This window comes from Methanomassiliicoccales archaeon, assembly GCA_035527755.1.
GTDB lineage: Archaea > Thermoplasmatota > Thermoplasmata > Methanomassiliicoccales > UBA472 > UBA472.
Window position 1 is genome coordinate 113,412 of sequence record DATKZX010000008.1, and the last position, 53,171, is coordinate 166,582.

Genomic DNA, 53,171 nt, shown 5'->3' on the forward strand with positions numbered 1-53,171 from the left:
CGTTTCAAGCATTGCCCCTGGACTCCCCACGCACCAATGCCGTGGCCACCAGATGCGCCAACCGGACCGGCTCGGGGAGGCATCCTCGAACCAAACATCTCCTGACCGCATCGTCGGCGTCATCCTCCTCGATACCCGCTGATGCAATGAACAACCTCCCTGAGGGAATTTTCACGGGACGGACCTTTTCCTTGGAGACCATCGCCAATCTTCGTTCCCAATCTGGGAAATGTGCTTTCAGGGCGGAGGTGATGGAATTCATGTCCGGTTCGTCACGCGCAACTGTGACCACAGGTAGGTCGAGAGCGGTGCTAAGGGCGGAGATGTCCACAACGTTAAAACCCCCAAAGGCCACCCCGTCGATCATTATCATACGTACCTGCTCACGGAAACGGGAAGTGCTCACCATGCCGATTATTACCTCGTTCGCATCATCCCCATCTACGGCGCAGGAGGACACCAATACCCCTTCCACGTAACCGGGAGGGCAGATCAATACACCGACCAAGGGAACGGTTCCCTGCCCTTTGATAAAAGGACCATCGTCGATGCCAAGTATGCGGGCCTGTTCTTTCACTCACATCAACCCCAGGTGTCCGGTCACCCGGTCCACCTCGGCGTTCGGTGCAGGACCTATGCCCAGGCAGGTAGTGGTGTTTGGCGGAAGTTCCGTCATACCGGCGTCAGTGATGAGCGATGTCACCAGTCCGGCGTCCTCGGCCGCCTGTTTGATCCGGTACAGCTCGGCCAGGTCCTGAACCTTGACCACCACTTTCTTCTGCCCCTCGTTGTACCATCGTTCGAACTGTATCGTTTTTCTCTTCTTACTGCTAAGAGCACAGTTCACAGCGGCGTGAGCCACTTGTGCGGCCATCTTTCCCGGTGAGAGCTTCAGGTCCCTGCGGACCACTATGACCATCTTGTTATCGAATTCCATCTTGCCAGCCTCACACGTCACCGAAAGTTAGGGGGAATGACCGTTTCAAAGCGCGTTCCTGGTTCTGTTTGGCCATGGCGATCATTTTTTCCAGTTCCTCTGGTGTGTAATTAATGCAGATGGTCTTGCCGCAGATGGAGCATAGGAACTCCCGGCCTTCGGCGCAGTCCTGCACCTTGATCGAGATCAGTATCTCGCAATGGGGGCAACTCATGACAAAAGAGTCCACAGCATCACCGTGCCGCCATTCGCGGACGACAATATATCCCTTTCCCGTTATAACCACGTATCACATTTAATATAGGAAGATGAAATGAGACGCATATGTTAGAGATTATTCGCAGGGACGGCCTGGCCCGCATCTGCCGTCTGCACACCAGGAGGGGGGAGCTGGAGACCCCTTGTCTTCTGCCAGTGGTCAATCCCCGCCTGACCACCATCAAGCCCCGGGAACTTTACGATGTTTTCGGTTTCAGGGCGCTCATCACAAATTCATATATCATACGTAACGACCATCGTATCCGAGAGATCGCCCTGACCAAAGGGTTGCACGAGCTCCTCGATTTCCCGGGGGTCATCATGACCGATTCCGGTTCCTTCCAATCTCACATGTACGGGGAGGTGGACGTGAAGAATCAGGACATCGTAGAGTTCCAACGGGACATTGGGGCGGATATCGGAACGGTCCTGGACATTTTCACCGAGCCGGAATGGAGCAAAGAAAGGACCGCCGAATCAATAGAGGTCACCTTGGGTCGAACGGAAGAGGCCGCGGCTCTCAAGGGCGAAATGCTATTGGCCGGTGTGGTGCAGGGCTCCATCTACCCCGATCTCAGACAGATGTGCGCCCACCGTATGTCCGAGATGGCTGTGGACGTTAACCCGATCGGTGGCGTCGTGCCTCTTATGGAGACCTATCGCTTCGCCGAGCTGGTTGACGTTATCGTCGCTTCAAAGAAAGGATTGAGGGCCGATAGGCCAGTTCACCTTTTCGGAGCAGGGCACCCCATGCTCTTCTCGTTGGCCGTCCTATTGGGCTGTGACATGTTCGATTCCGCCTCTTACGCCAAGTTCGCCCGGGACGATCGGTTCATGTTCCTGGAAGGAACCTTCCGGCTAAGGGACATGAAGGCCTTGGAATGCAATTGCCCCGCCTGCGTGGGACATGATGTGGAGGAGATCCGCAAGATGCCCGACGACGAGAGGACACAGCTCATCGCCCGCCACAACCTGTGGGTATCCAAGATGGAACTGGAAAGAGTGAAACGGGCCATATTGGAAGGGGACCTATGGGAGCTGGTGGAAAGACGATGCCGCTCGCACCCGGCCTTGCTGGACGCATTGAGGTCGTTGGGCAAACATCAGGAGTTCCTGGAGAGGTACGAGCCATTAAGCCGCGAGCATGCCCTCTTCTACACCGGTTCGGAAACATTGAACCGCCCGGCCTTTCTCAGGTATCAGAAGCGGCTGAAAGAACGCTACGTTCATCCAAATACAGAAGTGGGGATCATCTTCGAAGAGCCGGAGAAGCCCTATTCTAGGACGATGCGATCGGTGATGGACTCCATTCTGGAGACCAATGACGCCCATTTCCAGGTCACCAGTCCTTTCGGACCGGTCCCAATAGAACTTGACGAGATATACCCGATCTCCCAATCGCTGTTCCCCAAAGAGAAGGACCAACAGACCAGGGAGCGAACCGACCGCCTGATGGAGGACCTGGCTCACCAACACACTCACAAACTGGGGGCCATCTGGGACGGGGAGGAGACCTTGGAGGTCCTAAAGATGTTCTCTCAAGGCAAGGGCGGTTTCAATATCGACATGGCCCGAGTGAAAGCTGTGGCCGAATATCAGTTCGGGAAGGGATCGGCGGAGGCATTGCTCAACGGACAGGTGTCGTTGGTCAAATCCAAGAACGTGGACCGCATCCGCAACGTGCTGGTTGACGGAGAGCATGTGGTATCGATGAGGGCCGAGGACGGTTTCTTAACCCTTCGGCCGGCCGGAGCTAAAAGATTGCTCGCAGGGATTCCAGCCCCGCGCATGCGCGTGACAGTGATGGACGATTCGGTGGAGTTCAACCGTCAAGGCAAGAACGTGTTCTGCGGTTTCGTGATCGATGCCGACCCGGAGATACGCCTGCACGACGAGGTCATGGTGGTGGACCAAAAAGATACCCTGATAGCAATCGGCCGAGCCCAGCTCACCCGCGAGGAGATGTTGGACTTCAGCAAAGGTATCGCGGTCAAGGTCCGGGAAGGGGCCTAATCCCCTTCCATGTCGGTGATCTCATCGGCCACCTTCAGGCAGGCCATGAGGTCTTCGACGGTGTGCAGTAGGGACATCAGGCCTTTTGCCTTGCATTCCACTTTGAGCACCGGGCCCTCCACCCAGGACTTGGCATGGTCCCCATTGTCCAGTTCCAATGAGCGGTTGATGTTCATGGCACGTTCTTCGCTACCCATGTCCAGCTCCAGTAGGCAGGTCGCTTCCACGAAAGGTCAATGCCTCCTCGCGGATAAATCATCTTTGTTATGCTAACCGCCTGTCGCCAATGGATAGGTTAGAAACCCGATCTGAGGATCGAGTGAAAAATGTGGTAGCCCCGTCCAGATTCGAACTGGAGTCGCCGGCTCCAAAGGCCAGCATGATTGACCACTACACTACGGGGCTCTAGGAGACCTCGATGCGATATCCCCTATTTAATTTTCAATATCGCTGAGGACAGACCCGTAAAAATGAGTGGGGGTGGCCGAGGTTATCTTTACACGGACCCTTTTCCACAACGGAAGTTCGTCCTGGATGACCACTAGGAGGTAGTCGTCCGTACGTGCCATGACGCTCTTTCCCCTTCCCTTCTCATCTACGAGCACGGAATATTCCCGACCGACCTTCGATGAGTTTATCTGCGAAGATATGTGGAATCTTAGCGCGCTCAGCTCCCTCGATCGCTCCTTTGATACAAGGCCGGGAACCTGATCCTCCAAGCCCTCGGCCGCCGTTCCCGGCCGGGCGGAGAACCTGGTGACGTTGATGATGTTCGGGCGTAGGTCCTCCATAAGCCTAACGGTCGCCCGGTGGTCCTCTATGGTCTCCCCGGGAAAACCGGTGATGACATCAGTGGCGATCGTTAGCTCCGGGACGGCCGTACGTATCTTGTTCACCAGGTCCAAGAACACTTTTGCGGAATACCTCCTTCCCATGGCATGGATGATGTGGTCACTGCCGCTTTGTACTGGAATGTGCAAAAAACGGTAGAGGTTAGGGTGCTGGTAGACCTCCGCCAAATCATCGACGATATCGTTCAGGTTGTCCGGGTTCATCATGCCCACCCTGATGCGGAAATCCCCGGAGAGGTCGCAGATCGCCCTGAGGAGGTCGGGTAGGCGCTCTTGGCCGTCCATGCCATATCCCGCCGTATCCTGGGAGGTCACCAGTATTTCACTTACCCCTTGGGACAGGGAACGTTTGGCCCTGTCCCGCAGCTCTTCAATAGGATAGCTTTTCAGGTCCCCCCTCGCTATTTTGGTGATACAATATGTGCACGAACCCCTGCAGCCTTGGGCAATTGGCAGTATCGAGGATCCCGCCAGTTCGTCATTTTCCAACGTCGTTCCCATAACGCCGAACTCTTGCCTGAGGATCGCTGGGAGGCTCGGATAATCGGAAGTCCCGCAGACCAAGGCTCCAGGGAATTCCTGCAGCAATCGTTCCCTGGCGACCGAGGCTAAGCAACCGATGATGACCAATCTCTTGCCGTATTCCTGTAGTTTATGCAGACGCCGGAGTATCTTTCTCTCCGTGGGGGCGATGACCACGCAGGTATTGACCACTGCGACATCAGCCGACTCGACCTCCGACACGACAGTATGTCCCATTCCACTTAGGCAGTGCATCAGGTCCTGGGACTCCCCCTGGTTCATGGTGCAGCCATAGGTTTCGAAATAGAACCTCACGGCCGCAAATCGCACCATGTAATTATTATAGATAGTGCCCAAACGAATGTTTTAGAACGGATATGTTGTTGGAATCGTTTTTGCTGGTAGCTGGTATTGTCCTACTTTACTTCGGAGGGGACTGGTTGGTCGATGGAGCCTCGCGATTGGCGGTATCCTTAGGGGTCAGCACATTCGTCATAGGTCTTACCGTCGTGGCCATTGGCACCTCCGCACCAGAGGCGGCGTTGGCAATAATCTCCACCTGGGAAGGCGAACCGTCCATCGCCTTCGGAAACATCGTTGGTTCCAATATAGCCAATATCGGACTGGTCCTGGGAATCTCCTGCTTCATATGTCCCTTGATGGTGAGAATGCAACTGCTCAAACGAGAGGCGCTTTTCCTAATGGTATCCATCATGGCCATAGCCATCTTGGGCCTGGACGGTCACATCGCGAAGGCTGACGCACTGATATTTTTGACGGTGGCGGTGGCCTTCAACCTATACATACTACATTCGGCCAGAACGACCAGGCCATTGCAGAAGAAACCCAGTAAGGATATCATTGCTGGTTACGGAAGAAGGTGGCGACACATAGCTCTCCTCTCCCTGGGAATATTGCTGCTCGTAGCGGGATCCCAACTCGTGTTGATGGGGGCGGTGGGCATAGCCACCGCTCTAGGCGTGGACCAGTTCGTCATAGGATTGACAGTGGTGGCCATTGGAACTTCCATACCGGAACTGGCCGTCTCCATCTCCTCAGCATGCAAATTGGAGAGCAGCCTCTTGCTAGGCACATTGCTGGGTAGTAATATATCCAATACTTTTTTGGTCCTCGGTATGGCCTCTGCAATTGCCCCGATAGGGGTGCCGGTTGAATTCTACTCCATCACACTTCCGTTCACCTTGATACTTTACGGCACCCTCATCGCCTTCATGTACCGGAAGAGCAGATTGGATCGGAAAACGTCCCTGGTATTGCTGATCACTTACGCACTATACATCATTCTTCTGATGACGTTAGGTTAATACATGGGCCAGATAACAATGGCGAAATTCAATGCGGGACTTACTGCGACCATTATCATCTTTAGTTCTCTACTAATTCAAGCAAATGCCGATATTGCCAATCGCGCTCCTTGACCGTGGCAGCATCGGCATCATGGGGGATCGTAGCGTCACGAACAGCGGTGGCCGCGTAAATGGCAGCGGCGATTGCATGACTGGGAACATGTGCGGTCGCCAACGCTTGACCTGCGGCACGGGCAGCGGAACGAGCCGCGTCATCCTTCTCAACATCACGCGCCGCCGCATGTGCCGCAAGAGCGTCCCTACGTATATCGGCCATCCTGAACACACCCGTTCGTGTCCATGTGCGTAACTTATCTATGGCATTTCGAGGACGATCATCTTCTGGACGCAGTTCTTCAAAATAATGTAGTGCCCGCTCGGCGCAGTCAGCCGCCCATATGGCTAATAATTTGTGATCGGTCCTTCTCGCCAGCTCCTCGATCGGCTCGTCCATGATCGTTCTTGCCATCTTTCGCTTTTTCATTTTTTTTCATTCCTGATATGATCATCCATCCTTTTGTTGGACCCGGTTCGTGTTATACTGGCACTAGCGGACCCTACTTCCAACCATAACGTAAACAAGTTAATTTTATTACATTATATTCGAAGGTACTTACCCGAAGGTGTCATGATGAGGTCGTTGATAATGTGTAGTCAAATGTCTGGTGTACAAAAATCCCAATTTAACTCTTAAACCGCATGCTAGACAAGAATATGGCTTAAAGTCGATGACTAAATAATGTGTCCATATGACCAAAGGCCCCCCACTTGACATACCTAAATTAAAAAATAAATAGCTGGAGGCTTGAGGAAATTAAGTACTGTCCTCATCTTTCTGAGACAAACTCTCTATCATTGCTCCAAGGAAGCAGCAGGGCTCGTTCGCTTTTTTTACCGGGCCAGCGCACAAACCTTCCTCCTCGATCAGAGCGACGTTCGGATGACGCTCCATCAGGACCATGAGCAGCCAATCCTTTTCTCCGGAGTCCTCGAAGTGTATCTCTCCCATCTCTTTGGAACCATCCATATCCACTTTATTCAATTGGATAGCTCCTCCGTTCCCTTCCTTCACATTTTTAATAGTCAGAGTGATCAACATCGTATCACTTCCTATAACCCGGCCTCTGTGGCCATTGGTAATACGTATCGACGAAGCATCCAGTTGGGAGGTTGTTTTCCATAATGCTAACCTCAGGGTGACCGTTCATCAACATTTCAAGAAGGACATCCAGTTCCTCCTTGTTGTTAAAAAATAGAGTTCCAGCAGCGTGAGTGCAGGTGATGGATCCCCGCTTCCACACTTCGATCCTGCCGCCTTCATCATTCTCATTGCCATAGATCTTCAATGACAGGTACATGGCTTTTTCATCATCCTCTGTTTATGAATGGCGGACCATTTCGGGTCGCACAATCAGATAATCTGATTCTGTATCAAGACACTGCGTATAAGCAAATTTCCTCACGTTCTGAAAATTCCCAGATCGAGTATGTAATACGAGGTTGGAGTATTGAATATATGTTATAAATGTCAGATTATCGTAGCCTCAAAGGACCTTATAATTCGGTTATTGGCGATGTATAATGACCCGATTGATCCGACTAGACAAAAAAACAAATGGTAGAAGGTCAAAGTCCCAGGTATCAATAACAATCTACGTGCACATAACAAAGATCCGAAAACATATTCACATCCGCGTCACGCCGTCTCCTATTCTGTATCTAAATTTAAATTAAATGGGGATTTTATCCCCATCGTTGTACACCTTTTTTTTGGAATTCGCTACCTGAATTTCAGAATCCCCATTGCAAACAATACTATCACTGCTAATACAATTGCGCCAAGTAGACCAAATATGAACCATCCAACGATGAATGCGATGACCGATCCAAGTCCTAGCGCCCCCCAATTCATGGTCAATGCCATTTATATCACCATTTGATTTAGTGCGTCTGGGGTTTATTATAGTTCCTTTTTTGATCGAACGGTTTTCGAGGGTACTATTTACCATCTGGCTTTATAATACGTCATTGTCTATCAGACCAATCGTTTGCCATACCATTCGTTCTGTTCAATTACAGCCTCGTGAGCTCTGGTCCATCATTTAATGTTATGATCGCCCTATTTATGATCACAACCAAGTAAAACTGATTACGTGGCCGGAGTGCAAATTGGTAACTATATCGAAGGCACGGTTTTCCAATTAGACTGGATAACCACTATTGGTCTGATCATCACCGTCTATAAGGGTCCTCCAAGCGTAGGAAGGAAGAGACCGATTATAAACGCCAATATCCAGATGATTATGGCGATGATCAATGCCTTGCCCCAACCAATCTTGTAAAGGCCCTTGAGGGCCAATAGCCATACTATCCCGGCCACCACAGCTGCCAGCAGACCGTTTCCTAGTAAGAAGTACGTCAATGCGTAAATGACCGTACCGATAACTGCTGCCAAGAGCGCTATACCGATCCCTTCCTCCTGCCCAAACATTTTGGTGACAACGTAGATCACTATCGTTGAGACCACCAATGCGACCAGGAATCCAACAATGGTAGTTAATTCAATATCGGCCATGTAACTAATTTGGTTCAAGACATTATTAATCTTTCTTTCTGCTGAAGTTCAAGAAGTAACCATTCCAACCTAATTATTTGGGAGGTGAATAACCAATTCTACTAATTATAAATACGAATAAAAAGAGGATGCGGTTATGAATGCGCTAACTTGATCGATCGTCTAGTGCACGAACAACATCTGATTGGGCTGAAAAACCGAGGGCCTAGATAAGAAAATGGCGCGAAGGGGGGGATTCGAACCCCCGGGTCCTTGCGAACAATGGATTAGCAATCCATCGCCTTGCCGGGCTGGGCCACCTCCGCTTTTTTGCTGCAAAAGCGAGAAACGTTATTAAAGCTTTTGTCTGGACGGTATTCCATTCCAGGAAATGTGGTCGATGGTATATCCAATTTTATGAGCCACAAACTTAATATTCTCACAAAGTAAACCAATGAAGTTAATAACTATAGTTAATATAAAATTTAATCCAAGCGTTAAATAATCCTTTTTGAATCGAATAATTATAGTTAAATTTTATTAATTGTAATTTTTTATATAGGCATTAACCATATTTTATTAAATCACTCGATAATCGATATAATAGATCTCTAAAAAATGGAGGTTAGCTAAGGGGTTTAGGAGATGTATTTTGAGTAAAAAATGAAGACTTCGGCCTTATTGGTCGTAATGCTGGCATCTTGTATTTTTATTCTGCCTGCTTGCGATGCGGCCGAGGAAACGGAAGTTCCCGTGCCTATAATTCTCCCCGGGGAAGGAGAGAATTTCCCGGTAACAGTGTATTTCGCTGACAATATGGTTTTTACGCCTCAATGGAGGATCGGGAACTTTGTGCGCATAGAGATGATGATCATCGATCTGAGAGGTTCTGGGGGAGGTATGCAGCCGAAGGACGTCTCATCTCTGGAAATGAACATATATGAAAAGAGCGAGCTGTTGCAGGACCCAACCCTGATCGCCAATACCAGGATGGTATCGGTGAGCTATATCCACGTATGGATAGTTGATCAGGATGAACCGCGGTTTGGGATGAAACATTAGGTTGGGATGTGACCATCTATTCCCAGACAGATTTTTCGGATCAGTTCAGACGGGAGATCAATAAAGAGGGTTTCCTAATATATTGGGGTTAATGGGATACCTCCGGGCTGCCAGCGGGAACTCACACTGTCCATGTAGATCTAGGTGATCTCTATACTATAATGCACTCGACCGGCAACAACAAGACCGATATAGATCATCCGATCGAGATCCTTGCGGACGATCCGCTCGATCCGCAGTATGTCGCCTATGACCTTGGGATAGGAGGGGTGACGGACGACATGGCCTGGTTGGAGCTGGGGGTACTCGTGGAGAAAGGCTCAAAGGGTAACCAGGGCGGTGGAAAGGGCCGTTAGATAATTCATTATAAGCAAACCACCGAAAGGGGCCACCCGGTCCCCGTTTTTTCTTTCCTTCATCCAGACAAACAGGTAATGAAAATCGTTGATCCGAATCAATTATACATACGGCATCGATCTTTACTAACGAACTCTGGAAAAGCATTCAATCGTACTGGCTATGCGTTCAAGATATGCTCAGACGATGTTGTTGGCCTTACATCCAGAAAAATCGTCGTACGGAAAAGGTGATATAGACCTGCCATAATGGAGAGAATAGAAGTGTCAAAATCACTTCGATAAGGGATGTCCCGAAACGGTTATATATAAGACCGAAGTTAAGGGATTTCTGCGCTGACATTCAGCGACAAAAACGCCGAACTGGATGCTTGCATCTGGTGGCGAAAGGAATGGGAATGGAGAATCAAGATCTCCGTCGAAATCGCGACGTGCTCTCTTGGTTCTGACGCTCGATGGCAGTTACTGTTTCAAAAGAAATGGTACTGCTGGTGAAACTTGGTAACTCTGCCAAATTCTTTAAGATATATACATCCTAGGCGATCAATTAATAATGAGTCGTCGAGGGATCAATTCCGGTTGATCCTGCCGGCGGCCACCGCTATTGGAATTCGATTAAGACATGCGAGTCGAGAGACATTATGGTCTCGGCGGACCGCTCAGTAACACGCGGATAACATGCCCTTGGGTGGGGGATAACCTCGGGAAACTGAGAATAATACCCCATAGACCTCGAAAGCTGGAATGCTTCAAGGTCGAAAACTCCGGTGCCCAAGGATTGGTCTGCGGCGTATCAGGTTGTAGTGGGTGTAACGGACCCACTAGCCTATGACGCGTAAGGGCCTTGAGAGAGGGAGCCCTGAGATGGACTCTGAGACATGAGTCCAGGCCCTACGGGGCGCAGCAGTCGCGAAAACTTCACACTGGGGGAAACCCCGATGAGGGAATTCCAAGTGCCAGCACATTGTGTTGGCTGTTCTTTGGTCTAAAAAACCAGAGAAGTAAGGGCCGGGTAAGACGGGTGCCAGCCGCCGCGGTAATACCCGCGGCCCGAGTGGTGGTCGATATTATTGAGCCTAAAACGTCCGTAGCCGGTTTTGTAAATCCTTGGGTAAATCGACCAGCTTAACTGTTCGAATTCCGGGGAGACTGCAAGACTTGGGATCGGGAGAGGTCAGAGGTACTTCTGGGGTAGGGGTAAAATCCTGTAATCCTAGAAGGACCACCGGTGGCGAAGGCGTCTGACTAGAACGAATCCGACGGTGAGGGACGAAGCCCTGGGGCGCAAACGGGATTAGATACCCCGGTAGTCCAGGGTGTAAACGCTGCGGGCTTGGTGTTGGGGGTCCTTTGAGGGCGCCCAGTGCCGGAGAGAAGTTGTTAAGCCTGCTGCTTGGGGAGTACGTCCGCAAGGATGAAACTTAAAGGAATTGGCGGGGGAGCACCGCAACGGGAGGAGCGTGCGGTTCAATTGGATTCAACACCGGACAACTCACCAGGAGCGACGGTTACATGAAGGCCAGGCTGATGACCTTGCCTGATTTTCCGAGAGGTGGTGCATGGCCGTCGTCAGTTCGTACCGTAAGGCGTTCTCTTAAGTGAGATAACGAACGAGACCCTCGCCGCTAATTGCTAGTGTTCTCTCCGGAGGGCACGCACATTAACGGGACCGCTGTCGCTAAGACAGAGGAAGGAGAGGTCAACGGTAGGTCCGTATGCCCCGAATCTCCTGGGCTACACGCGCGCTACAAAGGTTGGGACAATGGGCTCCGACATCGAAAGATGAAGGCAATCTCGAAACCCAATCGTAGTTCGGATTGAGGGTTGTAACTCACCCTCATGAAGCTGGATTCCGTAGTAATCGCGGATCAACAATCCGCGGTGAATATGCCCCTGCTCCTTGCACACACCGCCCGTCAAACCACCCGAGTTGGGTTTCAGTAAGGATATCTCATTTTGGGGTCTTCGAACTGAGATTCAGCAAGGAGGGTTAAGTCGTAACAAGGTATCTGTAGGGGAACCTGCAGATGGATCACCTCCTACGCAAGGGGAAACACTGTGAAGCTATGAAGGCATTACGTGTGTTTCCCCCACCAATTCAGGCAGGGTTACCAAGCACTAAAAACAACATCGAGCGTCCCATTCTTCAATTTTTAATTTTTAAAATAGAATTTATTCCTGATGATCTCAAAACGTCATACTCATTTTGCTTTCTGTGAAAGAAAGTAATGATCTGATGATGTTTTTATTTGAAAGCAAGGACCGGCTACGGTCTGCATTTCGTCCTCCGTTTACTCCAAGCAACTGGGATGGGCATCCGGGATGCGCCAGAACCGGGAAAGGGAGCGCGTTTCGTCATTCAGGTGCTAAAGTGCTGTGTTCGGAAAAAACGGACGAATGTGGTACTCAGGGAGAAATAATAAAATATCATGCTTGGCTATGGACCATTCCCGTGAAGGCATGAAATTCATTTTTGTCACGGGCGGAGTTCTATCTGGGTTGGGCAAGGGAATAACCGCTTCCTCGATCGGTCGTTTATTAAAATCACGGGGGGTCGTGGTCACTGCCATCAAGATCGACCCCTATCTGAACGTGGACGCCGGGACGATGAACCCCTTCGAACACGGGGAAGTATATGTTCTCGATGACGGAGGAGAGGTGGACCTGGACCTCGGTAACTACGAACGCTTCCTGGACATCAGCCTTACCAGCGCCCATAATATCACCACCGGCAAGGTCTATAAGTCGGTCATCGAGAAGGAGCGTACCGGGGAATATCTGGGAAAGACCGTTCAGATAATCCCTCACATCACTAACGAGATCAAGGCCCAGATCGTGAACGTGGCCGATGCCACTGGGGCGGATGTTTGCATTGTGGAACTCGGCGGCACTGTGGGTGACATCGAGTCCATGCCCTTTTTAGAGGCCGTCCGCCAGATGAACACCGAACTGGGCAAAGGGCGTAATTGCCTGTTCGTCCACACCACACTGGTGCCGGTCATGGGAACGGTCGGCGAGCAGAAGACCAAACCCACACAGCATTCGGTGAAGGAACTGAGGGCCATAGGCATTCAGCCAGACATCATAGTGGCACGCTGCAAGGAGCCATTGGAGGAATCGATCAAACGCAAGATCTCTTTGTTTTGCGATGTCCCGCAGGAAGCTGTCGTCAGCGCCCCCGATGCCCGCTCGATCTATGAGGTGCCCATGGTGCTGGAGTCGCAGGGGCTGACCGAGTACATCATGAGGCGATTGGGATTTCCCGAGAAGGAATGTGATCTGGAAGGGTGGAAGGCCTTCGCCTATCGTATCAACGATCAAGAGAGATCGATCCGCATAGCCTGTGTGGGGAAGTACACGAATCTGGCCGATTCTTACATATCACATCTGGAAGCGTTCCATCACGCTGGTGCGGAGGCCGGTGCCAAGGTTCAGATAATGTTCGTAGACTCGGAGGTCGTACAGCAGTATGGCATCACCGAGGATCTGTTGAACGCAGATGCCATTCTCATTCCTGGAGGGTTCGGTGTCCGTGGTATCGAGGGAAAGGTGACCACCGCTAAGTTCGCCCGAGAGAACCGCATTCCGTTCTTGGGGGTGTGCCTGGGATTCCAGATCGCCACCATGGAGTTTGCCAGGAACGTTCTGGGCATGGAACGGGCCAATAGTACAGAGTTCGACTCGGAGACGCCGTTCCCTGTAGTGGACCTCCTGCCGGAGCAGAAGAACGTGGTCAGGATGGGAGCGACGATGCGATTGGGGGCGCAACCTGTAGTGGTCGAAGAGGGCAGCAAGGCGTTCCAACTTTACGGCAAGGCTCTGATAATGGAGAGACACCGGCATCGCTACGAGGTCAACCCCAAGTACATCAAGGATCTGGAGGCCGGAGGTTGGAAGTTCACCGGCCGTTCGGCTGACGGAGTGAAGATGGAGATCGCCGAGCTGCAAGGGCACGATTACTACGTGGCCTCGCAGTTCCACCCAGAGTTCAGATCCCGCCCGAACAAGCCATCGCCATTGCATCTGGGTCTAGTGCGGGCCGCTATCGAGCACAAATACGGGGGGACCCAATAAGTTTTATATGGCGGGTGGGACTTGGAGGGCTGATAGACATGTCTAATGATGATTACCTTTCACTTCTGGACCGGGCCAAGACGCAATTGCCGGAGACCATTGAGAAGCATGAGCGTTTCGTCGTCCCAGAGGCGGATGTTTTCCAAGAGGGGAAGACCACGGTCTTCCGCAACTTCGGCGACGTCGTGGATGTCCTACGGCGTGAGCCAGAGCAGATCCTTCAGTACATGCTGAGAGAACTGGGCACTCCCGGTACCATGGAGGGCCGTCGTGTCATATTCAAGACCAGGCTCACCCCGGCCCAGATAAACGACAAGATCCAAAATTTCATCGACACCTTTGTTCTTTGCTCGGAATGCGGTCGCCCTGATACGCATATCAATAAGGATGGCCGAATCCTCATTCTGGAGTGCGAGGCCTGCGGTGCTCATCGCCCGGTCAACGTCCGCAAGACCCAGAAACCCTCGGAGGAGGGACTGCGCGAAGGCGGAATCTATGAGATGATGATCGAGGACGTAGGCAAGAAGGGGGACGGTGTCGCCCGCATGTTCGACTACATCATCTACATCCCAGGAACAGCAAAAGGTTCCCGGGTGAAGGTGAAGGTGGCCAAGATCACTGGAAAGGTCGCCTACGGAAACGTCTCCTTCGAGTGATCAGCCGAAGTAACCGCAGCTGGACCGGTCGAAACCGGGGACCAGTTCGATGTCCAGCTCCCCTTCCGCCTCTTTTAGCTCACCATAGGTCACTTGGGGCAGGAATCGGGAAAGGTCGATGGCCATCTGTGTGGCCGTGTGCCCTTCGCCCAGGACCTTTCTGGATATCTGATACACCTTGTTCCGGACCTCGTCCTCGTCCATAATACCTAGGGAGTGAAGATATTCGTGCAGCAGTATGTGGAAACAGTAGGAACGATATATGGACCGGTCGGAAATGAGTAAATGGGCAAGAGGCGCTCGGTTCATAACTATGATGTTGGTCGCCACGGGATATAGACCTCCCACCATGTGAAAGCGGTTGCCTCCCATGTCCGCCAGGCCCAACATCAATCCGCCCCGGGACATTCCAGTGACCGTCTGGACCCCTTCTTTCACTGCCTCGAATATCTCTGGCAGACCATTTGCCTTTTCCAGCATCCTTAGCGCTCGACCTTCGTTCATCCTTTATATTTCTCCATGTGAGCTTTACAGCATCGTCTAATTACCTCTATCCCGCCGATTGAGCGGCAACAACGATTTATGCATTCAGGAGCATGGCCGCCCATGCGCACCGCTAGACAGTACTTGGTGATGACGGTCATGTTCCTGGCCGTCCCCATTGCCGCTCTGGCTCTTGTGCCGACGGTCCCTTCTGGTTATAGGGCGTTCCAGGACCAGAACGACCCCACCAACCCATTGTTGTATGTGGTGTTGATCCTGGTCACGACCGCGGTCATGCTCCTATTGATCAAGTGGTCCAAACTGGGGTCTCTCAAGACCATTCTCTTTGCCGCCATGGGGCTGGGGCTGTTCTCTATAAGTTCCCTCTTTATGATGCTGGCCGGTGTAGAAGAGAACATCGCCATGATCTGCGGGGTACTTCTCTCGGCATTCTTGTTATACCTATTGATAAAGCACCCTCGATGGTACGTGGTCAACGGCGCCGGATTACTGATGGGGGTCGGAGCCGCTCTGATATTGGGGCTGTCCCTGGGAATACTGCCCGCGCTACTGCTCCTGACCATGCTGGCGGTATACGATGCATTATCGGTGTACGTCACCAAGCACATGCTGACCCTGGCCGAAGGCGTGGGCGACCTGGGATTACCCATCGTGCTGGTCGTACCCGGCAGAAAGGGGGCAGAAAAGGTCAAGCTGGACCTGAAGGACCGGAGCAAGGACGCGGACAGGGAGATAATGCTCATGGGGTTGGGCGACGCAATCATACCATCGATACTGGTGATCTCAGCCGCTGCAAACCTACCTCCGCTGAGCATAAGCGAGTGGCCACAGCCGGCCATGCTGGTTGCCGTCATGACACTGATCGCGCTCACCCTCGGGTTTCTTGGGCTGATGTTGCTTATCTCCAAAGGCAGACCACAGGCGGGTCTGCCGTTCCTCAACGGCTCGGCCATCTTGGGTTTCGCCCTCTCCTATCTGTTGGTGTACCGGGACCTGGGGTTCGGCTTTGCCTGAGAAAAAAATAAATGTAGGTCCAGCTGCATAAATGTCGACCATGGGCAGGAAATATCTCGTTCTATCCGACATACACTGCCGGGATTGGGTGGCCGACCGGGCCAAGGACCTGATCAGAGAGCACTCCATGGATGCGGTGATCCTGCTCGGGGACATCACTCATTTCGGTCCGCCGCAATGGGCCGGGGAGTTCATCAAGTCGCTGGGAGCGAAATGTTATGCAATTCCTGGCAACTGCGATCCACCAGGCACAATGGGCTTCATAGAAAGGAATTCCATCTCCCTACACGCCCGAAAGGTTATGGTGGACGGCGTGATCTGGGGAGGTTTGGGAGGTTCCAATCCGACCATATTCAAGACCCCGTTCGAGATGCCAGAGGAGGAGATCGCTCGTCTCCTGTCACCAATAATGGAGACGGGGATGGTACTATTACTGCACTGTCCTCCCCATGGCATTCTTGACATGCCTTTCTCGGAGAAGCATGTAGGCAGCACGGCCATCCGTGATCTCATAGACAAGTTCAGACCCCTGGTCGTCCTATCCGGTCACATACACGAGGACCGTGGGATCGTGAAGAATGATGGCATCTGGTACATGAACCCGGGGGCGGCCAAGGACCATTACGCAGGCATGATGGAGATGGGGGAGGAGCCTTCGTTCACTCTGCTGGACCTTTAGGCTCGAAGTAATGTATTTATACACATGCCCATTTAGGAGGCAGAGGATTGCTATGGCATTGTGGCAAGGAAAGTCTAAGAGGAAGCCCACTGGCGGAAGGTTGACGCTGTCTAGAAAGAAGCGTAGGTTCGAGATAGGCAAGGAGCCGGTCTCAACCTTTGTCGGCATCGAGAAGCGCCAGGTATCAAGGGTACGCGGCGGTAACGTCAAGGTGCGTATGCTGAAGGCTCAGTTCGCAAACGTCATGGACACTGCGACCAACAAAGCTCAGAAGGCTAAGATCATCACTGTTAAGGAGAATTCTGCTAACCCTAACTACGTTCAGCGTAACATCATCACCAAAGGCGCGGTCATTCAGACCGAGCTCGGACCGGCGCTGGTAACCTCAAGACCGGGACAAGATGGTGCGATAAGCGCCATCCTGGTGAAAGAGTAGGCCCGAAGGGTTTACCATGGCCTTGGACGAAGATACCGCCTGGGTGCTTTGGCCGGAGTATTTCGACCGATCCAGGCCTAGGTCCCAAGGCCGCAAGGTGAAAAAAGGTTTGGCCATCAACAATCCTAACGTAGATGTGATCTCCTCGGCCTTGAAGCAATTAGGCCAGGAGCACAAAGTCGAGCGGGAAAAAAGTTATCCTGCCAACTGGATCTCAAAGGGTGGTAGGGTACTGGTTCAGAAAGGCCTCCCCAAATCCCAATTATTACAAAAAGTAGGGGAAGCCTTGATCAAGGCTCAGCGGTCCTGAGGCGTCTCCACTTCTTCCACCAGTTTCTTACCGGCGGAAACGCTGTCCACGGAGTGGATCACTGCCCCGGAGTCTATAATGACCTCCTCCACATCCTCGAAGTTTATGGCAATTCCCTCGATGGTGATCTTGATGCTCTCGGTCTCCTGGTCCACCTCATCCAGGGTACAGTTGACCCCAGAGACCCCCTCCACTACGCTCAATCTATTGGCTAGATCGATTATCGAAGGGTGGTGCGGTTTCAGAACATCGAGTACAAGCCTTTTAATTTCAGACATATAGGATTCTTCCAGCGATAAAATGGAATTCTGATATAAATCGATTGTTGGTATGTTTGGAAACCATTAATCCTATTTACGGCTATGAGGTCATCATGATGAAATGGGAGGAGGTCAAGGTCCTCGATGCCAACTCCGAACACCTAGGGATATCCACCGAAATGCTTATGGAGAACGCAGGTTGGGCGGTAGCCCATGAGATATCCTCCCGTTTCGGTGAGGGTTTGAGGATCGCCATCGTATGCGGGCATGGCAACAATGGTGGGGATGGGGCGGTGGCAGCACGGGCATTGACCAAGATGAACGTGGTCAAGGTCCTCTTGGCGTCGTCCTCCGAGGATGCGCGAACACCGGAGGCCCGAACCAATTTTGAAAAGGTAGAGGAGCTGCATAAGGTCTTTGCCGATGATCGATTGGCGGATTATGACCTGATAGTGGATGCTTTAATGGGGGTAGGTTTAAAGGGGGTGTTAAGAGAACCTTATGCGGGAATGGTCAGAGCGATGAACGCTTGCGGTCGCCCTATCGTCTCGGTGGACATCCCTTCTGGCCTGGGCACCCAGATAGCAGTGCGACCTACACTTACAGTGACGTTCCACGCCCTCAAGGAGGGGATGACCTCAGAAAATTGCGGGGAGATCGTGATAAAGGACATCGGCATACCTGCAGATGCCGAACGATATCTGGGACCGGGGGAGATGGTATATTACCCCATACCCTCGCCAGAGGTTCATAAGGGACAGAACGGGAGGGTCCTGGTGATAGGCGGAGGGCCTTACACCGGAGCCCCGGCATTGGCCGCTCTGGGAGCTTATCGGGTGGGTGCGGACCTGGTGTTCGTCGCCTGCCCAGCGGCCATAAGGGACGTGGTGGCGTCCTACTCTCCCAATATCATCACCATCCCAATACCCGGAGATGTGCTGACCGAAGAGCACGTGGCGCAGCTCATCGACTTTGTCAAGGGGATAGATGCGGTGCTCATCGGTCCAGGATTAGGGGATGACCCCAGGACCTTGAAGGCGGTGAGGGAACTGATCCGCGACTGTTCTAAACCCATGGTGTTGGATGCCGACGCCCTAAAGGCACTCGCTGGAAACCTGGACACGTTGAAAGGAGGAACGGGGGTCCTTACGCCACATCATCGGGAACTGGAGATCCTTAGGGGTGCTGACATCCCTTCAAAGATGATGGCACGTGAGGAAGCGGCAGTGGAAATTGCCCGAGATAGCGGCTGGACCGTCCTGGTCAAGGGAAAGATCGACCTGGTCACCGACGGCGACAGGGTCAAGTACAACCGCACTGGGAACGTCGGAATGAGCGTAGGCGGTACGGGAGACGTGCTGGCTGGCATAACCGTCGGACTAATGGCCAAGAAAGTATCGCCATACAACGCCGCCCGAATGTCGGCCTTCCTCAACGGTTCCGCTGGAGATCTGGCATTCGAGAAGTATAGCTACGGACTGATGGCCACCGATCTATTGGACAGGGTGCCTCAAGTATTGAGAAGAGGATTATCCCGCACCCATTGATGAGGAATAGGATGCTGATCGCTTTCATATCCGACATACATGCCAACCTGCCCGCGTTACAGGCGGTCATGGACGATATGTCATCAAAGAACATTAGGACCGTTTTCTGTGCCGGTGACATCCTGGGCTATTACACATTTCCCGAGGAGACCATCGGGCTCCTGAAGGAGAGAAAGGTCACCTGCATTGCCGGGAACCATGACCGAGCCATCCTGGTGGGTGTGAAAGGTATGAACAGCATCGCCGCCTCGGCCATCGAGTGGACCAGACGTACCATTTCCCAAGCCTCTTTCGAATTCCTCAGGGAATTACCCAACTCCATACACCGGCCGGTGGAGGGGGTCATGACCGCAGTGCATCACGGTTCACCCCGGTTCGTGTCCGAGTACGTTTTCGAGGAGCACGTTAGCTGTGAACTGCTGGACATGGCGGGAGCCCGGTTGCTGGTACTGGGGCATACTCACGTTCCATACATAGTCGAGTTTCCTACTGGCACCGTGATCAATCCGGGATCGGTGGGACAGCCGCGGGACGGCGATCCCCGGGCCTCATACATCCTTCTGAACACCTCGGAATGGTCTTTCGAGATCGTTCGTGTGGACTACGACAGGGAACCGGTCATGAAGGCCGTGATGGATAATGGATTGCCGGAGATGTTGGCACAGAGGCTTCCTCGGGGGAGATGAATGTCCTTCGAGGTCTTTCCCATACCGGACCGACCGGTCCTGCGTATAGAGGGGGAGGAGACGGCTTTGTGCGTGGGCGATCTGCACATAGGTATCGAAGCGGACCTGCGATATCGGGGAATAATCGTACCCTCTCAGACCCACCGCATGGAGAACGAACTGAAGGAGCTGTCCGAAGGGGTGGACCGGCTCATCATCATCGGCGACGTGAAACATCAGGTCCCGGGGTCTACCCGGCAAGAGCATGTAGAGGTACCCCGCTTTTTCAACGATCTGCTGAACTTGTATCCTAGAATAGACCTGGTGAAGGGGAACCACGATACCAACATCGAGAGCATGTTGCCCTCCCGTGTGCAAGTGCACGAACAGGGAGGGATGGTGATGGGCGACATCGGTTTCGTCCACGGCCATGCCTGGCCTTCCCCCGAGGTCATGTCATGCCGCCTATTGATCATGGGGCATAATCATCCGGCAGTGATCTTCGAGGACGGCCTTCATCACAACCAGGTGGAAAGATGTTGGGTCCGGTGCCATTTCAAGGACGTTCCCAATGAACGTTATCCAAAGGTCCCTGAAGAGGCCATACTCATTCCGGCCTTCAACCGGACGCTGGGCGGAGGGCCAGTGAACCTGGAAAAGCCCCGTATGTTAGGACCTTTGCTGGGGAACGAACTTCTCGATCTGGAGAACGGAAAGGTGTACCTAATGGACGGGCTGTTCCTGGGCACGGTCTCATCATTGAGGGTGAAGAGAAGAGGTTACTTCCGGTTAGAGGATTGATCGGTTAGCGAACGACCAGTGATATTGTTTCAAAGTTCAACACCACTTTTTTCCATATACGCTAAATTTCTGAAAAATAAAAAGAAAAGGGAAAAAGATTTGTTCGAAGGGGTTTAGAAGTTCTTGGCCAACTTCTTGTAGACCGAGCCGTCCGCCTTCCTGATGGTCGCCTGCATTGGCATCTGGCCAGGCAGGGTGTGCGTGGCACAGGAGTTGCAGGGGTCATAGGCGCGGTAGGCCATTTCCACGGCGTTCAGCAGTCCGTCGGAGACCATCCAGTCCTTGATAAGAGCGGTGGCCGCCTTCCTTACGCTGAGGTTGATGGGGGCGTTGTTGTTGGTGGTCCCTACGACCAGGTTGACATCTGTGGTGATGCCCTCGGGGTCCGACTTGTAGTGGTGGAACAAGGTTCCACGGGGTGCCTCCAATATGCCTACTCCCTCGTCGGGGGTCTTGACCGGGGTGCGTATGTCCTTACCGGTGATCCTTGGGTCCTGGGTAAGCTCTACTAACCTCTCGGAAGCGTACAGCATCTCTATGACCCTGGCCCAATGCATGGCCATGGTGTGCTGTATGGGACCCTTGACGCCCAGGTCGCGGAAGGTTCCGAAATACTTATCGTACTCGGCCTGCGCCAACGGGGTGGTGAATCCCTTCGAGACGTTCAATCTGGACGAGGGCGTGGCACGGTATATACCGCTGTCCTTTCCATCGACCAGTCCCTTCCAGCCAACCGGCTTGAAGTAGCAGAACTTCTCGTAGGACCACGGCAGGGTGTGCTCGGCGATGTACTTGGTGTAGTCCTTACCAGTGAACTTGGCCACCTCTTCACCGCTGGGGGAGATCATCTTCTGCATTCCGTCGTAGAAATTGATCCTGTCGTTCTTGTCGACGGTACCCAGGTGGTAGGTCTCGTGATAGTAGATGTTCGGGTCCGCTATCAGCGCCAGATAGTCCTTGTTCTTCAGCACAACATCCGCGAAAAGCTGGTTGGTGAACTTGGAGAACTCGATGCAGGACTTACCCATGGCCTCGATCTTAACCCTCTCGTCCTCGCTCATGCTCTTGGAGAAACCGCCGGGAATGCCGCACACTGGGTGAGTGGCCTTACCGCCGAGCATCTCCTGGATCTTCTGAGCGTATGATCGGTGCTTGATGACCTCTCCGCCGATCTCCACGCCGACCGCCGCCACGACACCGAGAATGTTCCTCTCGGCCGCCGGGGCGCCCGGACCCAATACGAAGTCCGCCGCCGCCAAGGCGTAGAAGTGGGCGATGTGACTGTGGATGAAGTGGGCCATGTAGAAGACCTCCCTGAGCAGCTTCGCCGTCTCCGGGGGATCCGCATGGAACACGTTATCCAAGGCCTTCGTCGAGCATAGGTGGTGGGCACCGGGGCACACACCGCAAAGTCTAGATGTTAGCTTGTTCAGCTCGTCCACGGACCTCCCGATGCAGAACTTCTCGAAACCCCTCAGTTCTGGAACCTGCCAGTAGGCGTTGGCAACGTTGCCGTTGTCGTCCAGGAAGATCTCGATCTTCCCGTGACCTTCCAGCCTGGTGATGGGGTCGATGGTGATCCGCTTCTCGGTGGTCTTGGTGGGGGTATCCATTAATATGGGGCTCATTTGTTTCAGGCCTCCTTTGAAGCTACGAAAGGCTTCCGTTCCTTGACCTTCCGTTTGATGATCGATGCTGGCATGGTGAATGCATAGAAGGTTCCCAGCGGGTCCTTGACTTGAGCCATCAGCTCCAGGATGTTATCCTCGGAGAGCTGGGATTCATCATTGCCTATGGAGAAGATCGAAGCCAATGCGCTGAGCATGCTTCCACCCTGGTCCATGACCTCGGCGGTCGGTCCCATGCAGCCACGGCAAGGCTGGTTGGCCGCGAGGCACTTCGCCCCGCAACCGGCCCTGGTGGACGGTCCCAGGCATATGACTCCCTGGTCCAGCATGCACTTTTCGGGATCGATGTCGATATCGAAAGGCATGTTGATCTTATCCACCTTCTTCATGGTCCTGGTCCTGGGGCATTCGTCACAAAGCGCTTTCTGGGAGGCGATCACGGAGCCCTTAGGGGGCAACGGGGCGCCTTCCTTGACGTGCTTCTCCACTATGTCCAGGAACTCTTTGATCAAGTTGGTGGTCGGCGGGCAGCCTGGCATAAAATAATCGACGTCGATGACCTGGTCTAAGGTCAGGACGGTGTCATAGAGCAGGGGTAGGGTCACTTCCCCCTCGGGGGCCTGGTAGCTTACCTGAGGGTAGACCTTCTCCACGTTGTCCGATGTGGGTGTCTTCGTGTACACATACTCTAAGAGATCCTTCCTGTTGGTCACGTTCGCCAGTCCGGGAATTCCTCCGAAGCAGGCGCAGGAACCGAATGAGACCACTATCTGGGATTTTCGTCTCAGTAGCTTGGCCACATGCTCGTTCTCACTGCTTCTCACTGCCCCGTTGTATAACGTGGCGGTGATGTAACCATCAGGCATCGCCTCGACGTCCTTGAGCTTGGCATCCACGGCGATCGGCCAGAAAACGATATCAGCCATCTCGGCCACGCCTAGGATCTTCTCATCAATGTCTAGCAGGGCCACATCGCAGCCTCCGCAACCGGCACCCCAATATTGTGCGATCCTTATCTTTGCCATTTGTTTACCTCCTTAGGGTGAGAATCACTCCTCGTTTATGGGGTTCGGCCCCATTTCAGTTACAGTCTGGTTGAACTCCTTGATCGTCTGCTGGAACTTGATCCCCTCAGATGCGGAGACCCATTCCAGTTTCAGGCGATCAGGGTTAAAGCCATATTGCTCCAACAGCACGCGGAGCAGGGCGATCCTCCTCCTGGTACGGTAGTTGCCGCCGATGTAGTGACAGTCGGCGGGGTGGCAGCCTAGGACCAGAACACCGTCGGCCCCCTTGGCGAAGGCACGCAGGACGAACTCGGGGTCCACCCTGGCGGAGCACATGGTCCTGATGACCCGGAAGTTGGTAGGCATTTGCAGCCTGGAAACCCCGGCCAGGTCGGCCCCGGCATAGGAGCACCAGTTACAGCAGAACACCAACAGTTTGGGTTCCCATGCCCCGGCCTCTGCGGCAGGGGCGCTCTCGGCTTGAGCTTGGTCAGACATTACTTACCACCTCCAACCAGGGCAGAGTCGATCTGCGCATACATCTGGTTGTTCTTGAAGCCCTTCTGCTCCAACGCTCCGGAGGGGCAGGCGGCCACGCAAGTTCCACATCCCATGCACAGACCTTCGTTGATGACCGCCTTGCGCTTCTCGTCTTTGGCTGGGTCACCGACTATGGTGATGGCCTTGTACTCGCAGACCGGCTCGCATATGCCGCAGCCGTTGCAGACCGTCTCGTTCACCGCGGCGATTATGCCTTGGGTCTCCAGATGTTCCTTGGAGATGATGGTCATAGCCCTGGAAGCTGCACCGGAGGCCTGAGCCATGGACTCATCGATGAACTTCGGCCAGTGGGCCAGTCCAGCTAGGTAGATACCAGCGGTGGCGAAGTCGACCGGCCTCAGTTTCATGTGTGCCTCAAGGAAATATTTGTCCTTGCTCAACGGGACCTTGCATATCTTGGCCAGATCCTCGTTATCATCGTTGGGTCGGATACCGACGCTGAGCACCAACATATCAGGTGTCAGCTGGACAGGGGCGCCTAGCACCACATCGTCCACCAGGACCTTCATGGCGTTTCCGTCCATGGTCATTTCAGGCATCTTGTTCTCCGGGAAACGGATGAACTTGACACCCAGCTCGCCAGCCTCCTTGTACAGGATCTCCCTGAAGCCATAGGTCCTTATGTCCTTGTGCAGGACGTATACCTGGGCCTTGGGGTCCCTCTTCTTGATCTCGATGGCGTTCTTGACCGCCTTGGAGCAGCAGACACGGCTGCAATAGGGGGCCTCGTCGTTCCTAGAACCGACGCACTGGATCATGACCACGGTCTTGGCGTCGAACTTGCCGTCGACCATTACCTTCTCCAGTTCGTTCTGGGTGACCACTCCCTTGGCCTTGCCGTACATGTACTCCGTGGGCTCGTATGCCTTGGCCCCGGTAGCGACCACGATGGCGCCGGTCTCCAGCTCTTTGCCGCCGGTTACCTTCACCTTGAAGTTACCGACGAAGCCGGTCACATCCTCCACCCTGGTGTTCGTGTGAACGGTGATCTTGTCGTTGGCGCGCACCTTGGACTCCAGGTCCTTGATGTACTGCCTGGGAGAGATACCTTCCTCAGCGGTGTACAGATTGTTCATCTGTCCGCCCATGACACCAGTGGCCTCCACTATGTCGACCTTGAATCCTTGGGCAGCGATGTCCATAGCGGCGGTCATACCGGCCAGTCCACCGCCGACCACGACGGCGGAATGGGTGACTGCCAGCTTGGACTTGCTCAAAGGCTCGAGGAACCGAGATTTCGCGATGGCCATCCTGGTAAGATCACTGGCCTTCTGGGTGGCCTTCTCCGGCTCATGCATGTGGATCCAGGAGCACTGGTCACGGATGTTGGCCATCTCAAAGAGGAACGGGTTCAATCCCGCTTCCTTGATGGTGCTCTGGAATAGCGCTTCATGCGTCCTTGGGGTGCATGATGAGACCACTACGCGATTCAGCTTATGCTCCTTGATCATCTGTTTTATGATCTCTTGGGTATCGGCGGAGCAGGTGTACTTGTTCTCCGCGGCGTAGACCACATTGGGCAGGGTCTTGACATAGTCGACCACCGAGGGGACGTCCACAGTTCCACGGATGTTGATCCCGCAGTCGCAGACGAACACACCGATGCGGGGTTCCTGACCGGTCACGTCGATCTCAGGGGTCTCCTTGACCACAGTATCGATGCTCACCCTGTTGACGAACACATGTGCCCCGGCCTTGGCCGCGGCACCGCTGGCCTCAGCAACGGTGGTGGGAATGTCCTTGGGGGCGCTGAAGGCGCCAGTGACATAGATACCTTTCCTGGAGGTCTCCAGGGGGCTGTAGACGCCGGTCTGGCAGAAGCCGAAATCGTTCAGCTTGAAGCCCAACCTGTCGGCCAATGCCTTGGCCTGTGCCGGAGGCTGGAAACCAGCGGATAGAACGACCAGGTCGAACTCCTCGGCCAAGATGTTGGCGCCGTCACTGTACCGCAGAAGCAGATTGTTGCCCTCGGTCTCATCAACGGAGGCCACGCGGGTTCCGCGGTGCATCTTGATGCCGTATTCGCCCTCGGCCCTCTTGGCATAGTCTTCGAACTCCTTGCCGAAGGCCCTAACGTCCATGAAGAATATGGTGGACTTCAGACCAGTGGAATGCTCCCCGGCGATTATGGCCTGCTTGAGCGCGTACATGCAGCAGACGGACGAGCAGAAGGGATTACCGACCTTCTCGTCCCTGGAACCGACGCACTGGATGAATGCCACCTTCTTGGGGGTCTGATGATCTGAAGGTCTGACAACGTGTCCCTGGTAGGGACCGGTGGCGCTTAGAACCCTCTCGAACTCCAGGCTGTTGAGCACGTTCTTGAACTCCTTGTACCCGTACTCCTTCTTCAGGCGGGCATCGAACAGCTCGTAACCAGGTGCGAGAACTACGGCACCCACGTTGATCTTCACGATCTCTTCCTTCATCTCGTAATCGATAGCGTCAGCGGGGCAGACCTTCTTGCAGTTGCCGCACTTCCCCTTGGTGAGGAAAAGGCAATGCTCGGCGTCGATGGCGTATTTCATCGGGACGGCCTGAGCATAGGCCACATAGATGGCCTTCCTGTTCATCAATCCCAACTCATACTCGCTGGAGACCTTGGACGGACACTTTTCCGCACAAATTCCACAACCGACGCATCTGTCCTCCCGGACGTACCGGGGCTTTTTCTTCAATGTCACGGTGAAATTGCCGGCCTCTCCTTCAACGCCCATGACCTCTGTCAAGGTCATCATGCTGATCATGGGATGCCTGGATGCTTCCACAAGTTTAGGAGATAGGATACACATCGAACAGTCGTTGGTCGGGAAGGTCTTATCCAACTGAGACATGACCCCGCCGATGCTGGCCTTGTTCTCAACCATATAGACCTTGAATCCCGACTCAGCTAGGTCCAGTGAGGTCTGGACACCGCCAATGCCTCCCCCTACCACCAAAACAGAACCGCTTTTAGAATTCATTGTTGCTCCTCCTTTAATATCTTCTTTTGATCCCTTGGACGATTGTTCGCCTTTCGAGTCCTTTTTGAACAATCCACCAAATATTGACTTCAAACCGCTCAGTTTCCTCACCCTCCAAATTGTTAAACCCCATTCCTAATCAGAATACAAGATTCCATTTCCCTACAACCTATGTTCCAACCCCCTAGAGGTGAATGGGACCCTCCGGAAATCGTTATTGCCGGCGGCTGGTCCAGATGGGAATCGAGCCCTGCATTCGGAGCAGTTCCGCCATAATTACTATGTCCATATTTCAATATTTTGAATACAGTCGTGGGAAAGGACATGGTAACTCGTCAACGCATTTTATTTAAGAGCTTTTCGCTTTTATAGTTTCTTTTTTCGGAACAATTAGGTTGATTGTAAGGGAAATGGCGAATGATTCAGGATATCGATGCGTCTTCGTCCATGTTCGATTTTAATAATCGGATGATAAATCATATAAATGCAAAAGCGGTGGGTTTCAAGATGTTCTGGACCTTGTTCTTGGGATCGGTCGGTGTCTCCGCCGTCGTACCCCTTTATTACATAATAACTAAAAGGAACAAGGCCGGGATAAAAGGATGGACCTTTCACGAGGATCGCATAAAACCCTTGAGCAGGACGGAGGTCAGAGTACGTATCCGACCCGTACGTGGGGAGGGTGTAATATGTCAGATATGTATGGGGAGATTAAAGCCAGGCCTCCCCCATTTCAAATGTGAATGTGGAAAGGTGTTCCATATAACCTGCCTGAAACGGACCACGTTCTGTCCATATTGTCAACATAACTACCTACCTAGGGAGGTGGAGGAGGGCGCCACATACCCTGACATGGAGAGCATGGAATGTCCCGTGTGTAAACGATCGGTCTACAAGGATTCAGGCAGATGTGAGTGCGGGGCGATCATCGCCGATGAGGAGGGGCGATTCTACTGTCCGGGATGCGGAACGCAGATCGATGAAGGAGAGAACGAGTGTCCGCACTGCGCCGAACGTTTCGAGGATATTAATTTGATACAATGCCCCTTCTGCGGCCGTATCTTCGATGAGGGGAGGGGAATATGCGAATGCGGAACGTTCTTGAGCGAGGTCTGCCCCGATTGCGGAGTGCGCCTTTCGTCGGAGGACCGGTCCTGCCCTTCCTGCGGCATCAGGTTCGAGCTCGTGGAAGTGTGTTGAACACGGGCGCTGGTATTCCTTGACTTTTTATACTTTATAGAATATTCATAAAACGGGTGGGTGCCATTTGCCCTTTATTTGATAATCTGTTCCAGAAGGAAGGGGAGCAAGCTCCGTCGGCATCATGTGCCGATGACGAAGAACTGATGCGTCTAGTTGAGTCGCTGAAGATCAAGATCTCCATCATCGGTTGCGGAGGGGGCGGTTCCAATACTGTCCGCAGAATGCACCAGGGAAATGTTGAGGGAGTGAACCTGGTAGCCTTAAACACAGATGCTAGGCATCTGCTGTCCATACAAGCGCCGCACAAGATCCTCATTGGCAGAAGCATGACCAAGGGGTTGGGCTCTGGCTCGATCCCCGAAATAGGTCAGAGGGCCGCAGAGGAGTCCGAGAACGAGATCTGGAAGCACGTTGACGGACAGAACATAGTCTTCGTAGTGGCTGGAATGGGCGGAGGGACCGGCACAGGCTCCGCTCCAGTGGTGGCGGAGATGGCCAAAAAGGCCGGCGCGCTTACAATTGGGGTGGTCACCCTGCCGTTCAGGGCCGAAGGCACCGTCCGTATGACCAATGCCATCAAGGGATTGGAGCGGTTGAAGGAAAAGTGCGACACGACCATCGTTCTGCAGAACGACCGTCTACTGGAACTGGTGCCAAAACTGCCCTTGGAAGCGGCCTTCCGCGTCACCGACGAGGTGCTCATGCAGAGCATCAGGGGGATCACCGATGCCCTTACCAAGCCCGGCCTGGTCAACATCGATTTCAATGATCTATTGACGATCATGCGCAACGGTGGCATGGCCCTTATAGGGCTGGGCGAATCGAGCGAGTATGGCCAACGCGCTGAGGCATGCATCGAGGACGCCTTGTCGTCACCAATGCTAGGTTCGATCGACATCAAGCAGGCCAAAGGAGCTTTGGTCCGAGTGGTGGGAGGGGATGACCTGACCGTCACCGAGGCCGAAAAGTCCGCCCTGCTGGTGAGCGAAGCGGTCGACCCGCGGGCCCGTATCATCTGGGGCTGCGCGGTCAATCCCGACCTCAGTGGGAGCATGAGGGTGCTGGTGGTCTTGACCGGGGTCAAGTTCAACAGTATCGTTGATTCGATTAAGGGGAAATGAGGCTCGGCCGATGGTGGTGAAGGAAAAGCGCGGCAGGCGTCGCTACGTGGCTTTCAAGACCGATCGGAAGGCGTCGGACGAGGAATTGCTAGCGACCCTGACCTCGACCTTCTCCCCTATGGGGATCAAGGTCCCTAAAATAATTCAGTTCGACGGGTCAAAGGGAATATTTCGTTGCTCGCCTAAGGACAAGGACCGGATCTTGAACGCATTGGTCGCGCGGTCAGGTTTCGGACTATCGATAGTCACTCTGAGCACCTCCGGGACTCTCATAACCCTTCGGGAAAAATATTTCATCGTGGATGAACGCCGGTGATGACTGGACCGGGATACATTCCCTCCGAATAATCCCCAATAAATATATAGGTCTTGATAACTTAGGTGGCGTGAGTCGAAGATAATTGGAGTGATTTAATGCAACCAGGACAGATGGCATATGACCGAGCCATAACGGTTTTTTCTCCTGACGGGCGACTTTTTCAAGTGGAATATGCTCGAGAGGCTGTAAAGCGCGGCACCACCACCGTCGGCCTGAAGTTTAAGGATGGTGTGGTCCTCATCGTTGATAAGAGGATCGCCAGCCGCCTGATGGAGCCCAAATCAATTGAAAAGATTTTCCAGATCGATCACCACATTGGCTGCGCCACCTCGGGATTGGTGGCCGACGCCAGGATCCTTGTGGATCAGGCCAGGGTAATGGCCCAGATCAATAAGATCACCTACGACGAAAGAGCGGGAGTGGAAGATCTGGTCAAGAGGATCTGTGATTACAAGCAGAACTATACCCAATATGGGGGAGTTCGCCCCTTCGGCACCGCACTGCTGGTGGCGGGGGTTGACGATGCAGGTGAACATCTTTTCGAGACCGATCCCAGCGGGGCTTTGATATCATACAAGGCAGGCAGCATCGGCGCCGGTCGCAACGTGGTCATGGAGGTCTTCGAGGAGGATTACCAGGAAGGGATGTCCATGGAGGACGCTGTCGGACTCGGACTCAAGGCTTTGAAGAAGGCCACGGAGGAGGAGAAGCTCAACCCCAAGGCCGTGGAGATCGGTGTTGTCCGCCACGGAGAGAACTTCCGCCGCCTGGACGAGGCTGAGGTGGAAACCTTCATCGCCAAGGTCAACTCGGAGTGAGCTGGAGAGCAGATGGTAGACCTGGAAGAGGCGATTGTCGCTCGCCTGGAGTCTCACGGCGAATCATTTGAGGTTCTCATAGACCCTAAGGTGGTCAACCACATCAGGGATGGGAAGGAGGTCGAGTTGATAGACTATATGGTCATCGACGAGATCTTCAAGAACGCCCATAAGGGCACCCGTGCCTCTGAAGATAAACTCAAAGAGGTCTTCAAGACCCTCGACCCAGCCGAGATCGCCAAGATCATCATTCTGAAGGGAGAGGTGCAGCTCACCGCCCAACAGCGCAAGGAGATGCTGGAGAGCAAGCGGCTCCGCATCATCGCTACCATTGCTCGTAATGCTATCAACCCCCAGACCGGGGGACCGCACACCGCGCAACGCATAGAGATGGCCATGGAAGAGGCCAAGGTCCATATTGACGCCTTTAAACCGGTGGACCTGCAGGTCCAGCATGTTTTGGACAAACTACGACCTCTGATCCCCATACGTTTCGACAAGATACGAATCGCCATCAGGCTAAAGGCCGACGAGTACGCGCGATGCTTCGAGGACATGACCGAGATGGGGAAGGTCTCTAAGGAAGAATGGCAGAAGAACGGGGATTGGATCGGTGTCGTAGAGATCCCCGCAGGTCTGAGGGACGACCTGTTCCACCGGCTTAACGCCAAGACGCATGGCACGGTGGAGACCAAGCAATTGAGATGACACCATATATTAGATTCCAAGAGTTGATTAAATGAATAACGAGAGCTTTACCAGAGAACTGGTGCTACCCGGTGATGAATTGGACACCGGGACCATGAAGCCCGGTGAGGGAACCTACGTCCACGACGGAAAGATCTTCGCCGCCATGTTGGGCATCAAGAACGTAAAATCCAATTTTGTGAACGTCATCCCCCTGGGAGGCCGGTACATTCCCGCCCCTGGAGATATGATCATCGGCAAGGTGATGGACATCGGTCCCTCCAACTGGTTGATCGACATATTCTCACCATACCCCGCCCCACTGCATGTCAACGAGGTGCCTTGGAGGGTGGAGTTCGGGGACACCGCCCGGTACCTGGGGATAGGCGATACTTTGCTTGCCAAGGTTCTAATGGTTGACGAGACAAAACGTGTGCAGGTGACCATGAAGGAGCAGGGGCTGCGCAAGCTCCAGGGCGGACAGATCGTGGAGATCGCCCACAGCAAGGTTCCCCGGGTCATCGGCAAGAACGGGTCCATGATCCAGATGATCAAGACCTACACCAACTGCCGTATATTCATCGGACAGAACGGTAGGATATGGATGGACGGGAACATGGAAGATATGGTTCACGCCGTACAGGCAATTAAGATGATAGACGAGGGAGCGCAGACCCTGAAACTGACCGAGCGGGTGAAGGAATTCCTGGAATCGGTATATCGCAAGGAAGAATGAGGTGTTTTAATGGGTGGAAATTCTGATATGAAGCTCATCGATGAAAACGGTATTAGGACAGACGGTCGGAAGGTGGATGAGCTCCGGCCAATCAAGATCGAGGCCGGAGTGCTCAAGAACGCCGATGGCTCAGCGTACGTGGAGGTAGGAAAGAACAAGGTATTGGCAGCGGTGTACGGACCAAGGGAATGTCACCCCCGCCACATGCAGAACCCTGCCAAGGCTATCATACAGTGTAGATACAATATGATCTCCTTTTCGGTGTCTGACCGCAAGAGGCCGGGCCCGGACCGAAGGTCGGTGGAGATATCCAAATTGATTTCCGAGGCGTTGGATTACGTGGTGTTCACTGAGAACTACCCCCGTACCTCCATTGATGTATACATAGAGGTTTTGCAGGCCAACGCCGGTACAAGATGCGCTGGATTGACCGCAGCCGCCGTGGCTTTGGCTGATGCAGGCATTCCTATGAGGGACATCGTGCCCTCCGTTGCCGTCGGGAAGGTCAACGACACCGTGGTCCTGGACCTCAACAAGGAGGAGGACAATTTCGGTCAGGCGGACCTGCCTATCGCCATGATCCCTAGGACCGGAGAGGTCCTATTGATGCAGATGGACGGGCACCTGACCAAGGCCGAGTTCGACCAAGCCATGGAGATGGGGATCAAAGCCTGTAAGGAGATATATGAAGTACAGAAGGACGCCCTTCGCCGCCGCTACGCCATAGTGAATGGTGAGGGCGATGAAGAGTCCAAGGAAGAGCCTGTGGAAGAGCCTATGGAAGAGTCCAAGGAAGAGCCTGTGGAAGAGTCCACGGACCAACCCGAAATGACCGAGGAGGATTGAAAATGGCAAGATCAGTCGTTTCTGAGATCAAGAGGGATCACATCAACAAACTTGTCGCAGACGGCCACCGCGTAGATGGACGTGCATGGGACGAGTTCCGAAATATATCTATCCAGACCAATGTGGTAGAGACCGCTGAGGGATCTTCCCGGGTCAAGATCGGCAACACCGAGGTCATCGTCGGAGTGAAGATGACCGTGGGCGAGCCTTTCTCCGACACCCCCAACAGGGGAGTCCTCACGACCAACGCCGAGCTCATTCCAATGGCCTCGCCAAACTTCGAGTCCGGTCCCCCGGACGAGAACTCGATCGAGCTGTCCAGGGTCGTTGACCGCGGTATCAGGGAAAGCCAGATGATAGACCTGGAGAAACTCTGCATAGAGCCCGGCAAGAAGGTGTGGATCAATTTCGTGGACATCTACGTGCTGGATTTCGACGGAAACCTGTTCGACGCCTGCTCCCTGGGAGCGGTTGCGGCCATAAAGAGCGCCATAGTACCAGCGTCGGCACATGGATTGGGCGAGGATTACCCCATGCCCACCACCTGCACCCCGATCTCCGTGACCGCGGTGCAAATCGAAAACTCTATATTGGTTGACCCGAGTCTCGACGAAGAAAAGGTCGCGGCAGCTAGGCTGACCGTTACCACTGATGACAACGGAGACCTGCGGGCCATGCAGAAGGGCCTACGCGGGGCGCTCACGGTGGAACAGATCAATACCATCATCGAGACCTCTCGAAGATTAGGTAGTGAGATTAGAAAACTAGTCGGGTGAAAGCAATGGCAAAAAGAACTGATAAGGCCGGGACCTCCGGCAGGTACGGAGCCAGATACGGCGTGGTAGTCAGGAAGCTTACCAGGGACATCGAGAAGGTCCAAAGATCCAGGTCCGAGTGCCCCAGCTGCCACCACATTAGCGTGAAGAGAGTATCCTCGGGGATATGGGCATGCAGGCACTGCGACACCAAGTTCGCGGGCGGCTGTTACACCCCCAGGGTGAGAGAGGCGGTCTCGAAAGAGATCTTGGCCGCCGCAGCTAAGGAGATCTAAGCTTGACATACAAGTGCGGCCAATGTGAGAAACCTATCCGTTCCAACGTCAACGCCGTGGGGATGCAGTGTGAGAACTGCGGATCCAAGATGTTCTACAAGGAGCGGCCTAACGTCAAGAAGGTTATCAAAGGCCGTTGATATGTTCCGAGCCACCCTAGGGGTGAGCTCCCCCTACGCCTCCACCGTGGCCAAGGCCATAGGACCGGAGGCCGGAAGGGAAATACCCCGTACAAGAGCGGAAGTGCGCCATTCTGAAGGGTCGATGACCCTGATATTGGATGCGGATGACCTCTCGGCCTTACGGGCAGCTTTAAATTCCTACATCCGATGGATGAGCATCGCAGAAAAGATGAGTGAAACGGTCGGTGATATTGATGGATGAGATCAGCCCCAAACTTCAGAACCAGATCGCCCAATTCCAGCAGCTTCAGCAGCAATTGCAGACGGTCATGAGCCAGAAGATCAGAATGGACGCCATGTTGAAAGAGATGGAAATGACCATCGAAGAATTGAAGAAGGTGTCCGAGGACGCCGTGGTGTTCAAGAGCGTCGGTTCCCTGATGATAAAGATCAGCGACAACCCCGCCCTCCTGAAGGATATCGAGGAGGACAAGGAGACCACCGAGGTCAGGGTTAAGAGCCTGGACCGTCAGGAGAAGATGCTCAAGGAGAAGTTCCAGAGCGTTCAGGAACAGCTGAACCGCGCCTTGGGCGCCCCTCCGAAGCAGGATGATGAGGACAACTGAGCCTCCATCCCTTTCTCTTTATTTCACTAAAAAATGAAAATAGAACCGAGGTCTTCACCGTTGCAGATGCTTGACGACATCATCGGAAGGTTGGCCTCCTCTGACAAACTTATATTGGTCCACGGCAACGCGGACCCGGACGCATTAGGCAGCGCCTATGCTCTGAGCAAAGCCTTCCCTCCAGCCTCAATACTTGCGGTGGAGGGGTTGGACCGTACCTCAAAGAACGTCTCCGCCCGTTTGGGCATCGAACTTCTGACCTGTCCGGACCATGAATATCCCCTCATCGTTGTGGTGGACACTTCTTCTCCTGAACAATTGGGAAGTTATGGCCAGATCGCGGGGGAGATGATCATTATCGACCATCATTGCCCCTCAGAAAAGTGGGTAGGGAGAGGAACTTACCTCTGCGATGACAGTAAAAAGAGTTGCGCCGAATTAGTGCTGGACATCATAGAGAAGGCCGAAATTGAGATCACTCGGACCATGGCATTGGCCCTATGCGCCGGAATACTTACTGACACGGGGCATTTCCGTTTCTCCAACCCCGCTTCGCTTCGAGCGTTCGCCCGCTTGATAGAGGGGTCCAACCTCAACATCGAAGAGGTGCTCTCGCTCACCGAATCGCCCACCGATATCTCAGAGAGAGTAGCCCAGATGAAAGGCGGGCAGCGGCTTCGCTTCGAAAGGGTAGGTCAACATATCGTGGCCATATCCCAAGGCAGTTCCTTCGAATCATCGGTATGCAAGTCGCTCCTGTCACTGGGGGCGGACATTGCGTTCGTCGCTTCACAGCGTAGCGGGGAGTTCCGTTTGAGTGCTCGAGCCCGGCAGGAAATGGTGCGAAAGGGATTGCACCTGGGACAGTTGCTGGGCGACGTGGGTCAAGAGACCGATAACGACGGCGGCGGACACGGCGGGGCGGCCGGGCTCGTCGGCGAAGGGGATGCCGAGGCCATACTCAACATTTGCATGCACAAGTCCATGGCCTTTTTGAGAACGCTGAAATAAGGTCAGCGAAGCTTCCTGACATCAGCTAGGACCTTCAGTATGCGCTCCAGGTTCTCCGGTTTTCGTTGGAAGTATTCGCGTGTTGGCGCTAGCACTTCCGCCAAAGCGGCGGCCGTCCCGTTCTTCAGGTCCATGGGATGCAGTTTCCCGGATAGGTAGGTGCGCTCCAGCTCATCGTAGTTCTGGAACTCCAGATCGCCGCCGAACTTCTCCGGTCTCTCGAAGCGCAGGACGTCCATCCGTTCGAACAGCACATAGCGACATATGGCCATTACCGGGTTGCCCTCCGCCTCCGGAGGGCAGAAGGCCTTGCCAAGCTTGCGCTTGATGTCTTCCGGTGAATCGTGTATGAGCAGGCTTCCGTCGGGGTCGCTCTTGGACATCTTACTGTTCACCGGGTCCATGCGGTTCCCGCCTTTCAATCCTGGTAAAAGGGGAGTGTGCACCGCGACGGCCTTCTTGACGCCCATCTTCTCCGCCGCTTCGCGAGCTAGCATGTGAGCTCTTCTCTGGTCCAACCCGGCGTATGCCACGTCGACGTCCATGAAGATGAGGTCGGCAGCCTGCATGAGCGGGTACATCATCTTACTGGAGTCGACATCAGCCTCGTCCTCGCTTCGGCCCATGATGGTCATGGCCCTCTTCACCCGTTGCAACGAGGAGGCCTTTCCGACCTTGATCACCGTCTCCCAGTAATCGATGTCGTCCATGATCTGAGATGCCAGTTTATATTGCACTTTCTCCCTGGGCACGCCCAAGGCCTCGAAGCAGTCCTTCATGTACTCGGCGCAGACCCTTATGTTCTCGATGTCTCCGCCCAACTTGTCGTTTATGTAGGCGTGCCAATCGGCCAAGAATATGATAAAATCAAAATTGGCGTCCACGAAGTTGCGGATCTTCTGGGCAGTGACCATCCAACCGATGTGCACCAGTCCGGAGGGTTCGAAGCCGATATATCCGGTGGGGGAGCTCTTGTTCTGAAGTACCTGCTTTAGATCTTCAGAGGTGATGATCTCCTCGGTGTTCCGGGCCACGAGTGCGTACCGCTCTTCGATGTCCATTATCCTCAGGCTCGAATGTGGAACGGACTATTAAATTGATTTGATATTCAATCACGGAACAATCTAGCCAGCTTCTCCGCCGCCGCATTGACCGTGTCCACCACCATGGAGGTCGGGGGGCAGTATGCGTTCTCCATGCGTTCCACGAACTCTTGGACGTTGACACCCTCCAACAGCGCGGCGGTGATCCAGTTCACCCGGCCAGTGACATCCTCGCCGCCTATGATCTGTCCACCGATCAATCGTCCGCTATCGGCATCGGCCAGTAGTTTGACCGTGGTCATCTTTCCCCCAGGATAGTATCTGGCCCGTGAAGATCCTTCGGCCAACGCCTCCTTGACCTTGAGGCCGTAGTAATCCGCTAGGGAACGGGAGATCCCGGTCCCGCCCACCTGAAGTCCGCCGATGACGCTGATGAAAGGGCTGGCCGTCCCCGGGAAAGTGGCCTTTCCACCAGTGGCGCGGATCCCGGCCACACGGCCCTGACGTACCGCGGTGGAACCCAGCTGGCTCATCGTTGGTCCGGCGGTGACCGCGCTTTGACACATGACCACGTCGCCTGCCAGATAGATATCCGGAACCAAACGGCCTTTGCGGTAGGGCTGAAGACTGGGGCTGACCCTGACCGCACCCAAGGGACCTATGTCCAGCCCCATCTGCTCTGGCAACTTGAGGTTGGCCCTCACTCCCGTGGCCATGACGACCATCTGACAAGGGATGTGGACGTTCCCTACGGTGACCCCGGTGACGTCCTCCTTCCCCTCGATCCGGGAGAGCGGCGCTCCCATGACGAACTTGATGCCCAATGATTCGCAGTGGGACCGTACCAGATCGGCCATGTCCCTATCCAATATTCGGGGGAAGACCTGGTCGAACATCTCCACCACGGTGACCTGTTTCCCCTGTTCTTGTAAGGCTACGGCCATCTCCAGACCGATGACCCCGGCTCCGGCCACGACCACCTGCTGCACCTTGGGCATATGGTCCATGATGGCCTGCCCGTCGGATATCCATCTGACCGGGAACACTCCCTTAAGGTCCCGACCGTCAACTGGAGGAACGAAGACCATTCCGCCAGTAGCCAATATCAATACGTCGAACTCGATGTCCCGACCGTCCTTGGTGGTCAGATGCCTCTTGTCTAGGTCTACCTTGTCGACGGTGGTTCTGACCAGGACCTTGATGTTCCTTTCGCTCTGGTAGAACTCAGGGGTATGCATCACGATGCTCTGGAAATCCTTGATCTTCCCTTCCAGCACGAACGGTATGGCGCAGGGTGAATAGGCCACATGCTCGTCCTCGGTGATGAGAGTGATGTCGTCCTGCCCGTGCTCCCTGGCGGTAGAGGCGGCGGTCATGCCGGCCGCACCTCCTCCGATAACCACGATCTTCCTGGCCATGATGCTCTCCCAGGCAGCAAATCCGGAAGAAAGGATATAAAATGTTGGTAATGAGGTAAAGCGCATTCCTAAAATAGTAAGGGACGTTTGCTATGGAACGGATATGGAGCACCCATGAAAAACCTGGACCTTAACAGACCGGTGACGATCTGGAAGGAGGACGACGTGGTCGATGGTAAGAAGGAGAAGGCCCTAGTGGCCATCTTCCGCACCCGTGGCTGCCATTGGTCTCGAAAGTGCGGATGTTCCATGTGTGGTTATAACGTGGAGAGCCTGGAAGGCATCGGCGTTCCTGAGCTCACAGCTCAGCTCGAGGCCGTTCTATCCCGATACGAAGGGGAAGGCATGGTCAAGCTCTACACCTCAGGAAGTTTCCTCGATCCAATGGAGATCCCGGAAGAGGTGCGGGACCGCATCCTTAGTTCATTTGATAATGCGAAGCAGGTGCTCTTCGAAAGCCGTCCAGAGTTCGTTACGCCTGAGACGCTGCAGCATCTGCCGGACCACTCTGCGGTGGCGTTAGGGTTGGAGAGCGCCTCGGACAAGGTGCTCCGTTGCAGCGTGAGAAAGGGTTTCGGTACCAAGGACTACCTGAGAGCTGCTGAGGCCGTCAATTCCCGCGGATTTCCTGTCCGCACATACCTATTGCTTAAACCACCATACCTCACTGAAAGCGCGGCGATCGATGACACCCTTAGGTCCGTAAAGTTCGCCGCCCCCTATTCGGACAGCATCTCCATCAACCCGCTCAATGTGCAGAAGGAGACCTTGGTGGAAGGGCTATGGCGCCGCGGTGATTACCGGCCTCCGTGGATCTGGTCATTGTTCGAGGTGCTAAAGAGCAAGGCGGAACTGCCGGGCGTGAGGCTGTTCTCCTCACCCAGTGGTGCTGGTACCCAAAGGGGGGTGCATAATTGTCCCGACTGCGACCGCAGATTGCTGGACATATTAGAAAAGTTCAACTTCGAGCAGGACGTTGAACTCCTTGGTGGTCACCATTGCCACTGCCGAAAGGAATGGAATTCACTGGTCGGCCTGGAGGAGCTCATGCGCACCTCTGTTGACGTGAGCCGGCATCTAGGAGACGAACTGGTGCTTTAGAGGGATGTACATGGAGTACGAGATAAAACGAGGAAGCTACGGCAATCTTGAGGGCGACGGCCTGATCAACATGATGGACACGGCGTTCGGACCGACCAAGAAGGAAGGCGACAAGTGTGTCTCATCCTTCGGTGCCATGACCCGAATAGAGGTGCGTTTGAAAAGCAAGACGCTCCTAGACATCACCACGGACACCGATAAGGGAGCCAGCGTGGAATTGGCCCAGGAGACGATCAGGCGGTGGAACGCCTTCTTGGAGCAGGTGACCGGGTTCACATCCAAGGAGCGGCGCACACGTCTTCAGAAGAAGGCCAAGGAAGGCAAGCTCTAGAAACGTCCAGAGGGACCTTTTCCTATCCTTATTATATATAGTGAGCAACGATTGTTTTATATACAGATATTAGTATGCGAGTTCTGCTCAACGCACTGAGGACGTTCGACCAGACCCCTTGGGCAATGCTTCAAGCATCCCTAAGTCGCCCCCATCCGCGCATTCTGGAGGGTGATGACGGTGTCACGGTCGAAGGTGCTGACCTCAACACTCTTGAGAACAGGCGTTAGCGTAAGAGAGTGTGCTCTCTCATGAGATAGGGAGAGGGAGATCCATGTCGAACATTAGACGTCCGAGAAGAGGCTCAAAGGGTTTTGGCCCTAGGAAAAGGGCCGTTAGCCAGACACCGAGGCTGGATGCTTGGCCCGAGATTAGCGAAGGCCCTAAAGTCCAAGGTTTTGCCGGTTATAAAGCAGGAATGACTCACGCATTCATCGTGGATCACCGCAACAAGAGCACCACTTCTGGTCAGGAGATCAGGGTGCCTGTCACTGTTCTAGAAGTACCCCCAATGGTGGTTGCCGCGGTACGTATCTACGAGAATACCCGCTATGGGCTAAAGACCTCTGGAGAGGTCTGGGCCAATCAGCTGGACGAGAACTTGTCCAGGCTATTGCCCGTTCCCAAGAAGGTCGACGCCGAGCAGGCCTGGGAGAAGATGAAAGGTGTGGACACCGAGGACGTTAGGGTCCTGGCGTTCACCCAACCCAAGCTGGTCCAAGGAGTGCCGAAGAAGCGCCCCGAGCTCATGGAGCTGCGCATAGGCGGCGGCACCATGGATGCGAGGGTAGAGTTCGCCAAGGCGTTGCTGGGTAAGTTCATCAGCATCAACGACTTCGCCAAGGTTGGCGGGATGATCGATGTCGTCGCCATCACCAAGGGGAAGGGGTTCCAAGGCGCTACCAAGCGCTGGGGCCTGAAGTTGCTGTCCCACAAGAACTCCAAGCACCGCCGCATGGTCGGTAACCTGGGACCTAAGAGGCCTGGTTACGTCCGAGGCACCGTTCCTCAGTCCGGTCAGATGGGATACCATCAGAGGACCGAGGTCAACAAGCTCATATTGAAGATCGGGGAAAGTGGGCAGGAGGTCAGCCCCAAGGGCGGCTTCCTACACTACGGTGTGGTAAGAAACCCCTTCGTACTGATCCACGGATCCGTGCCTGGCCCGACAAAGAGGCTGGTGCGGATGAGGGACCCGGTAAGAAGGCAGCAGGCGGACCTGAAGGAAGCGCCTGATATGGTGTACATATCCACCGAATCCAAGCAGGGGGCGTAAGCAATGGTCGATAACGCACAGGTCAACATATATTCGTTAACGGGCGAGGTCCTAAGGACCCAATCCCTACCCGGGGTGTTCGCCACCCAGTTCCGACCCGATGTCATCCACAGGGCTGTAGTGGCCGAGCAGGCCAACAAGAGGCAGCCCTATGGGTCCAAGCCGGGTGCCGGAATCAGGCATTCGGTGTCAACCTGGGGCAAAGGCCGAGGCGTGTCCAGGGTCCAGAGATTGGCCCAGGGCGCCAAGGGTGCCGAGTCCCCTAACAACGTGGGAGGCCGCCGTGCCTTCCCGCCCAGAGTGGACAAGGACTGGAGCAAGAAGGTCAACCAGAAGGAGCGCATATTGGCTCGCTTTTCGGCATTGGCCGCCACCGCTGATGCGGAGAAGGTCAAGGCCCGCGGTCACCGCTTCAATGAAGAGCTGACTTTGCCAGTGGTCATAGAGGACCGCCTGGAGGACGTTCGCAGCACTGCTGAGGTGCTAGATGTCCTGATGAGCCTCGGTCTGCAGGACGATGTCATCCGCAGCAAGGATGGGATCCGTGTTCGAGCCGGCCGCGGCAAGATGAGGGGACGGCGCTACCGCATGCCCCGAAGCCTGCTCATAGTGGTCTCGAACCACGACGTCGCTCTGATCAAGGGCGCCAGGAACCTTCCAGGTGTCGAGGTTATGAACGCCGAGGGATTGAATTCAGGACTGCTGGCCCCCGGTGGATTGCCCGGAAGACTGACGGTGTTCACTGAGTCCGCGCTCAAGATAGTAGGAGAGTGGTGATCATGGCCAGAAAGGTACTGCTTTATCCATATGTGACGGAAAAGACCATGAACTACATGACCGGCACGCCTACCCAGGATTTCACGGACGGGAACAAGATAGTTTTCATCGTGGACCGCTTCGCCAACAAGGCGCAGATCAAGGTAGCTTTCGAAGAATACTTCGAGGTCAAGGTAGACAAGGTCTGGACCAAGATAGCCAAGGATGGCAAGCACGCCACAATAAAGCTAGCTGAAGGATACTCTGCCGAGGACATCGGTATGAGGATAGGAGTCTTCTGAGGAGGGGGAACATGGGTAGACGACTAAGACAACAGAGAAGGGGCCACGGAAGCTCCACCTATCGGTCCCCGAGCCACAGGCACGTGGGAGAGATAAAACACCCCCATTCTGAACTGAAGAATGGTGTAGTGACAGATATTATCCACGCCCCGGGCCGTAACAGCCCGGTGGCGGAGATCAAGTTCGAGAGCGGGAAGAAGGACAAGATCATCGCGGTCGAAGGCCTGATGGTCGGACAGGATATCAGCGTGGACGGTACAAAGAACCTGAAGCCTGGCAGCATCCTGCCCTTGTCCAACATCCCTGAAGGTACTCTGATCCATAATCTGGAAGCCAGACCTGGCGATGGCGGAAAGTTCGTACGCACTGCGGGAACCTACGCCACCTTGGTGACGAAGGGTGACACCGTAGTGGTGCAGTTGCCCTCCGGCGCCTTCAAGAACCTGGACCCCAGGTGCCGCGCCGGCATTGGTATAATCGCGGGCGGAGGTGCTTCGGAGAAGCCGTTCGCCAAGGCAGGAAAGAAGTTCCATGCCCTACGTAGCAAGGCAAAAGCAAACTTCAAGGTGAAGGGAGTGGCCATGAACGCGGTCGATCACCCCCACGGTGGTGGCGGTCACCCGCACGTTGGTAAACCTAGCACCGTATCGAGGAACGCCCCGCCGGGAAGGAAGGTCGGTAGGCTTTCCCCCCAGAAGAAACAGAGGAAGTGATTCTAGATGGCCGATGAAAAGCTAACTGGTACCAAATCCTCGAGGAGGAAGCAGAGGAAGAAGAAGGGCATGATGACCGCCCGTAGGAAGAAGGAATTCACCTACCGCGGTTTCAACCTGGAGCAGCTCCAGGAGATGCCTTTCGAGGAGATGGTGGACCTTCTGCCGTCCAGGACCCGAAGGTCCTTCCGTCGCGGACTCAACGAGGAACAGAAGACCACCTTCGACAAGATATGGTCCGGAAAACACGAAGTGGTGCGTACGCACCGCAGGGACATACCGGTCGTGCCGGCCTTCGTTGGTCGCCGCGTGGCCGTGTACAATGGAAAGGAATTCAAGGAAGTCGAGATAAAACCGGAGATGATCGGGCACTTCCTGGGCGAGTTCGCCGCGACAAGGGGCTCCGTGAAGCACTCTGGTCCTGGCGTCGGTGCGACCAGGGGATCCAAGTTCATGCCGCTGAAGTGAGGTGACAAACATGGTTGGATACACTGCTCAAGCCGATCCGGACACTACGTCCAAGGCCATCGCCAAAGAGTTGCCCATCTCCCCCAAGTTCTCACGTGAGGTTTGCCGGATGATACGGGGAAAGAAGGTAGATTACGCCATCCGCATGTTGGAAGAGGTCGTGGAGCTGCGCCGCCCGGTGCCGATCCGCCGCCACAACTATGGTGTAGCCCACAAGACCGGGGTCGGACCCGGTCGTTTCCCCACTAAGGCCGCCAAAGCCATCATCAAGGTGCTGCAAAGCGCCAAGAGCAACGCGGAGTACAAGGGACTGGACGCCGACAATATGAAGGTGAGAATAGTATCCGCGCACATGGGAAGGACCATACGCGGTTACATGCCCAGGGCACACGGTCGCAGCACCCAATGGGACCAGCAGACCGTGAACATCGAAGTCATACTGGAGGAGGTTCAGTAAATGGCCAGCGAAAGAAAGTTCGTGGCGGAGAACATCAGAAGGGTTCTCCTTAAGGAATATTTGATGAAGACAGTCGATCGCGCCGGATTCGGCGGGGTGGACGTACAGAGGACCCCGATGGGGACCAGGGTCACCCTGGTCGTCGAGAGGCCCGGCATCGTCATTGGTCGTCGCGGTGCGGCGATCAAGTCGCTGACCAAGGCCATCGAGGACAACTATCATTACGACAACCCTCAGATCGAGGTCCAGGAGGTCGAGAACCCCAACCTCAACGCCCAGATCATGGCCGAGAAGCTGGCCTTCGCTCTGGAGCGAGGCTGGCACTTCCGCCGGGCCGGGCATTCCACGGTGCGCCGCATCATGGAATCCGGGGCTCGTGGCTGCCTGATAATCATCTCCGGCAAACTTACCGGGGAGAGACACCGCACTGAGAAGTTCAAGGACGGGTACATAAAGTACTGCGGAGAGACCCGGTTGCTGTTCGTGGACACCGGATTCGCCGTGGCCAAACTTAAACCGGGCGTCATAGGCGTCCAGGTTGAGATCATGGACCCCGACGCACGCCTCCCTGCGGAGATCGACGTCATGCCGATGGATGAAGCCATCAAGGCCAATCCTGAACTGATGGAGATCCTGCGCAAGGAGGACGAGGTATCGGTCATCGCCGAGCACCCCGCGGAGGAACCCTCACTGGAAGAAGACAAGGAGGAGGTGGCTGAATAAATGGCTTTGATACATACCTCTGAAATCAGGAAGATGAACGTGGATGAGAGGGCCGGCAAGCTCCGCGAGCTGCAGGATGAGCTCATGCACGAGAAGGGAGCGGCCGCCATGGGCGGCGCTCCTAACAACCCGGGGAAGATCAGGGCCCTAAGGACCAACATCGCCAGGATCCTAACCGTCCAGAAGGAGGAAGAGAAATAATGGCCGACATTTGCTCGGTATGTGGGCTCCCTAAAGAGCTGTGTATGTGCGAAGAGATCGCCAGAGAACAGCAGTCCGTAAGGATCTTCACCGACAGCCGACGGTACGGCAAAAAGGTCACCGTTGTCGATGGCATCGATGCCACTGATATAGACATGGATGACCTGGCGCGCACCTTGAAGAACAAGTGCGCCGCCGGCGGCACCGCTAAAGAAGGCAAGATCGAGCTCCAGGGGGACCACAAGAAGAAGGTCCAACAAGTCCTGGAAGAAATGGGCTTCAAGACCGAGGTTCGGTAGGAGCCATGGACAAAAGGGATTTCATGAGACAAGAACTCATCGGACTGGACATCGAGGTGGTGGAATCCAACTGTCCCGAGCACCTGTTGCGCGGGAAGGTGGTGGACGAGACCAAGAACATGCTGGCCATCTCCTGCCAGGGCAGTGAGCGGTGGATACCCAAGTCCGGCCATGAGTTCGAGTTCACATATCAGGGCGAGAGGATCAGGGTCCCAGGATCCGAGATCCAGTATCGACCAGAGGATAGGATCAAGAAAATTAGGTGATCTAATGAGCGAAGTTAGAGACATTGGCATTGATGTCAAGGCCCCCTCGGCCACCTGCGAGGACCAGTACTGTCCATTCCACGGGAAGCTCCCGGTAAGGGGACAGATCATTGACGGCGAAGTAGTGTCCGTTAAGATGAACGGCAGCGCCGTGGTCGAGAGGAATTACTTGAAGTATGACAAGAAGTACGAACGTTTCGAAAAGAGGACGAAGAGATACACCGTCCACAACCCCCCCTGCCTTGAGATAGGCTCGGGGGACAAGGTGCGCATCATGGAGTGCCGCCCCTTGAGCAAGACGGTGTCATTCGTCATCGTGGAGAAAAGGTGAGGACATGAAGGGATTGGCAGGAAACCAGACCCGGGGCATCATTACCGGCACCGTCCTGGATGTGGTGGACAACACCGGCGCCAAGACCATCAGTGTCATCGCCGTGCCAAACTATCACGGGACGCACGGACGCTGCCCCGCCGCGGCCGTGGGTGACATCGTAGTCGCCTCGGTGAAGAAGGGCACTCCCGAGATGAGACGACAGGTGGTATACGCCATCGTCGTCCGTCAGAGGAGACCGTTCCGCCGGGCGGACGGGACCATGGTGCATTTCGAGGATAACGCAGCGGTCATCACCACCGATGAGGGTGAGACCAAGGGAAGCGACATAAAGGGACCCGTGGCCAGAGAGGCCGCTGAGCGCTGGCCGCGTGTAGCCGCCACCGCTTCGACCATCGTTTGAGGTGTTGGAAATGACGAGCAAGTTGGCAAGAAAACAGAGGAAGGCGCTGTACAACGCGCCGAACCACGTGCGCAACAAAAGCGTCGGCTCCCACCTCAGCGAAGAGCTGGTCGAGAAGCTGGGACGCCGCACCGTCAGGGTCGTCAAGGGCGACACTGTCAGGGTGGTCCGAGGGGATGAGCAAATACTCAACCTCGAGGGTAAGGTCACCAGCGTGGACACAGAGAAGGGACGTCTTATCATCGAGGGAGTGACCATCGCCAAGGCGGACGGCACCATGACCGAAAGGCCAGTGCATGCCTCCAACGTGGTCATCATCAAGCTTGAACTAAAGGACAATTACCGCAAGCAGAAATTGCAATTCGAGGAGGGCTCCTCATGACCCAAGATTTAAAAAGATTGAACGCACCGAAGAGCTGGCCGGTGCCAAGGAAGAGCAGCGTATGGGTGACCAGCCCCAACCCCGGCGCACATCCGCTGGACCAATGCATGCCCCTGACCCTGGTGTTGCGGGACCTGCTTAAGGTCTGCGATACCGCCGCCGAGGCCAGGAAGATCCTCTCCGCCAAGCATGTATTGGTGGACGGAAGGGTGGTCACTGAGGCCAAGCTCCCCGTGGGCCTGATGGACGTATTGAGCCTGCCCGCTTCGGGCAAGTACTACCGCATGCTGCTGGACAGCCGCGGAAAGTTCATACTGGTCGAGACGACCGAGGAACGCGCCAAGTGGAAGTTGTGCCGCATAGAGAACAAGACCGTCATCAGCGGCGGCCGCATGCAGCTTAACATGCACGACGGACGCAACATCCTGGTCACCGAGGACAGCTACAAGACCGGCGATGTACTGAAGATAGAACTGCCGACGCAGAAGATCATCGAACCATTCAAAATGGTACAGGGCAATGTGGCCATGATCACCAGCGGCAGCAGCGCCGGTCAGATAATGGTGATAGAGGAACAGGTCGAAGCGCGTTCCTCCTCACCAGACCTGGTTCGGTTCAAGAACGGAAAGTTGACCGTGAAGAACAACGTGTTCGTGATCGGAAACAAGACCCCCGAGGTCGTACTGCCTGAGGTGAGCGTGGTATGAGCGAGAACATAATGCGCAAACCGCGCATCGAGAAGGTTTCCGTCAACATCGGGGTCGGCGAATCCGGAGAAAGACTAGTAAAAGCACAGAAGGTGTTGGAGATGGTCACCACACAGAAATCCAAGCAGACCTTCTCCAAGGTCACCAACCGTGATTTCGGCATCCGCGAAGGTCAACCGATCGGATGCATCGTCACTCTCAGGGGAGAGAAGGCCATGGACTTCCTGAAAAGGGCGTTCACCATTCGCGAGAACCGCATCGCCTCATACTCCTTTGATCAAGAGGGTAACCTGTCCTTCGGGATACCCGACTACACCGACTTCTCAGGGTTGAAGTACGACCCGGAGATCGGTATCTTTGGCATGGACGTAAGCGTGTCCATCCAGAGGCCTGGAAAGAGAATAACCAGGCGCCGCATCATGCGCTGTAAAGTGCCCAAGAACCACCGTATGACCAGGGCAGAGGCCATGAACTTCATGAAGGAGATATTCAACATAGAGGTGATCGATTGAAGCCTAAAAAGAAATTCGGACGGAGCGTGGGCTGCACCAGATGCGGTCGTAAGAGAGGGCTCGTCCGCCGTTACGGAATGCACCTTTGCAGACAATGCTTCAGGGAGATCGCGCCGCAGATAGGGTTCAAGAAGTACTCGTGAGGTGAAAAAAATGCAGAGCGATCCATTGAATGATGCGATGTCCACCATCAAGAACGCAGCGGCCGTGGGCAAGAGCGAGTGCCTCATCAGGCCCTCTTCCAAGCTCATCGGGCGGGTGCTCAAGGTGATGCAGGACAACGGTTACATCAACCAGTTCGAGTTCATAGAGGACGGCAAGGCCGGCGTGTTCAAGGTCAAGTTGCAGGGAAAGATCAACAACTGCGGTGTGATCAAGCCACGCTACTCGGTGAAGAAAGTTGACATGGAGCAGTTCGAGGCCCGCTATCTGCCGGCCCAGGACTTCGGCGTGCTCATACTTACCACCACCGACGGCGTGATCACTCACATGCAGGCCAAGGAGAATGGCGTGGGCGGCAAGTTGCTAGCCTTCGTATACTGAGGGATGACATGACAGTAACAGGACATTTGGACGACACGGTGCACGTGCCCACGGAGGTCAAGGTTACCATGAAGGGCAGCGAGCTGACCGCCAAAGGACCGAAAGGTCAGGTCATTCGCGACTTCGGTCACCCCAAGGTCAAGGTCTCCCTGAAGGAGGACACCGTACACGTAGAGTGCGAGTACCCTCGCGTCAAGGAGAAGGCCTTGGTCGGTACATACGCTGCACATATCAGGAATATGATCGAAGGGGCCAATCACGGGTTCGAATACGCCATGAAAGTGGTCTATTCCCACTTCCCCATGAAGATCGTGGTGAAGGGCGAAAAGTTCGTCATCGAGAACTTCTTGGGAGAGAAGGCCCCACGCTCAGCGGTCATATTGGAAGGCGCCAAGGTCGTGATAAAAGGTAACGAGGTATTCGTCACCGGGTCCGATCTGGAGAAGGTCTCCCAGACCGCTGCCAACATCGAACGTGCCACCAAGATCCGCGGATTCGACCCTAGGGTGTTCCAGGATGGTATCTACATCGTAGAGAAGGCAAGGAGGCCGAAGTAATGTCGGCGAAGAAGGAGATCAAGAGCATACAGGACCTTCCCTACTACAGGGATGAGTACACCGCACAACTGGCCGACATGGGCATTGGGGAGCTTGACGAGCTTTTGGAGGCGTTGCAGGACGAGCAGCGCAAGAAGGAGATCGTCGACGCCCTGGACGGTGTAGGCAACAAGATCGCCGACCACTGGATAGAAATGTTGGAAGAGGTGGAGACGGAGATAGTCGAGACCGAGGTCGAGACCAAGCCGGTCGTGAAGATCAAGGCAGTGCTCACCGATGAGATAAAAGCTGCCCTGGAAATGAGGGACGTCAAGAACCGAAAGCGCCCAGCGTTCCTCAGACAGGAATGGTTCCGGTACCCGAGGCTCGGCGAAAAATGGAGAAAGCCCAAGGGCATTCACTCCAAGATGCGCCGGCATCTATCGTACCGCCCGCCGGTGGTCTCGATAGGCTTCCGCGGACCGAAGATGGTACGCGACTACCATCCCTCTGGTTTCCAGGAGGTCATGGTGTACAACCCCGACCAAGTGGAGAACGTGGACCCCAAGGTGCAGGCGATCCGTATCGGCGGCACCGTGGGCGGAAGGAAGAGAATAGCAATAACCAGTAAGGCGGATGAATTGGGAATCCGCGTACTTAACAGGACGTGAGAACGATGGATCTAAAGAACCAAAAGCGCATGGCGGCCGAAGTCATGAAGTGCGGTTGGAACCGGGTCTGGATAGACCCTAACCGCATTGAGGACGTCGCAGACGCTATAACCCGGGCGGACATTAGGACCGCCATCCAATCCGGGACCATCCGCGCCTTGCCCAAAAAGGGCATATCCCGAGGCAGGACCCGCCACCGGCTGGCCCAGAAAGCGAAGGGACGCAGGCGTGGACAGGGCAGCAGGAAAGGTACCTCCAATGCCAGAAGGCCAAAGAAGGAGGCATGGATCCAGACGATCAGACCACTGCGTTCCACGCTGCGCGAGCTGCGGGACGGGGGCAAGATCACCAGATCCGTATACCGGGAATTCTACATGAAGGCCAAGGGAGGCATGTTCAGGAGCAGGAACAACCTGCTAATGCACTTGAAGACCGAAGGCTACCTTAAGGAGGAGAACTGATGGCGCGAGGACCGAGATACAAGTTGGCCTTCCGCCGCCGGCGTGAGGGCAGGACCGATTACCGACAGAGGGCTCGTCTGCTACGGGCGAGGATCCCGAGGGCCGTGGTCCGCGTCTCCCTGAGGCACACCAGCATTCAGATAGTGGACTTCGACCCCAAGGGCGACCAGGTGCTGGTCACCGCCCACTCCCGCGAATTGGTGGAGATGGGATGGACCAGGGCTGCCGGCAATGTGCCGGCCGCATATCTGACCGGCTATCTGGCCGGGAAGAAGGCCGTGGCCAAGGGACTGACCGAGGCGGTGCTCGACATCGGCCTCAAGGTGCCAGCTAAGGGCGCCACCGTGTTCGCTGCCCTAAAGGGCATGCTGGACGCGGGCATGAATATCCCCCACGGAGAGGAAGTGCTGCCTAGCAAGGAACGCCTAGCAGGCAAGCACATCGGTGAGGACGTGGAGAAGATGGTACAGGACATCAAGAGTCGCATGGAGGCTGATTAATATGGAATGGGTACCCATGACAAGACTGGGAAATATGGTGCTCAACGGTGAGATAACCACCATGAGCCAGGCCCTAGCCACCAAGCTCCCACTGCGCGAGGCGCAGATCGTGGACATATTGCTCCCCGACCTGAAGGACGAGGTCATCGACGTCAACATCGTGCAGAGGATGACCGACTCCGGTAGGAGGGTCAAGTTCAGGATCACCTGTGTGGTCGGAAACGGCGACGGTTTCATCGGTATTGGCAGAGCCAAGGGAAAGGAGGTCGGACCCTCTATCCGCAAGGCCATCGACAACGCCAAACTGAACATCATCGAGATCAAGCGCGGTTGCGGATCGTGGGAATGTGGGTGCGGAACGCCCCACTCCCTGCCATTCACCGTGGTCGGCAAGTCCGGCTCGGTGGTAGTGGTGCTCAAGCCCGCCCCCCGGGGTATTTCCCTGGCGGTCGGCGATGTGGCCAAGAGCATCCTTTCATTGGCCGGGGTCAAGGACTCTTGGGGATATGCCAAGGGTCACACCAAGACCACCGTTAACTACGCCTACGCCACTTACTACGCTCTAAGGAACACCATCGAGATGAGGGTGTCCGAGGAGCAGGAGAAGCGGCAGCACATCGTCAGCGGTCCGATGCAAATGCACATGGCCGAGGACGATCAGGCACAGCAGCAGGGAGAGTGAGCTTCATGGCATATGCAGCAATCAGAGTTCGTGGCCACTCCGGAGTGAAGGGCGACATCGCGGATACCATGCTCATGCTCCGCCTGACCCGAGCCAACCACTGTGTTGTGCTACAGGAGACCGCGGAGATAAAGGGCATGCTGATGAAGGCTAAGGACTACATCACCTGGGGCGAGGTTTCCGAGGAGACCCTGGCCCGAATGATAAAGTTCCGTGGCCGGCTCGTTGGCGACAAGCCCATTGACGATGAGGTGGTCAAGGAGAACACCCCCTTCGGTTCCATCATGGCCTTCGCCAAGGGCGTGTCCAAGGGCGAGACCAAGTATTCGGAAATGAAGGATGTAAAACCACTATTCCGCCTAAGCCCGCCTAGGAAAGGTTACGAAGGTGTCAAACGCGGCTTCGGGGCCGGAGGCGCCCTGGGCTACCGGGGAGAAGAGATCAACGATCTCATCTCCAGGATGATCTGAAGGTGAACTAAGATGGTAAGCAGGACTGAGAAGTTCAGAGGCTCCAGGACCCACGGTCGCGGAAAGAAGGCAGGACGTGGTGCCGGTAAGCGCGGTGGAACGGGCAACGCCGGATTGCACAAGCACAAGGCCCAGTACATGTTGAAATATATGCCCGATCACTTCGGTCGGCACGGTTTCAAGCGGCCCCAGAAAATGGTCTGCGCCAAGATCACCATTAACGTGGGCGATCTGGAACAGACCATGGACGCCATGAAGGCCCAAGGTACCGCGGTGGAGAGGGACGGAACGATAGCCGTTGACCTCACCGCCATGGGCGTGGACAAGCTGCTGGGCAATGGTCAGGTGAGCGCATCTCTGGAGATCACCGTTTCCGAGATCACGGCTTTGGCCAAGGCTAAGATTGAAGAGGCAGGCGGTCATATCGTGATGCCAGAGTAAAGTATCGCGTGGTACTCATGGCCGAAGACCAGAAGAGCAGGCTGTACAAGCTCAAGCCTATAACCGACCGCCTACCGGCGGTCACCAAACCCGAGGGGCATGTCCATTTCAGGACCAAGATGTTGTGGGTCGTAGTCATACTAGTGTTCTACTTCGTCATGACAAACATCTTCCTGTATGGGCTGGATAGCTCAAGCACCATCGATCTTTTCGCCCAATACCGTGCCATCCTGGCCGGTGCGCAAGGGTCCCTGATGCACCTGGGCATAGGTCCGATAGTCACTGCATCTATCATCATGCAGTTGTTCGTTGGGGCCAAGATAATCAAGCTCGACCTCACGGACCGCGAAGATAAGGCAGTCTATCAAAGCAGCCAGAAGTTCCTGGTCATAGTCATGATACTAGTGGAGGCCGTGCCTCAGGTGTTCGGGTACCTAGTACCAGCGGACACTTTCATCGGAGGGTTGAGCGGAACCTTCGGAGAGTCAGGGCTACTCAATGGCGAGAACATCGCCAGGATCATCATCATCCTGCAGCTCTGTGTCGGTTCCTATCTGGTCTTCCTATTGGACGAGGTGGTATCCAAATGGGGTATAGGCAGTGGTATCTCGCTGTTCATCGCAGCGGGTGTCGCTGAAGCGCTGTTCACCGGAACGTTGAACACTGAAGGATACAACCCTGACATGGCGTTAAGCACCAGCAATCCGCCGGTCGGGGCCATACCAAAAACGATCTTTATATTGACCAACACGTCCGCGCAGGGGCTGGTAGGCGGAGGCTATGAACAAATTTTAATACAAAATCCCAATCCATTGATAGCTTTGGTAGGGACGATAATCATCTTCTTGTTCGTCGCTTATGCCGAATCATCCCGTATCGAGCTTCCGCTGGCCCACGGCACCGCCCGTGGGGCGCGTGGACGATATCCTATCAAACTGATATACGCCTCCAATATCCCGGTCATCTTGATGGCCGCGCTATTGGCCAACATCAGCATGTTCACAATGCTGCTTTACACCAATGGTGCGCTCAGTGGCATCCCGCTGCTGGGAGGGCAGGATTGGTTAGGCTCATATGTTGCTGGAAATAACAATCCGACCGGAGGTCTCGCCTGGTACCTTTCAACGCCACGCGGGGTAGGTGATTGGCTGTTGCCCATGTTGGACCCGGGTGCCTACGGCAGCATGACCTACGGTCATGGGGCGCTGCAGATAATGGCCCATGTGCTGGTCTACGTCGGACTGATGGTCGGAGGGTCCATTCTCTTCGCCAAGTTCTGGATCATGACCACCAACATGGGTCCGGAAGCGGTCGCCAGACAGATCGAGTCCAGCGGACTGCAGATCCCTGGTTTCCGTCGCGATCCACGGGTGCTCAAGAGAGTGCTGGAGAGATACATCCCCATTGTCACCGTCATCAGCGGAGCGGTGGTGGGTGGCCTAGCGGCAGGTGCCGACCTGATCGGTACTGTGGGCAATGCCAGCGGTACAGGTGTTCTGCTGGCGGTAGGAATCATGATACAGTTCTATGAGGCCATAGGTAGGGAGCAGATGATGGAGATGCACCCAGTGCTGAGAGGCTTCTTCGGAGGAGATTAAAAAAATGGCTGACGC

General features: G+C 54.7%; 72 protein-coding genes, 2 tRNA genes and 1 rRNA gene (1 of these 75 only partly in view). 57 read left to right on the forward strand and 18 right to left on the reverse strand.

The features are described 5' to 3' along the window. Positions 1-4 precede the first annotated feature (4 nt). The 3 genes from VMW85_03780 to VMW85_03790 are packed head-to-tail and all read right to left on the reverse strand — an operon-like array spanning position 5 to position 1,166. Positions 5-577 (reverse strand): DUF99 family protein, encoded by a 573-nt coding sequence (locus VMW85_03780; GenBank protein ID HUT27150.1) that lies wholly within the window; start codon positions 575-577, stop codon positions 5-7. Next, complete coding sequence (gene pth2, locus VMW85_03785; protein ID HUT27151.1) at positions 578-937, reverse strand: peptidyl-tRNA hydrolase Pth2; 360 nt, start codon at positions 935-937, stop codon at positions 578-580. It lies immediately after the preceding gene. A 10-nt stretch (positions 938-947) separates the two neighbouring features. After that, complete coding sequence (locus VMW85_03790) at positions 948-1,166, reverse strand: hypothetical protein (protein ID HUT27152.1); 219 nt, start codon at positions 1,164-1,166, stop codon at positions 948-950. Between the two features lie 95 nt (positions 1,167-1,261). Between VMW85_03790 and tgtA the strand changes: the two genes are divergently transcribed. Beyond that, positions 1,262-3,208, forward strand: a complete 1,947-nt coding sequence (gene tgtA / locus VMW85_03795) for a tRNA guanosine(15) transglycosylase TgtA (protein ID HUT27153.1) — start codon at positions 1,262-1,264, stop codon at positions 3,206-3,208. On the opposite strand, the gene VMW85_03800 is transcribed toward tgtA, so the two are convergent. The 3 genes from VMW85_03800 to VMW85_03810 form a co-directional block, all read right to left on the reverse strand. After that, positions 3,205-3,435, reverse strand: coding sequence for a KEOPS complex subunit Pcc1 (locus VMW85_03800; GenBank protein ID HUT27154.1), 231 nt, complete (start codon positions 3,433-3,435; stop codon positions 3,205-3,207). The two genes, tgtA and VMW85_03800, sit on opposite strands and share 4 nt — an antisense overlap. Before the next feature lie 102 nt (positions 3,436-3,537). Beyond that, positions 3,538-3,613: transfer RNA gene (locus tag VMW85_03805), tRNA-Gln, on the reverse strand. Positions 3,614-3,642: 29 nt separating this feature from the next. After that, complete coding sequence (locus VMW85_03810; protein ID HUT27155.1) at positions 3,643-4,914, reverse strand: tRNA (N(6)-L-threonylcarbamoyladenosine(37)-C(2))-methylthiotransferase; 1,272 nt, start codon at positions 4,912-4,914, stop codon at positions 3,643-3,645. 50 nt (positions 4,915-4,964) lie between these two features. Here VMW85_03810 and VMW85_03815 point away from each other — a divergent pair, with 50 nt between their 5' ends. Continuing rightward, on the forward strand, positions 4,965-5,906 hold the full coding sequence (locus VMW85_03815) for a calcium/sodium antiporter (GenBank protein HUT27156.1): 942 nt from the start codon (positions 4,965-4,967) through the stop codon (positions 5,904-5,906). Between the two features lie 85 nt (positions 5,907-5,991). Continuing rightward, positions 5,992-6,258, forward strand: a complete 267-nt coding sequence (locus VMW85_03820) for a hypothetical protein (GenBank protein HUT27157.1) — start codon at positions 5,992-5,994, stop codon at positions 6,256-6,258. A 504-nt stretch (positions 6,259-6,762) separates the two neighbouring features. Here VMW85_03820 and VMW85_03825 read toward each other — a convergent pair. From VMW85_03825 to VMW85_03840, 4 genes are all read right to left on the reverse strand, one after another. Then, on the reverse strand, positions 6,763-7,047 hold the full coding sequence (locus tag VMW85_03825; GenBank protein ID HUT27158.1) for a hypothetical protein: 285 nt from the start codon (positions 7,045-7,047) through the stop codon (positions 6,763-6,765). Between the two features lie 4 nt (positions 7,048-7,051). After that, complete coding sequence (locus VMW85_03830) at positions 7,052-7,306, reverse strand: hypothetical protein (protein HUT27159.1); 255 nt, start codon at positions 7,304-7,306, stop codon at positions 7,052-7,054. 881 nt (positions 7,307-8,187) lie between these two features. Then, on the reverse strand, positions 8,188-8,541 hold the full coding sequence (locus tag VMW85_03835) for a hypothetical protein (GenBank protein HUT27160.1): 354 nt from the start codon (positions 8,539-8,541) through the stop codon (positions 8,188-8,190). A 200-nt stretch (positions 8,542-8,741) separates the two neighbouring features. Then, a tRNA-Ser gene (locus tag VMW85_03840) sits at positions 8,742-8,828 on the reverse strand. 355 nt (positions 8,829-9,183) lie between these two features. Here VMW85_03840 and VMW85_03845 point away from each other — a divergent pair. From VMW85_03845 to VMW85_03865, 5 genes are all read left to right on the forward strand, one after another. After that, complete coding sequence (locus VMW85_03845; GenBank protein ID HUT27161.1) at positions 9,184-9,564, forward strand: hypothetical protein; 381 nt, start codon at positions 9,184-9,186, stop codon at positions 9,562-9,564. Between the two features lie 161 nt (positions 9,565-9,725). Next, positions 9,726-9,920 (forward strand): hypothetical protein, encoded by a 195-nt coding sequence (locus tag VMW85_03850; GenBank protein ID HUT27162.1) that lies wholly within the window; start codon positions 9,726-9,728, stop codon positions 9,918-9,920. Between the two features lie 572 nt (positions 9,921-10,492). After that, a 16S ribosomal RNA gene (locus tag VMW85_03855) occupies positions 10,493-11,961 on the forward strand. 419 nt (positions 11,962-12,380) lie between these two features. After that, positions 12,381-13,994, forward strand: a complete 1,614-nt coding sequence (gene pyrG / locus VMW85_03860) for a CTP synthase (glutamine hydrolyzing) (protein HUT27163.1) — start codon at positions 12,381-12,383, stop codon at positions 13,992-13,994. A 38-nt stretch (positions 13,995-14,032) separates the two neighbouring features. Then, positions 14,033-14,650 carry a translation initiation factor IF-2 subunit beta gene (locus tag VMW85_03865; GenBank protein HUT27164.1) on the forward strand — a complete coding sequence of 206 codons (618 nt, stop codon included), beginning with the start codon at positions 14,033-14,035 and terminating at the stop codon, positions 14,648-14,650. Here VMW85_03865 and VMW85_03870 read toward each other — a convergent pair whose 3' ends face one another. Beyond that, positions 14,651-15,154, reverse strand: a complete 504-nt coding sequence (locus tag VMW85_03870) for a hypothetical protein (GenBank protein HUT27165.1) — start codon at positions 15,152-15,154, stop codon at positions 14,651-14,653. Between the two features lie 102 nt (positions 15,155-15,256). Here VMW85_03870 and VMW85_03875 point away from each other — a divergent pair, with 102 nt between their 5' ends. Genes VMW85_03875 through VMW85_03890 form a run of 4 tightly spaced genes read left to right on the forward strand, consistent with a single transcriptional unit; the run spans position 15,257 to position 17,593 of the window. Continuing rightward, complete coding sequence (locus tag VMW85_03875) at positions 15,257-16,168, forward strand: presenilin family intramembrane aspartyl protease PSH (GenBank protein HUT27166.1); 912 nt, start codon at positions 15,257-15,259, stop codon at positions 16,166-16,168. 31 nt (positions 16,169-16,199) lie between these two features. After that, positions 16,200-16,847 (forward strand): metallophosphoesterase, encoded by a 648-nt coding sequence (locus VMW85_03880; protein HUT27167.1) that lies wholly within the window; start codon positions 16,200-16,202, stop codon positions 16,845-16,847. Positions 16,848-16,899: 52 nt separating this feature from the next. Further along, the gene (locus VMW85_03885; protein ID HUT27168.1) at positions 16,900-17,283 is read left to right on the forward strand and encodes a 30S ribosomal protein S8e; all 384 of its coding nucleotides are present in this window, start codon (positions 16,900-16,902) and stop codon (positions 17,281-17,283) included. Between the two features lie 16 nt (positions 17,284-17,299). After that, on the forward strand, positions 17,300-17,593 hold the full coding sequence (locus VMW85_03890; GenBank protein HUT27169.1) for a signal recognition particle subunit SRP19/SEC65 family protein: 294 nt from the start codon (positions 17,300-17,302) through the stop codon (positions 17,591-17,593). Here the strand turns inward: VMW85_03890 and VMW85_03895 are convergent. Then, positions 17,581-17,871: a DUF211 domain-containing protein gene (locus VMW85_03895; protein ID HUT27170.1), complete on the reverse strand. Its 291-nt coding sequence runs from the start codon at positions 17,869-17,871 to the stop codon at positions 17,581-17,583. The two genes, VMW85_03890 and VMW85_03895, sit on opposite strands and share 13 nt — an antisense overlap. Before the next feature lie 95 nt (positions 17,872-17,966). Here VMW85_03895 and VMW85_03900 point away from each other — a divergent pair, with 95 nt between their 5' ends. Genes VMW85_03900 through VMW85_03910 form a run of 3 tightly spaced genes read left to right on the forward strand, consistent with a single transcriptional unit; the run spans position 17,967 to position 20,866 of the window. Next, complete coding sequence (locus VMW85_03900) at positions 17,967-19,400, forward strand: NAD(P)H-hydrate dehydratase (protein HUT27171.1); 1,434 nt, start codon at positions 17,967-17,969, stop codon at positions 19,398-19,400. Then, complete coding sequence (locus VMW85_03905; protein HUT27172.1) at positions 19,400-20,086, forward strand: metallophosphoesterase family protein; 687 nt, start codon at positions 19,400-19,402, stop codon at positions 20,084-20,086. The genes VMW85_03900 and VMW85_03905 overlap by 1 nt, the downstream gene beginning before the upstream one ends. Next, the gene (locus VMW85_03910; GenBank protein HUT27173.1) at positions 20,087-20,866 is read left to right on the forward strand and encodes a phosphoesterase; all 780 of its coding nucleotides are present in this window, start codon (positions 20,087-20,089) and stop codon (positions 20,864-20,866) included. 113 nt (positions 20,867-20,979) lie between these two features. Here the strand turns inward: VMW85_03910 and VMW85_03915 are convergent, their stop codons facing one another. Genes VMW85_03915 through VMW85_03930 form a run of 4 tightly spaced genes read right to left on the reverse strand, consistent with a single transcriptional unit; the run spans position 20,980 to position 27,025 of the window. Beyond that, the gene (locus tag VMW85_03915) at positions 20,980-22,494 is read right to left on the reverse strand and encodes a Ni/Fe hydrogenase subunit alpha (GenBank protein HUT27174.1); all 1,515 of its coding nucleotides are present in this window, start codon (positions 22,492-22,494) and stop codon (positions 20,980-20,982) included. Between the two features lie 5 nt (positions 22,495-22,499). Then, on the reverse strand, positions 22,500-23,519 hold the full coding sequence (locus VMW85_03920; protein ID HUT27175.1) for an oxidoreductase: 1,020 nt from the start codon (positions 23,517-23,519) through the stop codon (positions 22,500-22,502). Between the two features lie 24 nt (positions 23,520-23,543). Beyond that, the gene (locus VMW85_03925) at positions 23,544-23,999 is read right to left on the reverse strand and encodes a hydrogenase iron-sulfur subunit (GenBank protein ID HUT27176.1); all 456 of its coding nucleotides are present in this window, start codon (positions 23,997-23,999) and stop codon (positions 23,544-23,546) included. Further along, positions 23,999-27,025: a CoB--CoM heterodisulfide reductase iron-sulfur subunit A family protein gene (locus tag VMW85_03930; GenBank protein ID HUT27177.1), complete on the reverse strand. Its 3,027-nt coding sequence runs from the start codon at positions 27,023-27,025 to the stop codon at positions 23,999-24,001. Before VMW85_03930 ends, VMW85_03925 begins: the two co-directional genes overlap by 1 nt. A gap of 507 nt (positions 27,026-27,532) precedes the next feature. On the opposite strand from VMW85_03930, the gene VMW85_03935 reads away from it, so the two are divergent. The 13 genes from VMW85_03935 to VMW85_03995 all read left to right on the forward strand — a co-directional run bounded on the left by VMW85_03935 (position 27,533) and on the right by VMW85_03995 (position 35,565). Continuing rightward, on the forward strand, positions 27,533-28,225 hold the full coding sequence (locus VMW85_03935; GenBank protein ID HUT27178.1) for a zinc ribbon domain-containing protein: 693 nt from the start codon (positions 27,533-27,535) through the stop codon (positions 28,223-28,225). Positions 28,226-28,281: 56 nt separating this feature from the next. Continuing rightward, positions 28,282-29,349 (forward strand): cell division protein FtsZ, encoded by a 1,068-nt coding sequence (gene ftsZ / locus VMW85_03940; GenBank protein ID HUT27179.1) that lies wholly within the window; start codon positions 28,282-28,284, stop codon positions 29,347-29,349. Between the two features lie 10 nt (positions 29,350-29,359). Further along, entirely contained in the window at positions 29,360-29,665 is a 306-nt protein-coding gene (locus VMW85_03945; GenBank protein HUT27180.1) for a hypothetical protein, read from the forward strand. A gap of 98 nt (positions 29,666-29,763) precedes the next feature. Then, a complete protein-coding gene (gene psmA, locus VMW85_03950; protein ID HUT27181.1) occupies positions 29,764-30,486 on the forward strand; it encodes an archaeal proteasome endopeptidase complex subunit alpha in 723 nt (240 codons plus the stop codon). 12 nt (positions 30,487-30,498) lie between these two features. After that, positions 30,499-31,194, forward strand: a complete 696-nt coding sequence (locus VMW85_03955) for a ribosome assembly factor SBDS (GenBank protein ID HUT27182.1) — start codon at positions 30,499-30,501, stop codon at positions 31,192-31,194. A gap of 31 nt (positions 31,195-31,225) precedes the next feature. Next, entirely contained in the window at positions 31,226-31,909 is a 684-nt protein-coding gene (rrp4, locus tag VMW85_03960; protein HUT27183.1) for an exosome complex RNA-binding protein Rrp4, read from the forward strand. A 9-nt stretch (positions 31,910-31,918) separates the two neighbouring features. Beyond that, positions 31,919-32,755, forward strand: a complete 837-nt coding sequence (rrp41, locus tag VMW85_03965) for an exosome complex exonuclease Rrp41 (GenBank protein HUT27184.1) — start codon at positions 31,919-31,921, stop codon at positions 32,753-32,755. Between the two features lie 2 nt (positions 32,756-32,757). Beyond that, a complete protein-coding gene (gene rrp42, locus VMW85_03970) occupies positions 32,758-33,531 on the forward strand; it encodes an exosome complex protein Rrp42 (protein HUT27185.1) in 774 nt (257 codons plus the stop codon). 5 nt (positions 33,532-33,536) lie between these two features. Then, positions 33,537-33,806 (forward strand): 50S ribosomal protein L37ae, encoded by a 270-nt coding sequence (locus VMW85_03975; protein ID HUT27186.1) that lies wholly within the window; start codon positions 33,537-33,539, stop codon positions 33,804-33,806. 2 nt (positions 33,807-33,808) lie between these two features. After that, positions 33,809-33,946, forward strand: a complete 138-nt coding sequence (locus tag VMW85_03980) for a DNA-directed RNA polymerase subunit P (GenBank protein HUT27187.1) — start codon at positions 33,809-33,811, stop codon at positions 33,944-33,946. 1 nt (position 33,947) lies between these two features. Further along, positions 33,948-34,190, forward strand: coding sequence for a KEOPS complex subunit Pcc1 (locus VMW85_03985; GenBank protein ID HUT27188.1), 243 nt, complete (start codon positions 33,948-33,950; stop codon positions 34,188-34,190). Beyond that, complete coding sequence (locus tag VMW85_03990; GenBank protein HUT27189.1) at positions 34,183-34,554, forward strand: prefoldin subunit beta; 372 nt, start codon at positions 34,183-34,185, stop codon at positions 34,552-34,554. Before VMW85_03985 ends, VMW85_03990 begins: the two co-directional genes overlap by 8 nt. A gap of 66 nt (positions 34,555-34,620) precedes the next feature. After that, positions 34,621-35,565, forward strand: a complete 945-nt coding sequence (locus VMW85_03995) for a DHH family phosphoesterase (protein HUT27190.1) — start codon at positions 34,621-34,623, stop codon at positions 35,563-35,565. 2 nt (positions 35,566-35,567) lie between these two features. Here the strand turns inward: VMW85_03995 and VMW85_04000 are convergent, their stop codons facing one another. Both VMW85_04000 and VMW85_04005 read right to left on the reverse strand, forming a co-directional pair. After that, on the reverse strand, positions 35,568-36,626 hold the full coding sequence (locus VMW85_04000) for a tyrosine--tRNA ligase (protein ID HUT27191.1): 1,059 nt from the start codon (positions 36,624-36,626) through the stop codon (positions 35,568-35,570). 47 nt (positions 36,627-36,673) lie between these two features. Beyond that, complete coding sequence (locus VMW85_04005; protein HUT27192.1) at positions 36,674-38,026, reverse strand: FAD-dependent oxidoreductase; 1,353 nt, start codon at positions 38,024-38,026, stop codon at positions 36,674-36,676. A 114-nt stretch (positions 38,027-38,140) separates the two neighbouring features. Here VMW85_04005 and VMW85_04010 point away from each other — a divergent pair, with 114 nt between their 5' ends. From VMW85_04010 to VMW85_04150, 29 genes are all read left to right on the forward strand, one after another. Continuing rightward, positions 38,141-39,127 (forward strand): archaeosine biosynthesis radical SAM protein RaSEA, encoded by a 987-nt coding sequence (locus VMW85_04010; GenBank protein ID HUT27193.1) that lies wholly within the window; start codon positions 38,141-38,143, stop codon positions 39,125-39,127. Positions 39,128-39,137: 10 nt separating this feature from the next. Then, the gene (locus VMW85_04015; protein HUT27194.1) at positions 39,138-39,458 is read left to right on the forward strand and encodes a DUF5611 family protein; all 321 of its coding nucleotides are present in this window, start codon (positions 39,138-39,140) and stop codon (positions 39,456-39,458) included. Positions 39,459-39,532: 74 nt separating this feature from the next. After that, entirely contained in the window at positions 39,533-39,688 is a 156-nt protein-coding gene (locus VMW85_04020) for a hypothetical protein (GenBank protein ID HUT27195.1), read from the forward strand. 44 nt (positions 39,689-39,732) lie between these two features. Beyond that, positions 39,733-40,734 carry a 50S ribosomal protein L3 gene (locus VMW85_04025; GenBank protein HUT27196.1) on the forward strand — a complete coding sequence of 334 codons (1,002 nt, stop codon included), beginning with the start codon at positions 39,733-39,735 and terminating at the stop codon, positions 40,732-40,734. Between the two features lie 3 nt (positions 40,735-40,737). Beyond that, positions 40,738-41,511 (forward strand): 50S ribosomal protein L4, encoded by a 774-nt coding sequence (gene rpl4p, locus VMW85_04030; protein ID HUT27197.1) that lies wholly within the window; start codon positions 40,738-40,740, stop codon positions 41,509-41,511. Positions 41,512-41,513: 2 nt separating this feature from the next. After that, entirely contained in the window at positions 41,514-41,792 is a 279-nt protein-coding gene (gene rplW / locus VMW85_04035; protein HUT27198.1) for a 50S ribosomal protein L23, read from the forward strand. A gap of 11 nt (positions 41,793-41,803) precedes the next feature. Continuing rightward, the gene (locus VMW85_04040; GenBank protein ID HUT27199.1) at positions 41,804-42,505 is read left to right on the forward strand and encodes a 50S ribosomal protein L2; all 702 of its coding nucleotides are present in this window, start codon (positions 41,804-41,806) and stop codon (positions 42,503-42,505) included. 6 nt (positions 42,506-42,511) lie between these two features. Further along, positions 42,512-42,973: a 30S ribosomal protein S19 gene (locus VMW85_04045; protein HUT27200.1), complete on the forward strand. Its 462-nt coding sequence runs from the start codon at positions 42,512-42,514 to the stop codon at positions 42,971-42,973. Between the two features lie 10 nt (positions 42,974-42,983). Beyond that, positions 42,984-43,430, forward strand: a complete 447-nt coding sequence (locus VMW85_04050) for a 50S ribosomal protein L22 (GenBank protein HUT27201.1) — start codon at positions 42,984-42,986, stop codon at positions 43,428-43,430. Further along, positions 43,431-44,153: a 30S ribosomal protein S3 gene (locus VMW85_04055; GenBank protein HUT27202.1), complete on the forward strand. Its 723-nt coding sequence runs from the start codon at positions 43,431-43,433 to the stop codon at positions 44,151-44,153. Continuing rightward, positions 44,154-44,354 carry a 50S ribosomal protein L29 gene (gene rpmC / locus VMW85_04060; protein ID HUT27203.1) on the forward strand — a complete coding sequence of 67 codons (201 nt, stop codon included), beginning with the start codon at positions 44,154-44,156 and terminating at the stop codon, positions 44,352-44,354. Beyond that, positions 44,354-44,653: a stress response translation initiation inhibitor YciH gene (gene yciH, locus VMW85_04065; GenBank protein ID HUT27204.1), complete on the forward strand. Its 300-nt coding sequence runs from the start codon at positions 44,354-44,356 to the stop codon at positions 44,651-44,653. Before rpmC ends, yciH begins: the two co-directional genes overlap by 1 nt. Before the next feature lie 5 nt (positions 44,654-44,658). After that, positions 44,659-44,919 carry a ribonuclease P protein subunit gene (locus VMW85_04070; GenBank protein HUT27205.1) on the forward strand — a complete coding sequence of 87 codons (261 nt, stop codon included), beginning with the start codon at positions 44,659-44,661 and terminating at the stop codon, positions 44,917-44,919. A 4-nt stretch (positions 44,920-44,923) separates the two neighbouring features. Beyond that, entirely contained in the window at positions 44,924-45,250 is a 327-nt protein-coding gene (locus VMW85_04075; GenBank protein HUT27206.1) for a 30S ribosomal protein S17, read from the forward strand. 4 nt (positions 45,251-45,254) lie between these two features. Continuing rightward, positions 45,255-45,653 (forward strand): 50S ribosomal protein L14, encoded by a 399-nt coding sequence (locus VMW85_04080; protein ID HUT27207.1) that lies wholly within the window; start codon positions 45,255-45,257, stop codon positions 45,651-45,653. Between the two features lie 10 nt (positions 45,654-45,663). Then, positions 45,664-46,035, forward strand: a complete 372-nt coding sequence (gene rplX / locus VMW85_04085) for a 50S ribosomal protein L24 (GenBank protein ID HUT27208.1) — start codon at positions 45,664-45,666, stop codon at positions 46,033-46,035. After that, positions 46,032-46,742, forward strand: a complete 711-nt coding sequence (locus VMW85_04090) for a 30S ribosomal protein S4e (protein ID HUT27209.1) — start codon at positions 46,032-46,034, stop codon at positions 46,740-46,742. Before rplX ends, VMW85_04090 begins: the two co-directional genes overlap by 4 nt. Then, positions 46,739-47,254 (forward strand): 50S ribosomal protein L5, encoded by a 516-nt coding sequence (locus tag VMW85_04095; GenBank protein ID HUT27210.1) that lies wholly within the window; start codon positions 46,739-46,741, stop codon positions 47,252-47,254. The genes VMW85_04090 and VMW85_04095 overlap by 4 nt, the downstream gene beginning before the upstream one ends. Then, entirely contained in the window at positions 47,251-47,397 is a 147-nt protein-coding gene (locus VMW85_04100) for a 30S ribosomal protein S14 (protein HUT27211.1), read from the forward strand. The genes VMW85_04095 and VMW85_04100 overlap by 4 nt, the downstream gene beginning before the upstream one ends. A gap of 10 nt (positions 47,398-47,407) precedes the next feature. Further along, positions 47,408-47,797, forward strand: a complete 390-nt coding sequence (locus VMW85_04105) for a 30S ribosomal protein S8 (protein ID HUT27212.1) — start codon at positions 47,408-47,410, stop codon at positions 47,795-47,797. A gap of 8 nt (positions 47,798-47,805) precedes the next feature. Beyond that, positions 47,806-48,354 (forward strand): 50S ribosomal protein L6, encoded by a 549-nt coding sequence (locus VMW85_04110; protein HUT27213.1) that lies wholly within the window; start codon positions 47,806-47,808, stop codon positions 48,352-48,354. Continuing rightward, on the forward strand, positions 48,354-49,004 hold the full coding sequence (locus VMW85_04115) for a 50S ribosomal protein L32e (protein ID HUT27214.1): 651 nt from the start codon (positions 48,354-48,356) through the stop codon (positions 49,002-49,004). The genes VMW85_04110 and VMW85_04115 overlap by 1 nt, the downstream gene beginning before the upstream one ends. A 5-nt stretch (positions 49,005-49,009) precedes the next feature. Then, positions 49,010-49,465, forward strand: a complete 456-nt coding sequence (locus VMW85_04120; GenBank protein ID HUT27215.1) for a 50S ribosomal protein L19e — start codon at positions 49,010-49,012, stop codon at positions 49,463-49,465. Further along, positions 49,465-49,965, forward strand: coding sequence for a 50S ribosomal protein L18 (locus tag VMW85_04125; GenBank protein ID HUT27216.1), 501 nt, complete (start codon positions 49,465-49,467; stop codon positions 49,963-49,965). The genes VMW85_04120 and VMW85_04125 overlap by 1 nt, the downstream gene beginning before the upstream one ends. Before the next feature lies 1 nt (position 49,966). Then, positions 49,967-50,647 carry a 30S ribosomal protein S5 gene (locus tag VMW85_04130; GenBank protein ID HUT27217.1) on the forward strand — a complete coding sequence of 227 codons (681 nt, stop codon included), beginning with the start codon at positions 49,967-49,969 and terminating at the stop codon, positions 50,645-50,647. A gap of 5 nt (positions 50,648-50,652) precedes the next feature. Further along, complete coding sequence (locus VMW85_04135; protein ID HUT27218.1) at positions 50,653-51,117, forward strand: 50S ribosomal protein L30; 465 nt, start codon at positions 50,653-50,655, stop codon at positions 51,115-51,117. 12 nt (positions 51,118-51,129) lie between these two features. Then, positions 51,130-51,558 (forward strand): uL15m family ribosomal protein, encoded by a 429-nt coding sequence (locus VMW85_04140; protein HUT27219.1) that lies wholly within the window; start codon positions 51,130-51,132, stop codon positions 51,556-51,558. A gap of 17 nt (positions 51,559-51,575) precedes the next feature. Beyond that, on the forward strand, positions 51,576-53,156 hold the full coding sequence (gene secY / locus VMW85_04145) for a preprotein translocase subunit SecY (GenBank protein ID HUT27220.1): 1,581 nt from the start codon (positions 51,576-51,578) through the stop codon (positions 53,154-53,156). 4 nt (positions 53,157-53,160) lie between these two features. Beyond that, positions 53,161-53,171 carry the 5' portion of an EMC3/TMCO1 family protein gene (locus tag VMW85_04150; GenBank protein HUT27221.1) on the forward strand. Its footprint extends 643 nt past the window's final position, so the window shows 11 of its 654 coding nt (coding positions 1-11); it begins with the start codon at positions 53,161-53,163; its stop codon lies beyond the right edge, outside the window.

What these genes read in the sequence shown, in the direction of transcription:
- VMW85_03885 (HUT27168.1), top strand. Translation starts at nt 16,900, where the DNA reads ATGGCATTGTGGCAAGGAAAGTCTAAGAGGAAGCCCACTGGCGGAAGG.
- VMW85_03825 (HUT27158.1), bottom strand. Translation starts at nt 7,047, where the DNA reads ATGTTGATCACTCTGACTATTAAAAATGTGAAGGAAGGGAACGGAGGA.
- VMW85_03905 (HUT27172.1), top strand. Translation starts at nt 19,400, where the DNA reads ATGAGGAATAGGATGCTGATCGCTTTCATATCCGACATACATGCCAAC.
- VMW85_04135 (HUT27218.1), top strand. Translation starts at nt 50,653, where the DNA reads ATGGCATATGCAGCAATCAGAGTTCGTGGCCACTCCGGAGTGAAGGGC.
- VMW85_04075 (HUT27206.1), top strand. Translation starts at nt 44,924, where the DNA reads ATGAGCGAAGTTAGAGACATTGGCATTGATGTCAAGGCCCCCTCGGCC.
- VMW85_03820 (HUT27157.1), top strand. Translation starts at nt 5,992, where the DNA reads ATGCCGATATTGCCAATCGCGCTCCTTGACCGTGGCAGCATCGGCATC.
- pyrG (HUT27163.1), top strand. Translation starts at nt 12,381, where the DNA reads ATGAAATTCATTTTTGTCACGGGCGGAGTTCTATCTGGGTTGGGCAAG.
- VMW85_04045 (HUT27200.1), top strand. Translation starts at nt 42,512, where the DNA reads ATGGCCGATGAAAAGCTAACTGGTACCAAATCCTCGAGGAGGAAGCAG.
- yciH (HUT27204.1), top strand. Translation starts at nt 44,354, where the DNA reads ATGGCCGACATTTGCTCGGTATGTGGGCTCCCTAAAGAGCTGTGTATG.
- VMW85_04055 (HUT27202.1), top strand. Translation starts at nt 43,431, where the DNA reads ATGGCCAGCGAAAGAAAGTTCGTGGCGGAGAACATCAGAAGGGTTCTC.
- psmA (HUT27181.1), top strand. Translation starts at nt 29,764, where the DNA reads ATGCAACCAGGACAGATGGCATATGACCGAGCCATAACGGTTTTTTCT.
- VMW85_03870 (HUT27165.1), bottom strand. Translation starts at nt 15,154, where the DNA reads ATGAACGAAGGTCGAGCGCTAAGGATGCTGGAAAAGGCAAATGGTCTG.
- VMW85_03880 (HUT27167.1), top strand. Translation starts at nt 16,200, where the DNA reads ATGTCGACCATGGGCAGGAAATATCTCGTTCTATCCGACATACACTGC.
- VMW85_04140 (HUT27219.1), top strand. Translation starts at nt 51,130, where the DNA reads ATGGTAAGCAGGACTGAGAAGTTCAGAGGCTCCAGGACCCACGGTCGC.
- VMW85_03990 (HUT27189.1), top strand. Translation starts at nt 34,183, where the DNA reads ATGGATGAGATCAGCCCCAAACTTCAGAACCAGATCGCCCAATTCCAG.
- rpl4p (HUT27197.1), top strand. Translation starts at nt 40,738, where the DNA reads ATGGTCGATAACGCACAGGTCAACATATATTCGTTAACGGGCGAGGTC.
- rrp42 (HUT27185.1), top strand. Translation starts at nt 32,758, where the DNA reads ATGGCAAGATCAGTCGTTTCTGAGATCAAGAGGGATCACATCAACAAA.
- VMW85_04010 (HUT27193.1), top strand. Translation starts at nt 38,141, where the DNA reads ATGAAAAACCTGGACCTTAACAGACCGGTGACGATCTGGAAGGAGGAC.
- VMW85_03910 (HUT27173.1), top strand. Translation starts at nt 20,087, where the DNA reads ATGTCCTTCGAGGTCTTTCCCATACCGGACCGACCGGTCCTGCGTATA.
- VMW85_04095 (HUT27210.1), top strand. Translation starts at nt 46,739, where the DNA reads ATGAGCGAGAACATAATGCGCAAACCGCGCATCGAGAAGGTTTCCGTC.
- rrp41 (HUT27184.1), top strand. Translation starts at nt 31,919, where the DNA reads ATGGGTGGAAATTCTGATATGAAGCTCATCGATGAAAACGGTATTAGG.
- VMW85_03985 (HUT27188.1), top strand. Translation starts at nt 33,948, where the DNA reads ATGTTCCGAGCCACCCTAGGGGTGAGCTCCCCCTACGCCTCCACCGTG.
- VMW85_04025 (HUT27196.1), top strand. Translation starts at nt 39,733, where the DNA reads ATGTCGAACATTAGACGTCCGAGAAGAGGCTCAAAGGGTTTTGGCCCT.
- VMW85_04070 (HUT27205.1), top strand. Translation starts at nt 44,659, where the DNA reads ATGGACAAAAGGGATTTCATGAGACAAGAACTCATCGGACTGGACATC.
- VMW85_03955 (HUT27182.1), top strand. Translation starts at nt 30,499, where the DNA reads ATGGTAGACCTGGAAGAGGCGATTGTCGCTCGCCTGGAGTCTCACGGC.
- VMW85_03935 (HUT27178.1), top strand. Translation starts at nt 27,533, where the DNA reads ATGTTCTGGACCTTGTTCTTGGGATCGGTCGGTGTCTCCGCCGTCGTA.
- VMW85_04130 (HUT27217.1), top strand. Translation starts at nt 49,967, where the DNA reads ATGGAATGGGTACCCATGACAAGACTGGGAAATATGGTGCTCAACGGT.
- VMW85_04020 (HUT27195.1), top strand. Translation starts at nt 39,533, where the DNA reads ATGCGAGTTCTGCTCAACGCACTGAGGACGTTCGACCAGACCCCTTGG.
- VMW85_04015 (HUT27194.1), top strand. Translation starts at nt 39,138, where the DNA reads ATGGAGTACGAGATAAAACGAGGAAGCTACGGCAATCTTGAGGGCGAC.
- rplW (HUT27198.1), top strand. Translation starts at nt 41,514, where the DNA reads ATGGCCAGAAAGGTACTGCTTTATCCATATGTGACGGAAAAGACCATG.
- VMW85_04050 (HUT27201.1), top strand. Translation starts at nt 42,984, where the DNA reads ATGGTTGGATACACTGCTCAAGCCGATCCGGACACTACGTCCAAGGCC.
- VMW85_03895 (HUT27170.1), bottom strand. Translation starts at nt 17,871, where the DNA reads ATGTCTGAAATTAAAAGGCTTGTACTCGATGTTCTGAAACCGCACCAC.
- VMW85_04090 (HUT27209.1), top strand. Translation starts at nt 46,032, where the DNA reads ATGACCCAAGATTTAAAAAGATTGAACGCACCGAAGAGCTGGCCGGTG.
- pth2 (HUT27151.1), bottom strand. Translation starts at nt 937, where the DNA reads ATGGAATTCGATAACAAGATGGTCATAGTGGTCCGCAGGGACCTGAAG.
- VMW85_03890 (HUT27169.1), top strand. Translation starts at nt 17,300, where the DNA reads ATGGCCTTGGACGAAGATACCGCCTGGGTGCTTTGGCCGGAGTATTTC.
- VMW85_04040 (HUT27199.1), top strand. Translation starts at nt 41,804, where the DNA reads ATGGGTAGACGACTAAGACAACAGAGAAGGGGCCACGGAAGCTCCACC.
- rpmC (HUT27203.1), top strand. Translation starts at nt 44,154, where the DNA reads ATGGCTTTGATACATACCTCTGAAATCAGGAAGATGAACGTGGATGAG.
- rrp4 (HUT27183.1), top strand. Translation starts at nt 31,226, where the DNA reads ATGAATAACGAGAGCTTTACCAGAGAACTGGTGCTACCCGGTGATGAA.
- VMW85_03915 (HUT27174.1), bottom strand. Translation starts at nt 22,494, where the DNA reads ATGAGCCCCATATTAATGGATACCCCCACCAAGACCACCGAGAAGCGG.
- VMW85_03975 (HUT27186.1), top strand. Translation starts at nt 33,537, where the DNA reads ATGGCAAAAAGAACTGATAAGGCCGGGACCTCCGGCAGGTACGGAGCC.
- VMW85_04000 (HUT27191.1), bottom strand. Translation starts at nt 36,626, where the DNA reads ATGGACATCGAAGAGCGGTACGCACTCGTGGCCCGGAACACCGAGGAG.
- VMW85_04125 (HUT27216.1), top strand. Translation starts at nt 49,465, where the DNA reads ATGGCGCGAGGACCGAGATACAAGTTGGCCTTCCGCCGCCGGCGTGAG.
- tgtA (HUT27153.1), top strand. Translation starts at nt 1,262, where the DNA reads ATGTTAGAGATTATTCGCAGGGACGGCCTGGCCCGCATCTGCCGTCTG.
- VMW85_03925 (HUT27176.1), bottom strand. Translation starts at nt 23,999, where the DNA reads ATGTCTGACCAAGCTCAAGCCGAGAGCGCCCCTGCCGCAGAGGCCGGG.
- VMW85_03995 (HUT27190.1), top strand. Translation starts at nt 34,621, where the DNA reads ATGCTTGACGACATCATCGGAAGGTTGGCCTCCTCTGACAAACTTATA.
- VMW85_04005 (HUT27192.1), bottom strand. Translation starts at nt 38,026, where the DNA reads ATGGCCAGGAAGATCGTGGTTATCGGAGGAGGTGCGGCCGGCATGACC.
- VMW85_03930 (HUT27177.1), bottom strand. Translation starts at nt 27,025, where the DNA reads ATGAATTCTAAAAGCGGTTCTGTTTTGGTGGTAGGGGGAGGCATTGGC.
- VMW85_04120 (HUT27215.1), top strand. Translation starts at nt 49,010, where the DNA reads ATGGATCTAAAGAACCAAAAGCGCATGGCGGCCGAAGTCATGAAGTGC.
- VMW85_03900 (HUT27171.1), top strand. Translation starts at nt 17,967, where the DNA reads ATGATGAAATGGGAGGAGGTCAAGGTCCTCGATGCCAACTCCGAACAC.
- VMW85_03875 (HUT27166.1), top strand. Translation starts at nt 15,257, where the DNA reads ATGCGCACCGCTAGACAGTACTTGGTGATGACGGTCATGTTCCTGGCC.
- VMW85_04110 (HUT27213.1), top strand. Translation starts at nt 47,806, where the DNA reads ATGACAGTAACAGGACATTTGGACGACACGGTGCACGTGCCCACGGAG.
- VMW85_03920 (HUT27175.1), bottom strand. Translation starts at nt 23,519, where the DNA reads ATGGCAAAGATAAGGATCGCACAATATTGGGGTGCCGGTTGCGGAGGC.
- VMW85_03830 (HUT27159.1), bottom strand. Translation starts at nt 7,306, where the DNA reads ATGTACCTGTCATTGAAGATCTATGGCAATGAGAATGATGAAGGCGGC.
- secY (HUT27220.1), top strand. Translation starts at nt 51,576, where the DNA reads ATGGCCGAAGACCAGAAGAGCAGGCTGTACAAGCTCAAGCCTATAACC.
- rplX (HUT27208.1), top strand. Translation starts at nt 45,664, where the DNA reads ATGACGAGCAAGTTGGCAAGAAAACAGAGGAAGGCGCTGTACAACGCG.
- VMW85_04105 (HUT27212.1), top strand. Translation starts at nt 47,408, where the DNA reads ATGCAGAGCGATCCATTGAATGATGCGATGTCCACCATCAAGAACGCA.
- VMW85_03865 (HUT27164.1), top strand. Translation starts at nt 14,033, where the DNA reads ATGTCTAATGATGATTACCTTTCACTTCTGGACCGGGCCAAGACGCAA.
- VMW85_03945 (HUT27180.1), top strand. Translation starts at nt 29,360, where the DNA reads ATGGTGGTGAAGGAAAAGCGCGGCAGGCGTCGCTACGTGGCTTTCAAG.
- VMW85_04115 (HUT27214.1), top strand. Translation starts at nt 48,354, where the DNA reads ATGTCGGCGAAGAAGGAGATCAAGAGCATACAGGACCTTCCCTACTAC.
- VMW85_03810 (HUT27155.1), bottom strand. Translation starts at nt 4,914, where the DNA reads ATGGTGCGATTTGCGGCCGTGAGGTTCTATTTCGAAACCTATGGCTGC.
- VMW85_03850 (HUT27162.1), top strand. Translation starts at nt 9,726, where the DNA reads ATGCACTCGACCGGCAACAACAAGACCGATATAGATCATCCGATCGAG.
- VMW85_04080 (HUT27207.1), top strand. Translation starts at nt 45,255, where the DNA reads ATGAAGGGATTGGCAGGAAACCAGACCCGGGGCATCATTACCGGCACC.